The following is a 57671-nucleotide window of genomic DNA, read 5'->3' on the forward strand; positions in this document are numbered from 1 at the left end:
TAGTTGTAGTAGACATAATATGTATCCTAAAAAATTAATATAAGTGTGCCTGAAAAGAGGCGATTGAGCCGGAAAAAATAGTTAACTTGAGGATATCGCGTAGGATTATTACTAAAACAACTCGGTACTAACAAATAAAACAAAACTTCTTTCAAACTAGTATTCAAAATGGGTTATCTCTAACCCACTAAATTGTTTAGCAATTAGATGCTAACAATGTTCTCGGCTTGTGGGCCTTTTTGACCTTGAGTAACAGTAAACTGTACACGTTGGCCTTCAGCTAAAGTTTTGAAACCGTCGCCAGAGATTGCGCTAAAATGTGCGAAAACATCAGCGCCAGATTCTTGCTCGATAAAACCAAAACCTTTTGCTTCGTTAAACCATTTTACTGAACCAGTAGTTGTAGTAGACATAATATGTATCCTAAAAAATTAATATAAGTGTGCCTGAAAAGAGGCGATTGAGCCGGAAAAAATAGTTAACTTGAGGATATCGCGTAGGATTATTACTAAAACAACGGGGTACTAACAAATAAAACAAAACTTCTTTCAAACTAGTATTCAAAATGGGTTATTGCTAACCCATTTTAACGAAAGCAATTAGATGCTAACGATGTTTTCAGCTTGTGGACCTTTTTGACCTTGAGTAACAGTAAACTGTACACGTTGGCCTTCAGCTAGAGTTTTGAAACCGTCGCCAGAGATTGCGCTGAAATGTGCGAAAACATCAGGACCAGATTCTTGCTCGATAAAACCAAAACCTTTTGCTTCGTTGAAAAATTTAACTGTACCAGTTGTAGTATTAGACATAATAGTATCCTAAGAATTAATAAAAGTGCGCCTTAAATTAGGCAATTTAACAGGAAGAAAACATACATTTAACTGAGGATAACGCGAAGGATTATTACTAAAACAACGTGGTACTTACAAATAAATAGGGTTTTCTGTCAACCCGATGGCAAGCAGGATAACAGTAAATTAAGTTATATACCAAGCCCTATTGTAAATTTATTTTAGAGTAAGTGCTTTATTTGTTTGTTTGTTTTTTAACTAACTAGTTATGATTGAGATGATTTTTTTAACTTATAAATTAAAGTTAAGTTTATTTTAATCAAAGCTTTATGCTTATTTTTGTACACAGTTTTAGAGTAGGTAAAATACAGGTTTTAACTGGTTAAAACATGACCTAATTACCTACTAAATTTTTTGATATATATCTTAAATAACGTGATTCATTAGCTCCAAATTACAAATCCAAGTATTAATAATGCAATCCAAAGTGTTTCAGCCACAATTAAAATAATAGGTTTTATGCCTACTTCGGTTAGTTTTCCTAAATTAGTTTTCATACCAATGGCTGAAATAGCCGCAATTAAAAAGAACTGCGAAAGTTCGTTAGCGGTTTCAAGCACTATTATAGGAAGAGAAAAGCAGCTATTTATTATCATGAGTATGACAAAGCCAATTAAAAACCCAGGTACTTTAGGTAATTCTCCGTGTTTTTCTTTATTTGAGCGATTAATAACAACCATCATAATAAGTACAACGGGTAGCAGCATAGCAACACGTACAAGTTTAGTTAGGGTTGCTATATCGCCAGTCTCAGGCGATACCGAATAACCAGCACCGACTACCTGCGCTACGTCGTGTATTGTGCCGCCTAAAAATACGCCTGCATTATGGGCGTCAAACTCAAGGTAATTAACCACAATAGGGTAGAGGATCATAGCAAGGGTCGACATGGCTGTTACGCCAATAACCGTAAGCAAAGTATCGCGCTCTTTATGTTCGCTGTTTGGCATAATAGAGGAGATAGCTAGAGCAGCAGACGCTCCACAAATAGCAACTGAGCCGCCTGTAAGTGCACCAAAGCGTTTTTGTAGGCCAAATGCGCGCGCAAGTACTACGCCTAAAATAATAGTAGTAAATATAGCGCCCGCTAACATAAGTGCGGTTTGCCAACCCAGTGTTACTAAATCTCCCAGTGCTATGCGTGTGCCTAGCAGCACTATACCTACGCGCAAAACCGTGGTGCCGGTAAAGTCGATACCTTTGGCGCAAGGGCTATCGCTTTGATACAAAAATGAGACTGCCATACCCAGTAACAAAGCAAACAGCATGGCTGGCGCGTTGTAATGCTCACTTAAAAATAAAGCGGCAAGGCCAGTCATTGCAGCAATGCTGGCACCTTGCCATAAAGGTGATATTTTACAGCTTAATTTACTACTTAAGCGCTGCATTACGCTTTAGCTGCGGTAAGTGCTACTAACACTTGGCGTTTACGTTCGCCTGTAAAAGGGCGGCGACCATGCATAGCCATTTCGTTATCAACTAAGGCTACATCGCCATCTTGCCATGCAAGATCAAAGGTAAATACTTTTGAAAGCTCAACAATTTTATCAAGGCCTGTTTTAGGAATGGCACTGCCATCGCCAAAGGTAATAGCAACCGATGGGTTTTCGCGTACGCCTTTCCAGCCCATGTAAGCGGCAATCAGTTGGTTATAAAAAACCTGAACATTGTTTTCAAGGGTTACTACTGCAGGTAAAACCGGAGTAACGGCTTTTAGTGAGCCGTCTTCAAGCCATTCCCACTCGTAACCCAGTTCGGTTAATTTGTTATGTGCTTCGTCTTTGGTTTCAACGCTTAGTGTACTTTTCCAGCTTCGGCCTTGGCCTGATGTTGCGTCGTCAGCGGCTGGCATATAGGTGGTGTACTTTAGACCTTTGTGTTCAAAGTCATGGGCAAGTTTGCTGTCGTACTCTTTTAACGCGCTAAATAACTTATCTGATCGGCAAAGAGGTGTTGCACCACCTTCTTCTGCGGCCGATTTACAAAAAAAGAATAACTTACTTGGCGAAATAGGCGTTTGCGCCATTTCGTGGTGTAAGTATATTTCTACATCTTTTGGTGCTTCGTTAGCTGTAAATACACGCTCGGTAAAGTTAATGCGCACCGCGTTTGAAAGCGACTCTTTATAAGTAAAATTGTCGTAGTCAAACCCTGCTGAAAACGTATCAAAGGTTTCGGCGCTATTTACAGGAAAGCCACGAAACAACACAGCTCCTGAGCTGCGAAGTTTTTTAGCCAGTTCGCTTTTATTGGCGCAAATGAAAGCTACCGCTTCTTCAACGGTGCTGGCGTTATTGTTATTAACCACAATGCACGGAAAAACCGAATCATCGAATGTTAATTGAGTTGGCACTGAGGCGTAGTTAATTTCGGTAGCTGACATTGTATGTTCCTAATCGTAAATTGGGTGAAAACGGTTAAAGGCAGCTTCACAAAAGTACCCAGGGTCGTTAAATCGGCGATTACTGTTAAGCGCAGAAATTTGCGTCATTTCTTGCTCTGTTAATTCAAAATCAAACAGTGCGAGATTTTCTTTCATGCGTTCAAGTTTTGAGGTTTTAGGAATAATGGCAGTGCCACGTTGCACGCCCCAGCGAAGTACGACTTGTGCTGGCGTTTTGCCATGATTTTGTGCAGCCGCTTTAACAACGTTTTGCTCAAGAACCGATTCAGTTTTATCTGCCATTTCAAGCTCAAGGTATGAAAGCGCACCCAGTGGCGAAAACGCAGTAACCGGAATATCGTACTGCTTAGCTAATCTTACTAATCGCTCTTGCGTTAAATAAGGGTGCGATTCAATTTGCAGCATGGCAGGCTTAATGTTTGCGTAGGTCATTAAATCGTGAAGCAGTGCGCTTGAGTAATTACATACACCAATGCGTTTTGCTTTGTTGTTGTGTACTTGCTCTTCCATTGCTTGCCACGTTAAATAAAGTGGTACTTTTGCCAACTCCATTTGTGGGTTTTGTGCGTCTGGGTTAACAAACCATTCTGGTGGATAGCGGGTTTCTATTGGCACAAATGTTTGCGCAATCGGAAAATGAATTAGGTATAAGTCTAAGTAATCTAACTTTAAGTCACTTAGTGTTTTATCAATTGCGAGGCCAACATGCTCTGGTGCATGAAAGGTATTCCACAGTTTTGATGTTATCCATAATTCTTCGCGGGTACATAAGCCATCGTTTATTGCTTGGGCTATGCCATCGCCTACTTGTTCTTCGTTACCGTAGTCTGATGCGCAATCAAGATGGCGGTAACCTGCCTTAATGGCTTCGTATACCGTTTGTGCACAATCTTCTTGCGCTACTTTCCATAAACCGAACCCTACTGGAGGGATATTATTTAATGAACTCATTGGGAATTCCTGTTAAAAATGCATAATGACTTAGGTCTTGTATAAGACATAAGTTATTATACGAATCAAACAGTGTCAATACTGTGTTAACAGCAAAGTAGTAAATGGTTCAGTTAAAAAACCTGCAGGCAGCAAAAAGGCAGCGTTTGCTGCCTTTAAAAAATATTTAATTATTATGCGCTAAAGTGGGTTGTTAGCACTAAAGAGGCTCTTAATCAGTCGAGCTCAATTTGATAGTGGTAATGATCGCTACGGCATTTGCTTTGGCGGTATTCAATACGCTTACCTTCGATTGATTCGGTAATGCGTGATACCAGCAGCAGTGGGTCGCCAGCTTTAATAGCAAGCATTTTGGCATCATCAACTGTAGCAAGTACGGCTTTAATACTGTCTTGGGTTTTGTGTACAGTTTGGTTAAATTTGGTCTGGTAGTAATGGTACAATGTATGCGGAATATCACTACTTTGATGTATATCAGGAAAGTAGCTTTGCGGTAGGTATATAGTTTCGCTCATGCAAAATTCGTTATCAAGAATACGCCTACGAACAAGCTTAGTGACTTTGTCTTTTTTATTAAGTTGCAACGCTTCTATTACTTCAACTGGCGCTGCACAAAGCTCAACCGATAGCAGTTCAGCCTTTGGTAAATCGGCACCTTTACCGTCGGCTTGTAACGGAAAAAATCTAAATAAGGCATCTTGCGCAGTATGTTGCGATACAAACGTACCAACGCCTTGGCGACGAGTCACTATTTTATTGTCGGTTAATAAGTTTAGTGCTTTACGAACCGTACCTTGGCTTACGTTAAATTCTTCAGCAAGGCGAAATTCGCTTGGTAGTGCTTCGCCAGGTACCCAGCGTCTTTCAACAATGAGCTGTTTAATATAATCAGCCACTTGTAAGTAAAGCGGTTGAAAAGCCAAGCTTGGGCCACTTAATTTGTGATCAAACATAGAGTTACTCATTATTATTTACCATTAAATTTAATCCACCTGTAGTTATATCATAGGTGAAACCTTTTACGCATATTTGCGCTAGCTCAATTAAACGTGAACTACTGCTGTAATGTTTTTATAGGCGCAAAATATACATTATGCCTAAAAACAAATCGTTACACTACAATAGCTCACCCTTAGGAAATTAAAAGTGCTCAGTATTTCTTTCGAACTCATTTTGCTTATGGCGCTGTGCCTAAGCCTTGCCACTATTATGCAAACTCTCAGCGGGTTTGGCTTTGGGTTACTAGTGGTTGCAAGCTTTACATTGCTTGATGTATTGCCGCTTACAGCAACTACATTTTTAGTGAGCTTATTAGGTTTGGTTAACTCCACAACTGTGGTGGTTAAAAACCGCAGCTCGGTAAAAGTACCCGAGCTAAAACTTATGTTGTATACCGGTATTCCGTTAATGCTGGTAGGTTTTGTGCTGCTTGAGTTTATGTCGTCGCATTTAACGCACTACTTAAACTTTATTTTAGGCGTAAGTATTTTATTGTGCTGCGCTTTAATGCTGATTGGCCGCGATCGTGCTAATAAGCAAAGCCGTCCTCGTTCGTTTTTAATAGCCGGTGGGGTGAGTGGGTTACTTGGAGGGTTGTTTTCAACCTCAGGGCCACCGCTTGTGTTTCAGTGTTATAAGCAAAGTTGGTCTATTGAAGCTATTCGCAGTACGTTATTAGCGGTATTTACTATTGGCGGGCTAGTACGTGTAGGTATCGCTTTATTTGGTACTTTGCCAGAGCTCGATATTATGTTTTTAATTGCAGCGGCTATTCCTTTAGTGTTGCTAGTTACGCACTTTGCTCGTAAATTAACGCCCTACGTAGACGCTAAATGGATACGCATTATAGCTATTACGCTGCTAGGGCTGAGCGGCGTATCGCTGGTGGCTACATCGGCGCCGGGTATATTTTAAAAATCACGATGTAAATAATTCATCTTAGGGTTATTTACATTGACATGGGGATTACAATTATTTAACTTGTGTCTTATACAAGACTAATAATTGGTTAAGGAACTCCCATGAATGCATTTGAATTACGTGAGCCAGACTGGAACGCAATAGAGCCAGCACGCTTAACCGCACCGCCAAAGTTACAAGGTAATGTGCTGGTTTTGCCCACTCAGTTTGGTGATATTAGCGTAACGATAAGCCAGTTTGGTTTACGTTTAAATGCAGGCACCACACATGACGAGCAGTTTAAAATATTAACCACAACCCTATCAGAATATCCCCTTACACTTAGCAAAAACAATAATGATTACAGTGTAAGCGGTGGCGAATACCGCCTAGAATTTTACAGCGACCCTTTTCATTTCAAACTTTATAAAAACGATGAGCTAGTACAGCAATCAGCAACTGATGGCCACTTTGTACGCCAACACCGTTTACCGCCACTGGCTAAAACAGATAACGGCTGGATTTTAAGCCTTGAGCTTAACTACGATGAGGCAGTGTATGGTCTTGGCGAAAAGTGGGGCAAGCTTGATAAACGCGGCCAACTTATTCGTTCATACAACCACGATGCGCTGGGCGTTAACGCCGAAAAGTCTTATAAAAATACCCCGTATGCATGGAGCCCAGAAGGCTGGAATTTATTTGTACATACACCCGCGCCTGTTACCCATGGCGTAGGTTATGCATTGTGGTCGCAACGCGCTTATGTATGTTTAGTTGAAGATGACGCGCTAGATGTCTTTTTATATCAAGAACAAACACCAGCTCAAAGTATTAACCGCTATTGTGAACTAACAGGTTTTGCACCGGTGCCACCGCAGTGGAGCTTTGGTGTTATTTTATCAAAAGCGTATTACAAAGATGCCGACGAACTACTTAGTGTTGCCCGCGAAGTACGTACTAAAAAAATGCCGTGCGACGTAATTACCCTTGATGGCCGAGCATGGCAAGACACCGACACTCGCTTTGCCTTTGAATGGGACCCAACACGCTACGCCGACCCAAAACCAGTGCTTGATGAACTTAAAGCCATGGACTTTAAAATTTGTGTGTGGGAATACCCGATGATCTCGGTAAATAACCCATTGTTTGCTAAAGCGGCCGAAAACGGCTGGCTTATAAAAGACAAACGCACAGGCAAAGCGTATCAATACGAGTGGGATTTAAGTCCATTTGGCGAAGTACTTACGCCGCTGCCAGAGTCGGGTATTTTAGATTTTACGCACCCTGATGCTTACGAATACTGGCTCGAATCGCACAAGCCATTGTTTGAGCTTGGCGTAGATATGATAAAAGCAGATTTTGGCGAGCAGCTAGAAGACGAAAATATGGTATCGCACAGTGGCGACAGCGGTATAAGATTACACAACGTTTATAGCATGTTGTACAACCGCTGCGTTTATGAAGCCGCCGAAAAATACTGTAAAACAGGGCCATTTTTATTTAGCCGCTCAGCATGGACGGGCAGCCAACGCTTCCCTGCACAGTGGGGCGGTGACCCACAAGCCGATTGGCAAGGTTTAGCGGCGAGTATTCGTGGCAGCTTAGCGTGGGGTATGTCGGGCGGACCGTTTTTTGCAACCGATATTGGCGGTTTTTACAAAGACACTCGCGACGCAGAGCTTTACGTGCGCTGGGCGCAAGCCTCAGTATTTAGCGCACACATGCGCTTGCATGGTATTGGCCCTCGCGAACCGTGGTCTTATACTGAGCAAGCAAGTGACGCGGTATTTGCAGCACTTAAACTACGCTACCAACTTATTCCTTATTTAGAACAAAGTGCAGAGCAAGCGCAGCAAACCGGTTTGCCGATTCAGCGTGCAATGGCACTGACATTTCCTGATGATGTGCTAGCACATAGCTTTGATCAGCAATTTATGTGCGGTGAAAAATTACTGGTTGTGCCATGTGTAGTACCAAAAGGTAAAGTGAAATTTTATTTACCACAAGGCAGCTGGATTCGCTTTCCTGATAAACAAGCTTACGAAGGTGGTAAGTACTACGAGCACACACTCGCACTTGAAGAAATGGCAGTATTTATGCGCGAAGGCGACAGCCTAATGCTTGGCCCAGAGGTTCAACACACAGAACAAGACATGAGCCAATTAACGCCATGGCCTAAATAAAACTCGGCTTAATAAAAAACACACAACACACACACAACACACATACAACACACACAATAATAAAGATATTAGCTTACTTTTTACCGAGTAAAGTAAGCTAAAAGGGGCGCAAGATGGAAGGTATGAACATTACCATGACACTGCTATCGTGCTTGGCGTTTATGGCGCTGGTGGGATATATCTCGTACCAAAAAACCAAAGGGGAAGTTAATACCCAAGACGGCTATTTTTTAGCGGGTCGTGGGTTAACGGGTACGTTTATAGCAGGGTCGATGATCCTCACTAACTTATCGGCAGAGCAACTTATTGGTCTTAATGGCTCAGCCTATGGTTACAACCTAAGCTCAATGGCGTGGGAAGTAACCGCAGGGATCTCAACAATCATTATGGCGTTGATCTTTTTGCCGCGTTATTTAGCGGGTGCGTTTTCTACCTTACCTGAATTTTTACGGGATCGTTTTGACGATACCGTACGGCGCATGACGGTGATCTTATTTATGGTAGGGTATTGTTTTATAACGATCCCCTCAGTTTTATACTCAGGATCAATAGCCGTACTTAGGCTGTTTGATGTACCCACCTTATTAAATATGAGTTACGAAGCAAGCCTGATTGTCACCATTATTACAGTGGGCTCAGTTGGCGCAATATACGCTGTTTTTGGCGGTTTAAAGGCGGTTGCGGTGTCGGATACTATTAACGGTGTTGGGCTACTTATTATTGGTATTTTAGTGCCAACACTGGGTTTAATTGCATTGGGTGACGGGAGTTTTTCAGAAGGATTAAGCACCCTTGTAAACACCGATACAGAAAAGCTCAACGCTATTGGCAGCAGCGACGATCCTGTGCCATTTGGCACTATTTTTACAGGTATGATCTTAGCTAATTTGTTTTATTGGGGCACCAATCAGTACGTGATCCAGCGTACATTGGGCGCTAAAAACTTAGTAGAAGGCCAAAAGGGCGTGTTGTTTTCAGGGTACTTTAAAGTGTTAGTGCCGTTTATGATGATGATCCCAGGCGTTATTGCTTACCATCTTTATAAACACGAAAGCCTGCCCACTATCGATTTAGCTTATCCACATTTAGTAAAAGAAGTACTTCCACAGTATTTGTCTGGGTTCTTTTTAGCGGTGCTACTAGGTGCCGTATTTAGCTCGTTTAACTCACTGTTAAATAGTGCAGCAACCTTATTTTGTTTAGACGTTTACAAACCAATGAAAAAAGACAAAGTAACAGACAGCCAACTTATAAAAGTGGCTAAAATTACCAGTATTATTATTGCCGTATTATCGTTTATAACCGCGCCATTATTGATGTTTGCACCTGAAGGCTTATGGCACATAATTCGTGTATTTACAGGTTTTTACAACATTCCGGTCATCACAATTGTATTGGTAGGTTTGTTTACTCGAAAAGTGCCTGCACTGGGCGCTAAAGTCGCGATTATATTCCATATTATTGCCTACACCTTGCTTAAATTTGTATGGGATGTAGACATTAACTTTATTCATATTTACGCCATTTTGTTCATAATTGAATTGGCAATAATGCTGGGTATTGGTTACTACAAACCACTTAAAACACCATGGCAATTTACACGCAAAGCCGAGGTAGACCTTAATCCTTGGAAGTACGCATTGCCTTGCGCCATCGTATTAGTAGGCCTAATTGTTAGCTTATATATATTGTTTTCTCCGCTCGGATTAGTGGGTGGAACCAGTGTGTACTTTGTACCAAGTTTAGTTGCTGTTTGGTCTACTGTTTTAGTGCTTAGCTGGTGGAGTGTACGTCGTTGGCAGGTTCGTTACGAAAATAGCTTAGCGCGTATTGGGGCTAAAAACGCCGCATAACGTGCGGCTATATTCTATACACCAAACTTAAATCACATTTAATTCACATAATGTTTGCATTAGTAAGATAGTTTGTTTAAATTTAAAGCTCTTATATAAGATATAAGAGCTTTAAGGAAAGTATCACACACACTGACACCGCTTTTTAGCAACTCACACAATTGCTAGCGCGGTACCACACAGCACACGCACAATATGGAGAATGACATGAGAGCTAAAAAGTCCGTCTTAAGCTTGGCAGTCACGTTAGCAATGACAACCGGTTTAGCGCTTAGCGCGCAGGTACATGCACAGCAAGAGCAAACCGAACAAGAACAACAAAAAACAGAAACAGCTAAAAACGATACATTTGAAAAAATAGTCGTTACTTCACAAAAAAGAACGCAAAGTTTAAACGAAGTACCTGTTGCGGTATCGGTACTTAATAGCGATCAAATTAATTCAGCTTTTGCTAATAACATGGAAGGCTTACAGTCACTTGTTCCTTCGGTTAGCTTTAGAAAAGGCACCACAACACGTAACTCAGCGCTAACAGTGCGCGGTATTGGTACTATTTCATTTAGTATTGCTGCCGAGCCAAGTGTGGCAACTGTTGTTGATGGCGTGGTACTTGGCCGCTCGGGTCAAGCCTTTGCCGATTTATACGACGTAGACCGCATTGAAGTATTACGCGGGCCACAAGGTACGTTATTTGGCAAAAACGCCTCAGCAGGTGTGGTAAATATTACCACTAAAGATCCGTCGTACGACACAACCGGCAGCGTAGAAACCTCGTTTTATCAAGATAACGAATACCGTTTTAAAGGTGTTATAAGCGGCGGTTTAACCGACGATTTAGCCGCTAGCTTAACGGTATTTAAAGGCAAGTTTGACGGTTACATTGATAACGTTTACAACAACGAAAAAGTAAACGGTTATGACCGCGAAGGTGCACGTGCTGTATTTAAATACGAGCCAGAGGACGACTTAAGCGTAAAATTTATAGCTGAATTTTATAACGCAGACGACGATTGTTGCGCCGACTTAGAAGCCCTGCCAAGTGGTCGTAATCCTGATTCAAAAGCAGCGCCAAACAGTAATGGTATTGTTGATGGCGTAGCCGATATTGACCTAGACCAACGCAAAGTAGACCATGATTACGAGTCGCGCACAATTGACGAACATAGCGCGTTTTCGGTGCAAGTTGATAAAACAATTGGCGACTATACGTACACGTCAATTACAGCGCAGCGCTCATGGGATAATACCGAATACCGCGAAGGCGACTTTACCTCTATTGCTGGCGACAGCAGCGAGCCAGTATTTGGCGCGCCGTTTCAACTACATGATATTGGTGCACAGCAATGGGATCAGTTTTCGCAAGAGTTTAGAGTTACATCAAACCTAGCAGGGCCATTTAACTATGTTGCTGGTTTATTTTACTGGAACATGGATTCACAACGTAACTTTACTCGTGATGCAAGTTGTCAAAACAATGGTGGCCAGCTTGATAGCGCAATGGCTTTTTACGCGCAAAATAACTTATCGGGCGCAGAGCTTGATGCCGCACTTGCTGATTTAGAAGGTTACACACAAGGGCTAGGCGTTAGCTGTAACGCAAACGATATTGTATCGGCCACTGCTTTTATGAGCACAGAATTTAACAACTGGGCAGCCTTTGCCGACGGTACTTACGATTTATCTGAAGATTTACGCGTATTATTTGGTATTCGTTACACCGACGATGAAGTGTCTTACACGCATCGCCGTGTAAGCAATGATGTATATGGCCGCACCGGTGTAGGCGTACGCCCAGCAACACTAAATACCGATGACGAAGGCAAAGCAGAAGAAACCAACGTATCGGGTCGTTTAGGTATGCAATACGATTTAGGCGATGGCCAAATGGTATACGGTACCTACTCGCAAGGTTACAAAGGGCCTGGTTTTAATATTTATTACAACTTTAATCCAGACACCGACAGCCGCGAAATATCGCCAGAAGAGTCTGATGCTTACGAAATTGGCTACAAATACGCAAGCCGCGAGTTTGTGTTTAACATGGCACTTTTCAGAACAGAAATTGAAGGTTTTCAAGCTAACAACTTTGACTGTTCAGACGGCACCTGTATTACCCGCTTAACAAACGCGGGCGATGTAAGCACACAAGGTGTTGAAGTTGACTTTATGTGGGCTGCAACAGAGTCACTAACGCTTACCGGTGGTGTCGCTTATATTAAAGCCGAAATTGACGAGTTTAATTGTCCGGCAGAAGTAGCTGCAGGTTCGTGTACTGACCGCTCTGGCTTAGATGTTCCATTTTCGCCAGATTTAAAATACTCACTAACAGCTGACTACTTTATTGAAACTGAGCATGGCTTTAACGTACACATAAATAGCTCATACATTTACACCGACGAGCAATACTCAGACTTGCCAGATAACGTAGGCGAGTTTAACCCAGCGTCGTTACTGCCAGATTACGGCATTTTAAACGCAAGTGTTGGCTTATCGTTTAAAGATGATGCGTTTAGAGTATCGCTTATTGCTAAAAACTTAACCGACGAAAGCTACGCAACTACCTACAGTGGCGATAACTTCCGTTACCAAATACCGCGTGATGCAGAGCGCTACTTTGGCGTATCGTTTAAGGCGCGTTTTTAATATTTAAATAATTACATTTAATAATTTCCCTGAAAATAAGCGCAACGTTTTACACGTTGCGCTTTTTTAATCAAAACAATCCTTTTGTATGCTTTTTAGGTTTTTTTTGTAAATTAATTGTACAGGTGGGCGTTGTTGTTCTATCTTTTTTGTACCTATTTAGGTTCAATTATTAAGGATAAAAATGAAAACTATATTAATTACTACAGGTATTATTTTGGCATCTATTTTTTCTGCACAAGCGAGTGCAGACCAAATGGAATGTTACGTAGATACTCAAGCATATGACCAATTTACTCCTAATCATTGTTTTGCTGTGATTTATGGTAAAAGAACAGCTACAGCAGTATTCAGAGTGGTAGGTAATGGCTCTGACATTGATAGTGTTGTTTGGTCAAATGCTGCGTCGTCTTGTGGCGTATCGGGTACATCATGCTCATTCTCGATAAAATCATTTAAAAGTAATAAAGCAGAAGCAACGGTATTATATACAGATGGTACTTGGAGCAAAGTTTCTGCAACGGCTTCGTTTGAAGATGGTCGTTAATAAAAATAATAACGTTTATTGAATGAATAAGCGCAACGTTTAACACGTTGCGCTTTTTTATTTTTGTGACTTATTTTTGTAATAGTTTAGTCATTTTACTTTCATCAAAATTACCTTTATCAGTCACATCTGTTTTCTATAGTGCAGCGGTTGATCTTTTTTGTGTTTACACATTTCAAAAAATAACCACTAAACAATGGGAATTACGGATGAAAATTAAAAAAGTCGCTGCGGCAATCGCGCTAACGTTAACGTTTAGCGCAGTGAGCCATGCTGATGTACTACCGCAAAGCCAAAAAGACAGCAGCTGGTATAGCGCTGCGCAAACTAAACTAACAACAAAAACAGCACAAGCGCAGGCTACACAAGCCACTAAAGCTAAAAACGTCATTTTATTTGTGGGCGATGGTATGGGTATTTCTACACTTACCGCCGCGCGCATTTTACAAGGGCAGCGTAATAACCAATCTGGCGAAGAAGGTTATTTAAGCTTTGAAGAGTTCCCATACTCTGCACAAGTTAAAACGTATAACGTAGATGCTCAAACTCCTGATTCAGCAGGCACGATGACGGCTATTATTTCGGGTGTAAAAACCGATGTGGGCGTTATTGGTGTAGACGAAGATATTGAACGCGGCGTGTGTTCAACAGTGGCAGGTAACGAGCTAATTACCGCGACTGAATTGGCTGAAATTAAAGGGCTATCTACCGGTATTATTTCTACAGCACGTATTACTCATGCAACCCCTGCTGCCACATATGCTAAATCGGCTGACCGTAACTGGGAAGACGTATCAGATATGCCAGAAGATGCAGTAACGGGTGGCTGTGAAGACATTGCATCGCAACTGGTTAACTTTGAAAAAAACCTAGAAGCACGATTTGTAGGGACCGACGTAGACGGCCTTGATTTTGTAATGGGGGGCGGTCGTCGTCACTTTTTACCAAAAGACGAAACAGCTAACTCAACAGATGCAGTAAGTGCTATAGAAGGCGACCGTACTGACGAGCGCAACTTAGTAACTGAGTGGCAAACACAATACCCAGATGCTACGTACGTGATGGATCAAACAGGCTTTGATGCAATAAGCGATGACGCCACTAAAGTATTTGGTTTATTTAACGAATCCCACATGCAATACGAAGCTGACCGCGCAAACGATGTAGCGGGCGAGCCTTCACTTACCGATATGACCACTAAAGCAATTGAAGTGCTTGGTAAAAACGATAATGGATTTTTCTTAACGGTTGAGTCGGGACGAATTGACCATGCGCACCACGCAGGTAATGCATACAACGCGCTTAACGACACCATTGAGTTTGCTAAAGCCGTGCAAGCAGCGGTAGATAACACAAACCCAGAAGAAACCCTTATTTTAGTAACCGCCGATCACAGCCATGTATTTACTATTGCAGGCTACCCTAAGCGTGGTAATCCAATTTTAGGTCAAGTAGTTGCAGTAGGTGCAACAACACCAAGCTTAGCCGCCGACGATATGCCGTACACCACAGTAGGTTACGCAAATGGTTTAGGTTTTAGAAATTTAGTTGATGAAACAGATGCCGATGCTGCTTATGCAACTGGCCCAGTAGCCGGACGTGTAGAGCTTAATGGCGTTGATACAACAACACCTGGTTTTCACCAAGAAACAACCGTGCCACTCGGTTCAGAAACACATGCCGGTGAAGACATTTCACTACACGCAAAAGGCCCCGGTGCACAACTTGCCCAAGGTGTAATTGAACAAAACGTTGTATTTCATTTAATTAATCAAGCTCTTGAACTAACTCAGCAATAATGGCGGCTAACATGAACAAATTAACAGTACTTTCTTTGGCAGTAATGGTCGCGCTAGCAGGTTGCTCAAGTGACGATAACAAAAATGAAAACAATATTATCGCAGTAGATAACGCTATTGCAGTGGGCTCTGAGCAGTGTATTAATGGCGGTGTAGAGACGCAAGTAGGCGCAGATACCAATAATAACGACGTGCTAGATAGCGACGAAGTTAACTCAACTAATTTAGTGTGTAATGCACCTGCAACGTCGTTAACAAGCGAGCAGTTAGCCTCACTCACTAGCAATACTTGGTTTAGTGAAGCACAAACAAAATTAGGTGCAGCACAAACAGCAAGTAGCAACATTGTTACTGAATCAGGCAAAGCTAAAAACGTAATTTTATTTGTTGGCGATGGTATGGGTATTTCTACCATAACCGCAGCACGTATTTTAGCGGGTCAGTTAGAGGGCGAAATGGGTGAAGAACACCAGTTAAGCTTTGAAACTATGCCTTTTTCGGGCTTTGTAAAAACATACAACGTAGATGCGCAAACGCCAGATTCGGCAGGCACTATGACCGCAATGGCATCGGGCGTTAAAACCGACGCGGGCGTTATTGGTATTGATGAAGCGGTTGAGCGTGGTAATTGTGCATCAGGCAAAGGGCACGAACTTGTTACCTCGTTAGAGCTTGCTGAAATTGCAGGCAAAGCAACAGGGATTATTTCTACAGCGCGTATTACTCACGCAACACCCGCTGCAACCTATGCTAAATCGGCAGAGCGTAACTGGGAAGATATCTCCGATATGCCAGAAAGTGCGGCAACATGTGAAGACATTGCATCGCAACTGGTTAACTTTGAAGCCAACCTAGAAGCACGCTTTAGTGGTGTTGATGTAGACGGTATTGACGTAGTAATGGGTGGCGGTCGTCGTCACTTTTTACCAAAAGATGCAGCGGCAAATTCAAGCGATGCAGTAAGCGCAGTAGAAGGCGATCGTACTGATGGCCGTAACCTAGTGACTGAGTGGCAAGCAACTTACCCAAGCGGCACATACGTAATGGATCAAACTGGTTTTGATGCAATAAGCGACGATGCTACTAAAGTATTTGGCTTGTTTAACGAATCCCACATGCAATACGAAGCCGACCGCGCAAACGACGTAGCGGGCGAGCCTTCGCTTTCGCAAATGACCGAAAAAGCAATTAACGTGCTTGATAATAACGAGCAAGGTTTTTTCTTAACGGTTGAGTCGGGTCGAATTGACCACGCGCATCATGCGGGTAACGCTTATAACGCGTTAAACGACACTATTGAGCTTGCCAAAGCCGTTAAAGTGGCGATGGAAAACACCAACCCAGAAGAAACATTAATAGTTGTAACTGCCGATCACAGCCATGTATTTACCATTGCCGGTTACCCTAAACGCGGTAACCCAATTTTAGGTAAAGTGGTTGCAGTAGGTGCAACTGAGCCAAGCTTAGCTGCAGACGATATGCCTTATACAACGGTTGGTTACACCAATGGTGGTGGCTTTAGAAACCTAGGTAGCGAGACTGATGCCGATGCAGGTTACGCGTTTGCACCGGTTACAGGGCGTGTTGATTTATCTGACATTGATACAACCACACCTGGTTTTCATCAAGAAGCACTGGTACCAATGGGCTCAGAAACTCACGCCGGTGAAGACGTAGGCGTTTATGCAATGGGACCAGGTGCACACTTGGTAACAGGCACAAACGAGCAAAGCTTTTTATTCCATGTAATGGACTTTGCGGCTGATTTAGTTAAAACAGCCGACGAAAAAGTAACGCAGTAAATATCGTCTAGTTATAAATATAGTTAAATATATCTAAATAAAAAACCCCGCCTACTTTGCGGGGTTTTTGTCATTAAACTGACATTTATAATCGTTATGTTATTGCCATAAACTTGAAATATAAATAAGAGATAGCTAAATGAAAAAAGCGTTATTAATAATTGCCACGCTTGTGAGTACAAGTAGCTTTGCCTCGCAATGTGATATTGATGCTAAGCATTTAAAAGCGGATTATAAAATTACCAACAGCCATAAAGCGCAGCAAAATAGCGAGTCACTTACCCTTTGGCGAAACAATCAGCAAGTAGCGCATCAAAGTGAAGTAATAACCGAACTTTGGCAACATTTAGCTAATAAGCAAATTCGCCCTATTCGTTATTTTAATGCCCAGCAACGCGGTATTGAATATCAGCCATCTGAGGTACGCGGCGTACAAAACTGGAGTGCTAAAAGTCAGCTGGTGGATAATCATTTAATCGAAAAAATGACCCTAGTAAGCACACAAGGCAAAGGCTGTGATGAAGTAAAAAACTATACACTGAGCGAAAATGGCAACGACTTTAACCTTGCCTTTATTACGCATTCAAAATTAGTTAAAACATTTAGTATTAGTAATAAAAAAAGCCAAACAATTACATTGCTAAGCCTAAACAATATAAGCACTGATGAGCCATTAATTACCGCTCAATTTGCACAGTGGGATCGCTTTCAAACCACCGATTACGCCGACATTGGCGATAACGAAGGCGACCCATTTTTAGCTAAAATGATAAACCTTGGTTTTATTGAGCACGGCGCAACTGGCTTTTATAACCAGCAGGGCGAGGCTATTCAAGGCGGGCATCACCACTAGTTTTTAAATGTTGTAGTTCATAGTTGGTCTTAATGTTTTGAAGATTAAGCTTATACTTCAGCAGATAGGCGACTATGGGCTGCAAATAAGTATTTAAGATTAAATAACAGCTATTAAAGTAACTCCCCCCCATTTCCAAAATAACTACCCGCCGCATAATATTTATAGTTGGTAATAATTTACGCTATTTGATATTAATATAGGTTCACACAATAGGGACATTTTAAGTGTAAATGTTGTCAGGTAGAACGGTTAAGCTCCAAATTAACCCTAATATCCAGATCAAGGAATGAATATGAGAGAAGTTATTATTACAGACCTAACAAGGTTTAAGAGTGAGGAAAACGTTTGTACGGCAGCAATTGATGTAAAAACAGGTGAATGCCTACGCCCCACGCCTTATCTAAAAAGTGCAAAATGTAAAGAATTAGGAATTCATCCAGGAGCAATTTTAAAAGGTGATTTAAACTTTCTGACACACAAGAGTAGCCCCCATATCGAAGACGCTGACTATACTGAATTGTACTTTCACGGTGCTTGTAGTGGTGAAAGGTTTAAAGAGTTATTAGAAAATTCATTAAGCAACTCAGTTTCAGAGGGCTTTGGTGTTAATTTTTCTGTAGGGCAAAAGCATATACCTCATGTCCAACAAGCAGATTGTTCAATTATCACGATCAAAATAAACCCTAATCAACTTAGTATTCATGAAGATAAATTCAATCCAGGGAAGATAAAGTCCAGTTTCACGGATAATAAAGGAGATAGGTTTAACTATCTTTCAATAACTGATCGCGGTTTTCATGACTATGCTAAAAATCATTACAATGACGGTAGGCTTCATGAAGTAACAAATCTCATAAGCCAACAAAATGAGGTTTACCTTAGAGTTGGACTTAGCCGAGTACATCAAGCTCCAGATGGAAGAAATGGGTATTGGCTTCAAGTTAATGGAATATATACTTATCCAAACTTTCATGATGGAGTAAGAACATATGAGTAATGGAATTGATATTTATACCATTGGTTTTACGAAAAAAAATGCAGAAACATTTTTTGGATTTATAAAGGAAGCTAAAATTGTAACATTGCTTGATGTTCGACTGAATAATGTTTCGCAATTGGCAGGCTTTGCTAAGAAAAATGATCTTATGTATTTCTTGAAGGAACTTTGTGGAACTGAATACATTCATACACCTGAACTTGCGCCAACAAAAGATATGTTGAGTCTTTATAAAAAAGGTGAGATGCCATGGGAAAAGTATGAAGATAAGTTTCTCAATTTGATGTCTCAACGGCAGATAGAAAAAACAATCCAACCTACATTATTAGATCACGGGTGTCTATTGTGCAGTGAGCATGAGCCCCACTTATGCCATAGGCGGTTAGTTGTGGATTACTTAAACGAAAACTCAGAGTTAGACTTAAAAGTGAAGCATTTATTCTAATGGCTACAATATTAATTCTCTATCCAAAGCTCTTTAATTGTTATTCAAAATTTGCAAGGAAAGTAGAAAAGATTATATCTAGTCTTGACGAATGCACTCTTATTTATCCTCAAGATTCTAACGGCTTTGTTGAGAAGTATTGCAAAGACTCAATTAAACCATTCAAGGAAGTAATTAATTGGAATATCAATGATATCACGCATGCAATTGTCTTTGATGATGGTGAAGAATTTCCAGAAGAAGTTCTTTTAATACAAAGTAGTAGCAAACCAATGAGACTCATAAAAATAGCTATTACACGTGTTATTAATATTAAGAAAGAAACAGAGTATCAAACTGAGAAAAGCACTCCTTATTATGAGTATATAGGTCGGGGATCTTATTGGGGAAATCCATATTCGATGTTTGAAGAAGGCAACGACCGCGATGAGGTTATACGGAAATTTAAATATGATTTTGATTTTGAAAAGTTTCCGAATAAAGAAAAATCTGAGGTTTTTAAACTTAAAGGAAAGCGACTAGGTTGCTTCTGTAAACCATACGCGTGTCATGGTGATGTACTTGCAGACTTTCTAAACTCGGTGGATGACGAAGAATAAAGACTTACCAAGTAACTGAAGCGATGTTCAATATAGTTGGTGTGGTTACGATTTCTTTGGATTAACTTATTGCCTCTTAACGAGGCAATATCATCGTCTGCTAATAGTGTAAACACTATCGCGTTAAACTACTCAAGATGGGCATCATCAGGCTTTTTAGGTTTACTCGCTACTTCTGTTAAGCCGTCTTCGCAATCACCGCTGTCGCAGGTATTTAAATCGCTTTGTGCTTGTTTATCTTGTTGCAGCACTTGTTTTAAATCTTCCATACGCTGGCGCACGGCTACGCCGTAGCTGGCGTCGTCTCCCCATAATGCAGCCAGTTGCAGTACTGCAGCGCGGTCGTGGTCTCTAAACAACTTACCGGCGCGCTCTGCATCTTGCTTAGTGTTACCTAGTAACTCGAGTGCTTCTACGGCAAGGTTAATAGCTGAGTCGACGGTTTCGCGATTAAACGCATCTACTTTTAAATTAAGTAACTGATACGCATGGCGGCGGTCGATTGCGCGAGCAACTATTTTAAGCTGCGGGTAATTTTTATGCGCGAGCTTAATTATCTCAATGGTTTTATCGGGGTTATCGATTGCAATTACCAGCATTTGCGCAGTGTGCGCGCCTGCGGCTTCAAGGAGTTCTTGGCGTGCGGCATCGCCATAAAATACGGTATTGCCAAAACGGCGTAGTAATTCTATTTGGCTAGGGCTGTGATCAAGTACGGTAATTTCGTAGCCTTGCGCGTGCAGTAAACGTCCCATAATTTGGCCAAAACGTCCGTAGCCCGCAATAATTACGTGCTTAGCGGTGCTAATTTGCTCTGGCTTATCAAACTCAGGCATAGCACTGCTGCTGCGTTTTTGTATTTGCTCATAAACCATAAGTAATAACGGCGCTATTAGCATTGATACCGCCACAACTAAGGTAACAAGGCTGGTTTGCTCGGGCGTTAAAATACTTAAGGTGGTGGTTACGCTTAGCAGTACAAAGGCAAACTCACCCCCTTGGGCAAGCGCTAAGGCAAATAATAACTGCTGTTTACTGTTAATTTTAAAGGTAACGGCAAGGGCAAATAAAATGCAGGCTTTAACTACAATGAGTAAAACCACTAAGCCTATAACGGTACTAAACTCGTTAAATAGCAGTTCAAAGTTAATTGATGCGCCAACAGTTATAAAAAACAATCCTAAAAGTAAGCCTTTAAAGGGTTCTATATCGGCTTCTAATTCGTGTCTAAATTCGCTCTCGGCAAGTACAACGCCGGCTAAAAAAGTCCCCAGCGCAGGCGATAAACCAATACTTTGCATAACCAGTGCAATAGCGACCACTAAAAACAGTGCAAAAATAGTAAATATTTCACGCATGTGGGTTTGCGCTATATATCTAAATAACGGTGCCGATACATATTTACCGCCGGCAATAATAGCGGCAATAACCGCGACTGATACACATACTTGTTGCCATACAGGCCAGCTTGCAATAATCGAGTCGCTGATTTCTTTTGTGCTAGTTTGCGGGGCAAATGCAAGCAGTGGCAATAGGGCTAAAATAGGAATAATGGCGATGTCTTGAAACAGCAATACCGAAAATGCGTTTTGTCCGGCTTCTTGCTTTAGCCAGCCTTTTTCTTCAAGGCTTTGCAGTACAATAGCGGTAGAGGAGAGCGCCAGCATTAAACCAATGGCGAGTGCGGTTTGCCAATGCATGGCAAAAAACCAATAACAAAATGCAAATATAGCCGCTGCCGATAGCACAACCTGTAAGCCGCCAAGCCCTAAAATAGAGTGGCGTAATGTCCATAAACGCGAAGGTTGTAGTTCAAGGCCCACTAAAAACAGCATCATTACTACGCCAAATTCAGCGAAGTGCATTACATCGGTTTGATCGCCCACAACACCCAGCGCATAAGGGCCAATGAGTATTCCGGCAATTAAATAACCTAACACAGAGCCAAGTCCGACTCGTTTTGCAATAGGGACAGCTACAATGGCTGCTGCTAAGTAAATTAAAGCTATTTCTAACACGCGTTTATCCTAAGTCATTCTATTTATGCTCAAGGTATTTGAGCATAAATAGAATGACTTAGGTTCTTATAAAATACAATGATTCATGTTGCTGAAAATACGTTATTTTTAGCTCATACTGTTAGTCAGCTACTTTTACAGAACCGCTAATATTATCAATGCTCACATCGCCAGAACCTGATTCAGTAATAGTTAGCCCTTTTGCATAATTAACACGAATATCGCCAGACCCGTCTTCGATAGTGACGCTTGAGCCAATATGCTCAATAAGCATGTCGCCAGAATTATCATCTACATTAACAGCTCCGTTTATATGGCTTATTACTATATCACCCGAGCCATCTTCAACGTTTAGCGAACCGTTTACATTACTTACGTGCATTTCGCCTGAACCATCTTCAATAATTGCATTGCCGCTTACATTATTTATATGAATGCTGCCAGAGCCGTCGGTTAGTTCTACATTACCTGCGATGTTTTCAAGGTTTACTTCACCAGATCCATCGTCAATAGTTAGGTTTTTAGCACCGCTTATAGTTAAGTCCCCCGAGCCGTCTTTTACATTCATATTGCTTTGCATTGCACTTATAACAATGTCGCCAGAGCCATCATCAATATCTAAATTAAGATTACTTGGTACGGTAACAACTAAATCAATATGTGGTGATTGACCACTGTAAAAGCTAATACCATTACGACTTTTATTTTGAGCAACAAGCTTTGCCTGTTTACCGTCTTGCTCTAGTGTTAGCTCGTACTCATCTTCAATATCGGCTGTGTAAATAGTGGCATCAACACGAATGCTGGTGGCTGTTTGTGAGCCTTTTATTTCAAGGTTGCCTGCGCCACTTAAAACATTTAAATACTCAAGATTGTTGCTAGGCAATGTGAGCTGTTGTGTTTGTTTTACAGACGCCACGCTTGGCGATATGTGAAACACACAACCACTTAATAATAAAATACCGCTAATTAGCGAAAGTGGTTTTGTAATGCGAGAGACTGTTGATGAACTCATATTTAATCCTTTGATCTTTATTGTTTGAATTTAGTATGAGTACAATAGAGCAAAAAGGAGACCAAAAGTTAATCCTTTGTTTTATATTGGGTTTTATTTTTTATGAAAATAAAAATAATCAAAAAGTAGTTAAAAAAACCAAATTTTGATAAATAATAAAAAAGGATGCGAAGTGCATCCTTTTTTATTAAGTGGCTTTAACCATTGTATTAATGTGCTCTAAAGTAGCTTATTTGCTGTTTGATTTTTTCAGCCAATGTCATTAATTCACTTGCCGAATTTACAGTGCTTTGCGTGCGAGACTCACCTTCTTTAGCGAGCTGGCTTATAGAATGTAAATTTTGAGTGATTTCTGCAGCAACGGTGCTTTGTTGATCTGTTGCCTCAGCTATATTGTTTGATGAGCGCGTTAGATCGCCAATACTTTGAGTGATAAAGTTAAGTTGCTCTCCGGTTTTTTCACCTTCTTCAGCTGATTTAATACCCAACTGGCGGCTTTGTTCCATTTGTTTAGTTGCGGCGGTAACTTGTATTTGTAGTTGCTCAATTGTTTGGCTAATTTCTAAAATTGATTTTTGTGTACGCTGCGCTAAGGTTCTCACTTCATCGGCAACAACTGCAAAACCTCTACCTTGTTCGCCTGCTCTTGCTGCTTCTATAGCGGCATTAAGTGCTAGTAAGTTAGTTTGCTCAGCAATACCATTAATGACTTCAGTTACTTTACTTATTTCGTTACTTGCTGTGTTTACTTTTTCAACAGAGTTATGGCTATCATTTAGCTGCTGGCTTAGCTGCATTAAGTCATTAACAACTTGGGTTAATTGTGTACGACCTAATTGAGCTTCTGCATCTACTTGTTGGGTTCGTTGAGCGCCTTCATTTGCGTTATTGGCTACATCTTTAATTGATACTGACATTTCTTCGATGGCGGTGGCTATTTGGTCTGTTTGCCCCATCATTGCATGCGCTTCTTTACCATTAGTGAGGGCGTGCTCTTTAGAAGTGCCTGCTTGGTTTTCCAGTTCAATTACTGAATCTTGTAAAGCGAGTATTAGTTTTTTTAGCTCAACCGACATGCTACTTACACTCGCGGTAATTAGGTCTATTTCATTTTCACTATTTGTATTGGTATTTACAAAATGTTGTGACAAATCACCTTTACCTAATGCATCAACGCTACGTGTTAATTGTCTTAATGGGTTAAGTGTTTTTACTAGCACCCAAAATAGTAAAATTGAGATAGCAAGAATACCCCCAACAGACGTTATGCTGTTAACTACCATTAGCTTTATGCTCTCTTCAGTGAGTTCGCTTTCTTTTACACGACCAAGTAAGGTCCAATCCCACCCAGGTACTGTTTTGCTGTAAGCAAACATAGGGGTGTTATTTTCACTATTATATTTTAATGACTGACCTTTTTTAATTGCCTCTAGATTAAGTCCATCAAGCGCTTTGGAGTTCACTTTTGAGTCAACTGCGGCTTCTTTCCCTGCTATAACTACATCATTTGTATTTCTGAAAACAAATAAGTTACCGCTTTCTTCAATTACTATTTTATTAACAGACCCTCTAAGAGATGCCAGTGCATCGTTTATATTAAAACCTATGTATAAAATACCAATTACTTGGTTTTGTTTATTTTTAATTGGTTGGTAAACAGTCATGTATTCGTTACCGAATAATTTAGCATAGCCTTCATAGCTTTGACCGTTCATAAGAGGTTGATAGCCTGGGTGGTTTTTTCCTAGGTAAGTACCAATAGCGCGTTGTCCATCACTCTTTTTTAAAGAGGTAGTAATACGAAAAAAATCATCCCCATCTCGCATAAATACCGTGGCGTTACCTCCGGTTAATTTAGCGTAATTTTCAACAATATCGATATTGTTATTAACTTGTTCGTTATCATGTAAAAGAACGGGCACCATAGTATCTACGACCAATACCTTTTGATCGCTTTTTTTAAATTCACCAGGGTACATACCTTTAAATACAGTGGCATTACGCTTTGCTATTGCCAGCAGGCTGTCGTATTGAAGTTCTAAAAGATCTGAAATAGCCGTTATTTCAGATTTTATTGCTGTTTCACTTTTTTCAGAAAGTGTATTAGCCGAAATTAAATAGGTAGATAGCCCAACTAAACTAAATACACATAGCGTTAAAGTGAATGCAAGCGCACCAATTTGTTTTGATATTGACCAGTTTTTATAGCTCATACTTCACTCCAGAGAAAGACGGTATTTATGCGTGCTAAGTTTAATTATAGGCATTTTAAGTTGTTTTATTTGATGACTCGCTAGTAACGAACTTTGCCTGATAATCAATTTATCATATAAAACAAACAATACATTAAATGATAATAAAAAATTAATAGTTTGTGACGAAAGTGTTTTTTGTAGTTTGTTTGATTATAGCTAGGGTGGTTATATTTATTGCTGTTTTTTAAATATAAAAAATCCGATAGGGCATGCCATATCGGATCTTTATTTAACTCATTTAATTTAAGTATAAATTAAAAACTGTAGGTGATGTTGCCATATAAAAATCGACCATCTAAACCGTATGGTGCATACGGCGTATACGGGAAAATCTGACCGAAATCAGAGTAACCAATGTTATTTACTGTAGCTTGCGGGTACTGATCGAATAAGTTATTAGCGCCTAATGCAAATTTCCATTCATCATTAGGACGATAAGCAACTTCTAGATCGGTTATCCATTTTGCATCTAGGTATTCATCGCGATCACTTGTTGTAGAAATATCTGCAACTTCACCGTAACGTGTTGCGCGCAGTGTTGTTTGCCATTCGTTAAAGTTCCAAACAGCAGATAAGTTCCACTTGCTATCAGGTGTACCTTCTTCAAAACGACCCACTTCGCGACGAGCAAACACTACGTAGTCATCACCTAAAGAGTTAAGCTGCTCTGGGTTGTCGTCAACATGAGTAACTTCGGTGTCGTTAAAGTTAGCGGCTGCATTTAAACGTAAATCGCCTAGGTTATCTAATTCAAGCGTGTACGTTGCAACTATATCTATACCCTGTGTACGTGAGTCAATCGCGTTGGTAAAGTAGCGTACGCTTTCGGTATTTAACTCACCCGCATCGGCTAAAATTTGTTGTACAGCTTCACCCGATAAATTTTCAGATAAAACAACACGATCATCAATATCAATACGGTATGCATCAACCGTAAGGCTAAAGTTACCTTGAGTGTATACAAAGCCTGCTGTTAAGTTTACAGAATCTTCTGCATCTAGCTCTTTTGCGCCCAATGCTTGTGCTGCTGGCGCGTCACTTGGAAACAAGCCAACTTCAAATGGTTGATTGTTTTCAAGCACAGTTGAAATTTGACGATATGAGCTTTGTGCTAAAGACGGCGCGCGAAAGCCTGTACTTAGCGCACCACGTAACGATAGATTATCGGTTAGGCTGTAACGTGTTGCTAGTTTTGACGTGAACGTATCGCCAAAGTCGCTGTAATCTTCGTAACGACTCGCTAAAACAACATTCCATTTTTCTGTTAAGTAGGTGTCAAATTCAACAAAGAGGGCAACGTTATGGCGGCTTTCGTCAGTTACGCTCTCAGGACCAAAACCAGATAGTACTTGTGCGCCGCCGGCAGCAATTGGGTTGCCGTCGCTATCTAGCGCAGTAATATAAGAGGCTTCTTCGCCTTGTTCTATTTTGTAGCTTTCGTGGCGGTATTCAGTACCTACGGTAAAAAATACGTCATCAGGTAAGCCTAAATCGAGAGTGGTATTGGCCGTTGCGTTTACTAAAAACTGATCGTAAACCAATGCACCGTTGTCAAATTCGGTTGGGCTGTCGGCACCTAGTGATGTATTAATACTATTTACAACACCGAAACCAAAGTCGTTGCGGCCGTAGTTGGTACTTACATCCCATGTCCAGTCGTTAGTTTCGCCTTGTAAGCCCAATGCAAATGAGTAGTCTTGTACGTCTGTTTCAATTTGCGGTAAAAAGCCATCTGGGTACACTTCTAAAACGTTACGGCTGTCTTTTGCTCGGCGGTAAAAACCACCTGAATTACCTTCACGCTTTGAGTAGCTACCAAATGAATAAAGGTTTAAGCCGTTATCTAAATCGTAACCCATGTTGTAAAACAACGCGTAATCTTCAAGGTCTGCTTTACCAAAGCGGTGGTTGTAACGATCGATAGTAAATTCGCGTGGGTCTAGGCTGCCATCATCAAGGCGACTGTATTGTTCGCGTGGGTCAAAGCCTGAGCGTTGAGTTGAGTCGTTATCGCGGTACTCAATGGATACGTTTACAAAGCCGTTATCAGATAACGAAAAGCCAGAGTTTGCACTAACAGTGCGTGTTGCGCCGTCGTTTACTTCTCTATCGCCGCCGGTATTAAATGCAAGGTTACCGTTTGCATCTGCGTAGGTGCTTTCTAGCTGAGATACGCCAGCCATTTGTGTATCGTATTTACCGTACGTTACGCTTACGCTACCGCCTTCTGAGGCATCTTTAAGTACAATGTTAATTACCCCAGCAATTGCATCAGAACCGTACTGTGCGGCCGCACCATCGCGTAGTACTTCAACACGTTTAATGGCTGAAGTTGGAATCATGTTTAAATCAACAGCTGTAGAGCCTCGGCCAACAACACCCGCTAAGTTTAATAGCGCACCAGCGTGGCGGCGCTTACCATTAATAAGCACTAATGTGTGATCGGGTGCTAAACCACGTAAAACAGCAGGTTTTGCATGGTCAGTACCATCACCCATAGTGGCACTTGGGTAGTTAAAGCTAGGTACTTGGTTTGCTAGTATTTGGCTTATTTCTAGCTGACCGGTACTTTGCATATCACCGCTGGTAATAATGTCTACGGGTACCGTACTTTCGGCAATACTGCGTAGGCTTCTGCGAGTACCGGTAACCGAAATTACTTCGATATTCTTTTCTGCTTGATTATCTTGCTCTGCGGCAACGGCCATAGAGTAAGGTGTGCTAAGTGCAGTGGTAACGGCCAAGCTAAGTGCGAGTTTATTTGCAGATAAACGCTTAAAAGTCATTAATTGTTCCCCAAGAGCTGCTAGTCGAAAAGGAGCGCATCATATAGAAGCGACTACCCTAGTGCAAAGATAAAAACTATCTAAGATATTCTAAGTTGTTAACACATAAGGTCACTGTTTACGCGCGATATAGGCGTTTGGATCGTTGTAGTTGCAATCTTGTGTCGAATGGTTGCGAATTCAAGGGAATTTTAGATAAAAGTTAGTAAGACGTAAAAAGGCCAAGCAAATACTTGGCCTTTCAATTTTTTAAATTTAGTAATTAAAATTATTCAGGGGCAACTTCAAGCGTTGTAAATAATGCATAACGTCCTGCATCTACGCCTTCTTCGTTTACGGTAACCTTGTTAGAAGTTTCGATTAGGTATAGGCCTGGTTCTTTCCACGTAATTGTAAACATACCTTCTTTATCGGTCGTTACTTTTACTTCGCCACGGTCGTTACGGTAGCGTGTGTCGCCTTTTAAAATACTTACTTCAACGCCTTCACCAGCAGATTTACCATCTTGTAGTAACTGAAAACGTGCTTGTTCACCTACAAATAAATCGTTTGGATGCGTTGGACCGCTAAGCTCTAAGCCTAAACCTAATAGGGCAGGCTTTGAGGTGCCATTTCGGCTTACAAATGTATCTACTGTTGAAACAACCTTCGTTGTAGTTACATCTTTTGCATTGCTAGGTAACTCGGCGTCTGTTTTCTTACCAAATACACGCTTGCGCTTACCTTCTTCGTTTTTATAGAAGGTCATGTACATTGGCTTTTGGGTCATTGCAATGTGATAAGTGCCTTGCTCTGTTAAGCTTACAGCAGCTGAGCTTTTACGTTTTAAGTAATAAGCACGGATGGTTTCAGATACTGGCTCACCATTAGGCGCAAGTGCCATTAATAATGTGTCGTCGTACTCGGCGCCTTTTTCTTTAGGTTTAAAGGCTTTGTCTGATGCAAAAATTTCGTTTGAAATGCTCGCGTCAATCATTACGTAATGCGCTTTATCGCCTGATAAAGATGTATGCGAAGGTAGTAACCAACGTCCGTGTGCACTTGCCGAAGTTGACACTAAAGCAGATAAGCTCAATGCGCCGATTAATGCAGTTTTTAATAAATTAATTTTCATTGTATTTCCTTAAATTTAAATGATTAAGTAGCAGCTACTTAGTGCTTACAGTGACGAAACTTTGTGAAAACTCGTTTTTACCATCAATTGTCAGCTTGCCTGATTTAGTTAAATCAAGCTCAACACGGGTGTAGTCTCTGCCGCCTTCTTCGCGTACAACTTCAATATTTAGTAAGTATTTACCTGGTTTTACTGGGTTACCGTCTAAATCATTACCTTGCCAGTTTATGGTGTAAGTACCCGCGCGCTTGGTTGCGCCGCTAATGCCATCAAAGTTGGCATCGCTTTTACCGGCTTTACGCCACCATTGGCGTAAGTCTTTAAACCATTCTGCTTTTTGTACCCAAAGTGCAAGCGTTGTAACGTGTTTGCGCTCTGGTGTTTCAAGCCAAACTGCAACGTATGGACGGTGATACGGTTGTACTTCTAAGTCGGGAAGCGTTAATTCAACCTCTAGTTGTGGTGTTTGTGCATGCGCTGTTGTTTGAAAAAACGCAGCTACGAGCAGTAATGCGGCGCTTATAAATAATTTAAATTTAACCATTAAGACACTCCTTTTATTTGTGGAACCCAACATAAATAAATAACCAGTGGAGTTACGACTCCTAGTAAGGTTATCCATATTCCTGCTAAGCGTTTTTTTCTATTTTGAAACAAAATAATCATGCCGGTGATGGCAAATAAAATCATTAGTACGGCAGATATATCAATTACCCAACTCCATACTTCACCGCTGTGGCGGCCTTTATGTAAGTCGCCAATAAGGCTTAAAAAGCCACCTGTTTGGTAATCAAGATTTAGCTCGCCAGTTGTAAAATCAAGCTCTGCGTAGGCAAACCCTGCAGGCAGTGGGTAGTCGAGCATGACAAGCGCGTCTTCTTTTTCCCACTCAATGCTTTTTACTTTAGTAAGTGCATATTGCTCGGCTAAGTAAGCTTCTATTTCTGGGTAAAGCGTTGGCAACGTATTTAGCTGTGCATTTGCTTTAGTAACTAGCTCTGCAGGAATCGTTGCGGTTACTTGACCGTTATTTTTATCGTTTTTAAGCCAATCGAGATGATTAAGCACAATGCCGCTAACGCAAAATAAAATAAGCAAAAAAAACAAAGCTGTAGAAATATAAATATGTAGAGCACGGCTTGTACTATACAAAGCCCGCTTATTAATAAACGACATAAAAACAGTAAATAAATTAAATTTACAACATGATAATGATTTGCATTAGCTATTACAAATTTACTTACTTATCTTTACATAAAAACTTTAAAACAGAGGTGGTATGCAGGTAAAAAATGAATATTTAATGCTTAGGGGGGCTGGAGGGTCTTAAAATAAGGTAAATCATTACCGATACTTCTATTACTGCAACGAGATAAATAACCCAAATAGGGGCGGCTGAATACAGTAAAAATATAAATCCAATTAACATGCCAATGGCGGCGTAGCATTTGGCTTTAACAGGCACTACTTTATGGGCTTGCCATTGCTGCAGAGTTACACCGTAACGAGGGTGGTTTAACAGCCATTGTTCAAGCGCGGGTGATGAGCGAGTAAAGCAGGTGAGCGCTAAAATAAAAAATATAGTGGTAGGCATGACCGGTAACACAATGCCAATAATGCCCAAGGCTACAAGTATTAAGCCAAGCGCTTTAAACCATAAGTTTTTATAACAAATAAACACTGCTTTTATATTCACTTAGGCTCTTTTTAGGCGTGTTATGGTATCTCTAATTGTAGGCTAAATAGCTATTAATTCGAAGCTTAAAATCAATAAAAAAGGGCAAACTAAGTTTGCCCTTTTAAAAAATAAATGCGGTTAACAGTTTAGAAGTAGTAACCAATATTTATGTTGAAGCGACGTTCTGTATCACCATCACCAATAATTGTTCCGCCAATAAATGGCTGGTTACGTGCTTGAATAAAGTCGAAGTAACTAAAGAAACCACCTGCAGCAACACTCATACCCGTTACGTTCATCCATGTATCTGCGCTATCGTCAGACTTGTCATAAATAATGCCGTAATCGTTGTAAAATTGAATGTCGGTAACTGGGCCCCAATCAAGCGAGTAATTATAAGCAACGTTAAAGTTAGTCATAGTTGCTTCGCTAGATACAGTGTCATAATACGCATACGCACCAACAACAAAGCGGTCGCTGCTGTCGTCTAGATCGTAGTCGTATTCACCGTGTTGAAATTGGATATTCCAGTTGTTAATTGTGCTATCAACATGAAATGCCCATGCGCCGTAGTTACCTGCACGATCGTTACCGTCATGTAAGCCACCACTTAATAGTGATACACCCACATCGGTAGTTATATTTTTGCTGTGCTCAATTTGATACGTCGCACGCCCGGCAAACGTATTGTATTCACCTATGCGAGAGCCTGGTGCATCGTATGTACCTTCCTCTGCTGAACGACTACCAATAATGTCGTAAGAGTAACGATGGTTAATATCTGAAGAGCCACCGTCTATACCACCTAGCTCATCATTTTTGAAAAAGCCTAGGTCTAGTTTCCAGTTATCTTTAAGTTTACGTTTTACTACTACACCTAAATCAAAATCGTCTTCTAGACCTACGTAATAATTAGTACTGAAAAAGTAGCTGTGTGAGTTGTATGGGCCATTACCAAAAGGCACGGGTGCAATACCTGCTTGTCCTTCCCAGCCATCTGCAAACTCGTAACCTAAGTAAGCATACTTAACAACGGTCATGTAATCGTAAAAACGTATTTCGCCGTTAAGTGAAATATCGTTAATCTCACCAGATACATTTATACGGAAAATATCAAAATCAAAATCGCCACCGCGATCTTGGGTATCTTCATCGTATGTGTTGGTGCTGTAATTAAAGCGTATTGCTCCACCAACTTTAATGCCTTCATCTTTTTTCTCAGGTTCAGCTGCGGCAACTTCAACTACTTTTTGATCAGATTTTTTACTGATGTTTGCAACTTGTTGTTCGTGCTGCTTATTAATTTGCTGTTGTTTTGTTTTTTCATCAGCTAACTTATTTTCAAGCAATTGCATTTGTTGCTTTAGCTGTTTAAGTTGGCTTTGTAGTGTGTCTAGATCATCAGACGCATAAGAAGTGCTTGTAACACCACCTAGGACTAGTGCTAGTGTTAATTTTGAGAGTTTAGTCATAATAGCCGCTCTGCTTGTGATTAAAAAATAAAAAATTCAAGACGTCAAAAAACGCCTTACGTTTAGAGTAAGTACAAAACTATGTATTTTTTTTATTGTTTATTCTTTAGGAGCTTGAGTAAGTGCACCAACTTCTAGAAGGGGCGATGCATCTAATTTATCTGCATCCATCATCGCGGCTACACGCTGCATTGATGAGAGTAAAAGGCTCTGTTCCCACTCAGCAAGCGCAGAAAACTTTTCAATAAAGTGTTCTTGCAATGGCTGAGGTGCTTTATCAAGTAACTCTTTTCCTTTCTCGGTGAGGTATAAGCTCACTCTGCGTTTATCCATTTGACTGCGTACGCGTGTTACTAAGTTTCTGCTTTCTATTCTGTCGAGAATATTGGTGACCGTTGCTGGGCTTAAATTTACGTTTTGAGCAATACGGCTCGCCGTTATCCCATCGGTTTTTTTAACTTCTTGCATTATAAGCAATTGTGGGCCAGTTAAACCCGAAGTTTTATTTAGCTGCTTAGAATGTAAGTCAATCGCGCGGATTACTTTACGTAAAGAAACCAATAACTCGTCATATTTTTGCATTTGCTTATCTCATCGATGGGGCGGTAGTTTGCCGTAATCGCGAAATGTTACACATCAAATAAATTGAATTCAAACAATATATTGCACATTAGGCCGCTTTTGTTGGTTTTTAATAGTTAGAGCAGTAACTAATGTAAAATTATATTGTTTAAATTATAGTAAATTTTCTTAGCATCTTGTGTGCATTAAGTTGCGCACAGTACGTATGTTGTGAATAATTGGCAAGTCTTATTGTATAGACTTTAGTATTATTCATTTACAGCTGTTAGTACAAAGTAATTGTTTGTGAGTTTACTGTATATGTATTAATCGGCAATGAACAAATTCAGCAATCAATATTTAATATCAATAGCGTATACTTTAAGCATGCATTATTGTTTCTGCACAAACATTAAAAATCTTTAGTATCAGTATTATAGGGGAAGGTATGAAATTATCGCCATCAGTTAGCATTGAGCAAAGCGAAACCGGTCTTGAGTTTATTAAAATAGCTAGCTCAAAGTGCGATGCAAAAATATTTTTGCAAGGTGGGCAAATTACCGAGTTTATCCCTAAAAATAACAAGCCACTTATATGGGTATCACAAGACGAAACCTATCAAGAAGGGGCAAGTATTCGAGGTGGTATTCCTATTTGTTGGCCGTGGTTTGGTACACACGCTAATGATGGCTGGCCTGCCCATGGTTTTGCGCGCACAAGCGTGTGGCAAGCTGATGAAGTACACGAATCTGATGAGCAAATTACAGTTAGTTTAAAGCTACCCATGAAGCTTGTTAATACGACGTATTGGCCGCATCAGTCAGCATTAAAAGTTGAGTTTGTGTTAAGCGATAAATTACAGGTTCGCTTAACGACCGCTAACTTAGGGAGTGCGCCATTTAGCTTTACTCAAGCGCTGCATACCTATTTTCCTACATCAGACATTACAAATACCTATGTTGATGGTTTGCAAGGCGCGCAATATATTGAGTTTAGTGAAGGGCCATTTGTACAAAATGATGTTGTAAGCTTTAATCGCGAAACCGACATGGTTTATACACAAGCAAATACAATGCAAACTATTAAAACGCCAGAAGGTGTTATTAATGTGAGCCGCGAAAACTCAAATTCGTGTGTACTGTGGAACCCATGGATAGAAAAATCAAAACGCTTATCTAACTTTGCTGACGATGAGTATAAAACAATGCTCTGCTTAGAGGCTGCTAATGTACTGACAGATAAAGTAACGCTTGAGCCAAAACAAAGCCACACCTTAATAACCACCATTAGTTGGTAAGCTAGCCATAATTAAAAGCAGGAATAGGGACAAATAGTGTTTAACAATCAACAAATAATGGATTTACCAAAGCATAGTGATATTAGCTTTAAGCCATTGGCTGATAAAGCCTTATTACATACACAGCTTAGCTCGCTTCTGTTTTATATACCGCTAATTGGAGCGCTTATTGCTGTTTGTTATTTTAATGAAGCCTTTGCTAATAATGCACAAACGTATTTGCTAATTGGTATGCCTATTTTGGTGGCCGTATCTATGGCGTACAACATGATAAGTGTGAGGTTACGAGGTTTTGCAGTGCGAAATCATGACATTGCTTTTAAAAAAGGCGTTATTTGGCAACAAGTGACGGTATTACCTTTAGCGCGTGTACAGCATATGGAAATACACCAAGGGCCAATAGAGCGAAAACTTAGCCTTGCGAGTATTAAATTATTTAGCGCTGGCGGTGTAAGTGCCGATTTACAAATTAGTGGGCTAACCCATGATGATTGTAAAAATATGCGCCAATTTGTACAAAACTACCGCCAAGACGACGCAACTACTCAGGCAACTTTAGTCGATGAGTAATGCAACTATCGAAGATAAAGCGAGCCCTATTTACTGGCAAAAAGTATCGCCCTGGGCGCTTTTATACTTTGTTGTGCACTTTAGTGTGCGCTTTGTAAAAGATGGCCTTTTAAACTTACTGCCTATGCTTGTCGTGTTTGTTACTCAAGTAGAAAATAAGTTGTTTTGGGCGCAGGTTGCAGGTGGGATTGCGCTAATTTCGTTGCTTATTTACTCATTTTTATATTATTTAAATTTTAAGTTTTGTATTAGTAGCGACAACGAAATATTGCTTAACAAAGGTGTATTTAAAAAAGAGCGACTTACGCTTAAATTTTGCCGTGTGCAAAACGTTAATATTGCCGAGCCATTTTATTTTACCCCCGTAAACTTAGTTAATTGTATTTTTGATGCAGCTGGCAGTGTGTCGCAAGAAGTTGTTTTACCTGGCGTCACTAAAGATTACGCACAGCAAATGCGTAAACAAATATTTGATTTTAAAGCGCAGCAACAGCAAGAAATACAAAATACTGAACAAAGCGAAACAGACACTATCGAAAACAGCCTAAGCATTAGCAATAAAGAAATAGCCAAATTTGGTTTGATGTCGAATATGGCTATTTTAGCAATCGCTGCTTTGGCCCCTTTTATAAACCTGATTGTTGATTTTTTAGAGAAGCAAATTATTGCGAAAGTAGAAGGCTTTTACCAACAAGAGCTTGGTATGCTGGCAAGTGCTGCTACCTTTGCGATGATCACCTTAATTGTTTTGTTAGTTTTGGTGGCTGTAATGCTATCGGTGACTATGTCGCTTATTCGTTTTTATAACTTTGAGCTTTATTTTAAAGGTCAAAAATTTAAACGTATTGCTGGCTTGTTAGAGCGCCATCAGCTTTCAATGAGCATGGATAAAGTGCAATCTATTGTTATTAAGCAAAACCTAATGGGGCGATTGCTAAAGCGATTTACCGTTGAGTACTTGCAAGCAAGTAGCGGCGGAATAGCAGCCGGTGTTGCGGCTAAAAAAAATAAACAAACCTTAGTATTACCTGTATTAAATAGCGAACAAGTTGATAGTGTATGCCAATGGATTTACCCGTGGTTTAATAGTAAAAAACTCGCTTTTAAGCGCGCAGAACGCGCTCTTTTGTATAAAAATTTAGGCTTTTATTCACTGCTACCCAGTGCATTAGTGTTTGGCTTTTGTTTTATTGCTGATATTAATACTTTGATAAGCCTTGGTGTTTTGGTGGTGTTTTCTGGCTTGGTAACTTTATCGTATCAGCGTTATGGTTATTACATGCATGAGGATAATGGTCGATTTTACATGGTTGTACGCAAAGGGTTGATTGGCGTTCATTACCGTGTTTTTGAGCTTTATAAAGCGCAAAGTGCGCGCAGTATAAGTACGTACTTAATGCGCAAATCAGGCTTAAAAAGCTTATACATACAACTTGCTTCAGGCTTTGCATTTATGCCCTACATAAAGCAGCAAGATGCTGACTTTATTATTGATTTTACAATTAAGCAGATTGAGTCAGATACTCGCAGCTGGATGTAAACTCCCCTAATAAAACATGTGTAAATACACATTTGCACATGCTTTATTACACTTTCTTACTGCCCATGAAAGACATTTAATAATACCCTAGATGGTATTAAGGAATTCTTTTAGGGACGCTCATGAAAAAAACACTTATCGCATCAGCTTTATTACTAGCAGCACCAAGCTTTGCAGCCGATTGGCAAACTATTCATACCGAACATTTTAATATTCACTACAGTGTTGAGCATGCTGATTTTGCTAAATCAACTGCAACAGAGCTTGAAATAGTACGCACCAAAGTGCTTGAGCAGCAAAACAGAGCACTTGATAAAACAGTTGATGTAGTGGTGTTTGATCCCCTAAATGCAGCAAACGGCTTTGCGCTACCTACCTCAAGTAACCCTGTAATGGCACTTTTTACAACCCCACCACAATCAGACACAGTTATATCAAACAGCGCTGGCTGGCAGCAGTTGCTTGTGTTGCATGAATATATTCACTTAGTGCACTTAGCACAGCCTACACGCAATCACTGGCAGCAGAAAGTACGTGGTATATGGGATTTATACGACTTAACCTACAGTGATACGCCGCGCTGGGTAGCCGAAGGTTATGCCACATTGATTGAGTCTAAAATGACGGGTCGTGGACGTTTGTTTGATAACTACTCAGAGTCAATACTGCGAGAATTCGCTCAACAGGGCGCACTGCCAACCTATGGGCAGTTAAATGGCGAGCAGGGCTTTATGGGCGGCTCAATGGCGTATTTAATGGGTAGTCGCTTTTTAAATTGGTTAGAGAAAAACTATTCAGAGCAAACACTCGATAGTGTTTGGACGCGAATGCAAGGCGTAAAAACGCGTGATTTTGATGAGGCATTTAGCGGTGTGTTTGGGCAAAGTGCAGCCAAGCTATATCGCCGATTTATAGCTGAATATACCTATAAAGCAATGCAAATAGAGCAAGGGGAGTCGTTACTTAATAGTGAACTTTGGCTTGAGCTTAACTTATATGCAAGTAACCCAGTACTTTCAAAAGATGGTAGTAAAATTGCGATTGTTGAGCGAGATAAAGAGAGTAATACCAAGCTTATAATTTATAGCACTGATGACAACATTAAAGCGCAAGAAGAGTTTACTAAAGCGCAAAAAGAGCTACTCGAAAACGATGCACAAGATATTCCCGATACAGCGCCCAGTGTGTTTAAGCGCGAACAAAAACAAGTGCTTAATCAAATTAACCGAGCCGGTATTGCAAATCCTCAATGGGTAAATAGCACAACTTTATATTTCAATGCGTACAGCAATGAAGAGTCGGGTATTTATAACAAAGTGTCTGACATATTTAGCTATAACACTGACACTGGAAATATTACACAACTTACCGAACTTGCTGGTATACGTCGTTTTAACGTAACCAGTAACGGCGAAACCTTGTATGGCGAGCAAATAAGGGATGGCTACTCTGAATTAGTAAAGGTTGATCTCAATACGCAAACCATCACACCATTATTTACAAAAAGTCTTGAGACAACTTACGATTACCCAATACTCAGTCCTGACGAAACTAAATTAGCCTATTTATCAACATCATTAAATGAAAATTGGCAATTGTATATACAAGGTATAAACGGCGAACAACAGCTATCAGTACCTATGCCAAACGGGTATCAATATTTAAGTCAGCCAAGCTTTAGCCATAATGGCGAGTCACTTTACTTTGTTGCAGGTTTAAATAGCGCCACCGATATTTATAACTACAACATAGAGAGTAAAACACTCACCAAGTTAACCCAAGGGCAAGAGGCCGTTGCCCACCCAATTGAAATGGCTGATGGCTCGTTACTCTATTTTTCGATAACTGCAGATGGGCCAAATGTAAAAACACTGCCAAAAGCTATAAAAAGCACTGTAGTTACTGAGTTTGCAGCTAACAAAAAAGCACCGCTGCTAATAGTAAACGAACATACACTTCCAAAAGCTAAAATATATAAGCACGAAACTACAGAGCAAACAAATTACAACGTGCTCGACCAGCACGCTACTTTCGCGATTGGCTCTCAATATTATTCGGCTTCTACCAGTTTGTTAGATTTAAGCATTAAAAGTAGCGACTTATTAAAGCAGCTCGACTTACAAGCGGGTTATAGCACTGATTTACACGATGGGGCATTGCACGGTGGTTATGTGCAGGCAAAATATAATGCGCTTGATGTAAAACTGAAACTTGCACTGTTTGACTACAATTTAGATACATCGCGCCAGTCTCAGCAAAGTCTAAGTGCAGACATGGATGCCCGTGGTGGTTTTGCCGCAATAAGTTACCCCGTTAAATTTGGGCAGTTAAGTTTAATGCCAGAGCTTGCCTACAATTACACTGATTATAAGCAAAGCCATAAAAGTTGGACGCGTTTAGGTATTGCTCAAAATTGGCAATATGATCGTCAAGACTTTGCTATAGGCCAAAGTATTTATGCGAGTTGGTACGATGGCAGTAGCAAAAGTAATAATTGGCAAGGTTATGATTTAGCCGCCAAAATTTTTGGTAAAGCGTTTGGTATTCCTCTTTATGCAAACTTTGATCAAAAGCAACGCGACGACAGCAGCCTTGCATTAGGTGGCTTTAGCTCAAATCTTATTAATCAGCAGCAAAATAGTGAATATGTACTTTCATTTGAGCTGCCTTTTTACAGTGCAACTGCAAAGCGCTATCAAGGCTACGGTGGCGGCTTTAGCTTTAAAGAAGGCATGCCGTGGCTTTATTATAAGCAACATCAACTCGACGACACCGTATATGCACAAAGTTACGGCTTAAAGTACCAAGGTGACTTTAGTTTTGGAATGGGGCCAGCAGGTGTAAACGATTTAACGTTTAATATGGGACTGTCGCGAGTAGAAGGCGACAGTTTTGAAGATGAAATGCGTGCTTGGCTGAGCTTTTATTATTCACTTTAGCGTTTAAAGTTAACCACGGTTTGGCTAAGTTATTTGTCCATTTGTAACGACAGTAACTTAGCTTGATATACATCGAGTTTTTGATTATCACGTTCTAGTTCAATTGCTTTCTCAAGTAAGGTTTGTGTTTGTTTAATATTACCTTGTTGATAGCGAACTTTTGCGAGTTCCAAGTATAACTCAGCAATGTAAGGCGCTTTAGTAATAGCTTGCTCAAGGTGTGCTTTAGCCTGATGAGCGTGGCCAGCTTGTAAGTCGTTTTTAGCGATTACTAGTAATTCATATGGGTCTTTTTCTTTATTAACTAATTGTGAGGTGAGCTCCTTAACAAGCTCTTTGTCGCCTAATTTTTTAGCTAAAAGCTGATAGTTGCTGATTAAATTAATGCTTATTTCATTATTACTAAGTGCTGTTTGATAGATGTTTTTAGCGCTTTGTAAATCACCAGCCCGACGATGCAAAATGCCCGCTATATTAAATAATTCAGGATCATTGGGAGTGTATTTGTTTGCTTGTAGAATAAGTGAGTAAGCAATATCCAGCTGTTTGTCTGCTAGCGCTGTTGCAGCTAAATTACTGTAAAACTTAGAAACTAAATCGTTATAGTCTGCGCTGCTTGAATAAAAACTGCGACGAGTAGGGAAGTAATCAATTAAGGTGCCCGCTCTGAAAAACTCAATTATATTATCATCTTTTTTCTCTACTTTTGGAGCATATACTTTTGTTCTAAAGTGATTAGCGACATAAACAACATTATTTTCTTTTGCGTATATGGGCTTACTTGTAACTTCTTGAAAGCTTGTTTCTAACCCAAGAGCTTGTGCGTAGCTTTGCGTTAAAATGGCTAAACTAATGCAATTACCTTGCGAACGCTTTAGGGTTTGAGCTGAACTAAGTGTATCGCCATGGTATTTAAAGTTAGCTATCTGGCTTTCGAGGTAGTTGTAAATTATGCGGTCATCACGGATTTGGGATAGCTTTTGGTTTTCGGCGTAAGCTAAAAATATTTCTTTTTCAGCATCCGGTAACTCAAAAATACTGTGCTCGGAAGGTGTGTCGAGTTTATTAAACAAAGAATGGTTTAATAGTTGTTCAAGCCCTACTTGTTGTTCTACTTGCTGAACCTTGGTTGTGTTACATCCAACTAAAAATAAAAAGGTAATACTAATAACTATTTTGATAAATATCATAACCCACTCCTTTGTTAATTTTTACATTACAATGTGGTGGGTTTTTAATCAATGTTATAGATTTTTTTTCTAAAAATTTTATAAATGGACTAATGCTAAATTTACGATGTATAAAATTTTGGCTTAAATACTAATGTGACCATAGTTTTATAATGAAACACTAATAAACTATGCCCTCAGCCCTAATACAGAGCTGTAGGCAAAATAACGGTAGTAGCTTTGGGTATGCGCTAAGTAGAGTTTTATTATTCACTTTAAATGACTGTTAAGTAAATGTTATATTCTGAGCTGTTTTAATAAAATAAGTATTTTGACAATGTCATTTAAGCATCAGAAAGTTCCCAAGAGCGTTGTACTTCCAAGCGTCCCCTCCGACGCACCTGGTTTAAGGTATGAAAAGCCAGAACTAGGTAGTAACTATTGGGTTGTTGATGAGTTTTTTAAACATGAAGAAGCAATGGCTATTCGTTCTTCATGTTTAAAAAAAGAGGTTTGGAAGTACGGTAAGCCGTATACCAAAGAACTTTGGCCTGGAATGCGCACTCCTAATGCTCTAAATAGTAAACAGCTTAAAAAAATAGAAAAATATGTTAAGTCAGTTATCAAAAAAAATAAATTATGGGTTGCTGATTCCAATAAGGTTGTAGTTGATACCAATACTGCAATTTTAGTGGGGGCTGAAGAAGGGGCTTCTAGGCCTCATGTAGATAATCGTTATTTATGTAGATACGCTGCTGTTTTGTATTTAAATCCTGATCCAATTACCTCTGCCGGTACCTCTTTTTATCGTTTAAAGTATGCAAATGAAGCGGCAGGAGGAAATATTGTCGATCCTCCTTATGCTAACCTTGTTGATGCACTTAATGTAAGTAGCCTTCCATATAGCGCATGGTATAAAGACATAGATATTGAGAATCGCTTTAATCGTTTAATTATATTTAAAGGTAGTATTGTTCACAGTGCATCTGAGTATTTTGGAGATGATTTAAATACTAAAAGGCTGGCGATAACATTTTTTTGGATGTGCGAAGATTAATTAATAATTCTTTTTAGGCAGAAAAATCTTGTCGATAGTAAGGCAAAAATTTCGTTATTTAGTTGTTCTAAATGAGACGTTTTTAATGCAACTAGCGTTAGGTTTACTCCCTCAAAATGACTAAGTATTATTGCGCACTCTCTTCTATAAATAATATGTAGAGTGCTGTTTTTATAATTTATAAATAGCTTATTATTAAATGAATCATAAGCTATTATTTTTAAACGCTAGGGCATGTTGAACTTTGTGGATTGAAATTTGTTCAATCTAGGGGCGATTAAATCGCGGCGCGAGGTTTGTAACCTAGTGGGCTAAGTAAAAACCGAGCAACAAAGAGTCAATCGTCCCTAGAAAGAACCCTTAGGGCAGCGCATGTTTGGTATTTATGCTGCGTTATCGCCTATTCATGGGGAATAACCACACTACATAGGCTCCGCCTTGCCTAAAAACCAAACATACTGCTGCAAATTCACCCACCAAAGATCAACACGCCCTAGTGACTTGGCGTTTATTTAAACGGTTTTTTTGTGATTGTTTTTTACGTTTTCGGCGAGTAAACCATAAGTAAAAACCAGTACCTGCTAGCCACACTGGGCTTAAACCAATTACGCACCACAGTATTTTACTTATTAGCCCTGCAAAGTAGCCAAAATGAAGCTTTCTAAAGCTATCAATTACCTGCCAGCCAACGCCTACTTCGCGAATATCCCAGTTAGCTATGTGCTCGCCTGTTAGCTTGTTATAGCTAACCGTATTGGCATACTCACTAGCAAGTGGGTTGGCGGTATCGACTTCGCCGAATAAAGTAATATTTTCGTCAGGTTCGAGTGGCATAACTAAAAACGTGCCGTTAAAAGTGGGTATTTGCTTTTTACTGTCATCAAGTATGCGTTGAAACGAAATATCGCTACTGTGTAGGTTTTTGGTTAGTACAAAGTGCTCTTCATCTGCGTGTTCAATAACTTCGTGATACCACACCGCCCAGTTAAAGTAGCCACCTGTGATAGCTAAAATAATAATGATGGGAGATCCTATAACCCCCGTCATTTTATGAATGTCGCTAAGTACAATTTGCAGTGTTGCACGCCAGCGCACACTAAATAGACGCTGCCAAAATTTACGATAAATAATAAGCCCAGTAATACCTAATACCAATAAAAACAGAGCAAAAAAGAAGCCTAGTACAGTGCCTGTTTGCCCTGGCAGGTTTTTAAAGTCGTTCAGTAAAAAAGTGTAATGTAGTTCTAAAAACCAATCGGTAAAATAATGGCTGGTACCAACAGGTTCAGACAAAATGTCACCCGTATACTGGTTTAAATGAAACTTATACCATTGCTCTGTGCCGCGTTTGACTAAGTAAACCCGATCAGCTGTATCATCGTTAAATATTTCCCAACTACCTACTACATATTCAGGGTAAGCATGCTCTGTTTTGGCAATTAACGTGTCGATTGGCATGCGCTCTGGCAGTGCATTTACAACAAAGTGGCTGCTTGGCATAAGTAAGCCATCTATTTCACTTTTAAAAACTAATACGCTCCCTGTAATACTAATAACAATCAATGGAATGATAGCTATTAGAGCGATCCAACTGTGAATTTTAAAAAGAGTTTTTCTCATAGGTAGTTTTATATACAGCAGTTAATGACTTGCGCATGATAACAACTATCATTTTTATTTAATAGTTTGACGGTGAGGCTTTCTATTAAACCGGTAAACCGTGAACTTAATTCTACGGTTTTTGTATACCTAGCTTGCCAGTACCTAAAACAAGAATTTCTTATTTAGTTGAGTTAAATTTACGCGGCTCTACAATGCCGCGCTCATAGTAAAAGCCTTTTAAAACAAATGTTTATTAAATGTTTTTATTTCTGCTTTTAATTAACATTTATGTAACGAGCGAGGTTGCTTTGGCGCATTATTTGCCTATATTGTCTTCATTTATTTTGGTTTTTAGTTTTTTACCATTACTAAACAAAATTCGAAAAAATCGTAGTGTCTCAGGTTTATCACTATTGATGATGACGTTTGGGTTAGCACAAAGCCTTTATTTTATAACCTACAATATTTATTTTGAGCGTTTTTATATTGCGTTACCATTTATTGTAACCGGTGCGTTAAGCGGACTTATTTTGTATTTTTTTGCACGTTATAACGCAGCTAAACGAGAACGGGTACAGTTGTTTACTATGCTAGGTTTTTCGTTACTGCCTTTTTCACTACTTTTGAATTCAAGCCTTGATACTGCAACGGTATTAAGCGCTTTAACGTATGTTGGCCTTGTGATGAGTTCGGTACGTGTTATGCCGCAAACTTATAAAACATTGCGTACGGGTAATGTAAGTAATTTAAGCGCGCGCTACTTTAGCTTGCAGTTTATTGCTGGTATTTGCGGCTTAGTTGTTGAGCTTACAACAGCGGCTCCAAGCACGGCGCACTTACTTATGTTTATTATGCTGTTGCTTACCAATGCTGTGCAATTTGGTTGTATGCAATATTATAGAATGCGGCCTGTAATGGCTTAAAGCCAAAATAAAAGTGCTAATTTAGTTTAGGTATGGCAGTTTTAAGCTATTAATCATTACAAAGTTTAAACAATGCAATTAGCTATTCATCAAATTGATGCGTTTACGAATGAGTTATTCAAAGGTAACTATGCGGCAGTGATCCCACTAAAATCGTGGTTAAGTGACGATTTAATGCTAAAGATTGGCGCTGAGAATAACGTATCTGAAACTGCTTTTACCTGCCTGCAAGACGATGGCAGTTTTGTTATTCGTTGGTTTTCGCCGTTAATGGAAATCGATTTTTGTGGTCACGCCACACTTGCGGCTGCCTATGTTTTATGTGAAGAGCATAACATATCGCAAATTCGCTTTATTGCTGATGCGGTGGGCGAGCTAATCGTTAATAAAAACGCTGATGGTAGCTTTGCAATGACCTTTCCAAAACAAGCACCGGTTGAAGTGCAAAATGTGCCTCAGCAACTGCTTGACGGCCTGTCTATACAACCGAGTAAAGTGCTTAAAAATCGCCAAGCCTACTTTGTTATTTATGAAAACGCCGATCAAATACTTGAATTAAAAACTAGCTCAGAGCTTTTAAAAACGCTTTATCCACTTGATGTAGTGGCCACTGCTGCAAGTGCTGAATATGATTTTATATCTCGTTATTTTTGGCCTGCAAGCGGTGGTGACGAAGATTATGTAACAGGCTCTATTCATACTGGCTTGGCACCTTACTGGGCGCAGCAATTGGGTAAAACTACGTTAAGCGCTTATCAGGCTTCAAGCAGAGGCGGGTATTTACTATGTGAAGTGGGTGATACAACCGTCACCTTAACGGGGCATGCTGTAAGGTATTTAAAAGGCACTATTTATATTTGATCTGTGAATTAAGTGATAAAAAAGGCCACGTTAAACGTGGCCTTGGTTTACTCAATTAGTAGAGATATTTTACGCTTCTAGTGCCTTTGCAATTAAGCGATCAATATATTTTTTATGCGCTTTAGTTGCTGTATCTGCACCCCAAGCAATACTGGTATCGGCTATTTGAGTTAGCTGATATAACGCAGCTGTTTTAGCTAAGTTATCGTACTTACTTGCTTTGCCAAGACCTGCAATTGCGATTAGCTGGTTAACATACTCAATTTGTAAGTTGTGACTAATAGAGTTTGCGTCTTTGCTTTTCACAAAAATATTAGCGGTTAAATCTTGCATAAACTGAGTTAGGCTATATTCATTACCGTACAAAGCAGTATCAGAAATACGCAGTAATACCGCTGGGTGTAATAGCTGTGCAAGTACAGACTTTTGCATCCCTAAAATCATTTGGTGTGCTTTAGGGTCTTCATTTTTACCAAAGTGATTAAAGCCACGACGTTGCAGTTGCAAGTAGCTATATAGAGGTTGCATGTTTTGTAGTACGTCTGGTGCAAATACAAACTTTGCGAGTATATCCATCGCTTGTGTTTGACGCTCAAGCGATACCGGTGTAAATGGTTTATCTGCGTTTGCATCACCCACTACAGCACGCTCAACGTACACACCACCAATTTGGCGAGAAACAACACCCGCTTGAGCTCTGTACTGACCAAATAAGCTATTAGCAGAGGTAACAAGCTGTTGGTAAGACTCACCTTTAACTGTTGCTTTATCTTTTAGCTCAGTAAATAATTTATTAATTAACGCCATACGATCTGCGCCATAGGCCGCAGGATTTGACGACAAATCACCAATCATTACACGTGGATCGATATGGCGACCTGGTGCGCGCATATCGTCTGCATCGTTACCAAAGGCAAGGGCATGTTCACTTGAACGAGCAAGTATTTTTTCAAGTCTAGCTTGCTCAGCAGCTTCATCTGCAAGTGCTACGCTGTAGCCATAGTTAATTGCCCAATCATCGTAAGGACCTGGTTTTGTTTGAAAAATATCACCTTGCTGCATACCAATTGGGGCAATGTTAGCCGGTGCATAATCCATAACAGAACCGGTTACTATGCCTTGGGTTTTGTTTTTGTCGTGTACTTCTTTTTCATCCCACAAAATAGATGATTTCATATTGTGGTTAAGACCTAAAGTATGGCCAACTTCGTGAAGTACCAATTGCGTTAGACCTTGGCGAAGCATTTCTTTATCTTCAATTTTGTCGCCGCTAGCAAGACCTTTGGCAAGCATTAGATTTTGTTGAATCTCATGCCCTAGTGAGCAATTTAGCTCACCGGTATTTGTTGTTTCACCGTGGCTCATTGTTCCTTGAGTGAAAAGTGTGTCATAAATCCAGCGGTTTTTCATAAATACAAACTCAAGCATAATGTCTGAGCCCAGTATTTCGCCTGTTAATGGGTTAGCAAGTGCTGGTCCGTATCCGCCAAATGGAGGCTTAGGTGACGAAGTCCAACGCAGTACGTTGTAATTAATATCGCCCGCATCCCAGTCTGCATCATCTGGTTGTACTTTTACCTCTAAGGCATTTTTAAAACCGGCTTTTTCAAAAGAAGTATTCCACGTTAAAACAGCGTCACGAATAGTATCGCGCCATTGGATAGGTGTGGTGTTTTCTATCCACCAAGTAATTGGTTTTACTGGCTCTGAAAGTGCTGCACTAGGGTCTTTCTTTTGTAGATCCCAACGTTTTATAACATCTTCATAAGGTGCCCAATCGGTAGATGTCATTTGATCAAATTGATTTGTAAAATAACCAATGCGCGCATCATCCATACGTGGTGCGTAGTTATTGCTAGGTAAAGCAACAAACGAGTGCTGAACTTTTACCGATACGCTACGTGGGTCGCTTACTGCATTTGAGCCACGTACCGTTGGGCTTGGGTTAGTAAATACGTAATCAACAACCACGTCTAGATTATTAGGGTATGGGCGCTGTTTAATAATGCGTGATTTTTTATCGTCTAATTTGCCTACTTTAAAGCGCTTTTTGGCGTTTTTATCAGCTGGATTTGGCGTAGGTGATACTTTATGAAGTGCTTCGCTTAAAAATAACTTATTTACGTTGAATGCTATTTTACCGTCTTCTTCTTTTTCTATTTTAATGCTCGCAAGTACCGCTTCACTAATATTGGCATCACTCGCTTTTGAAATTGCACTGTTTTCGTCAAATTTGTAGCGAGGTGTTTTGCTAATGATATCGATACGATCAAAGTATTTTCTAAATTCAATTAACTTAGTTTCACGGTACGAACCACGATAATGGCCTGCATCTGTAACGCCATCGACAGTGTGCGCAAAATATACAAACGGCGTATTAAGTTGGGACTCGTTAATCACCATAAGGTGCTTACCGGTTTTTTCGTCTTGATAAAGGCTAAATATACCGGCAAATTCGGTTTGTCCTTTGATCATTTCGCTAAGTGTTTTTGGCTCTTTTTCGTCTTTTTTATCGGCTGCAAATGCATGGCTGCCAAACGCTAAGCTAAGCGCAAGGGTGATGGTCGTTAATTTCATTTTGAGACTTTTAATATTTGTTAATTTAATTGGACTGTACGTAAATTAATTTAATTTCGCACATCTTCGCGACGAAATTTAAGTGTACAACGCTAATTAACTGATATTAATAAACAAAAGTTTGTAACAAAATATAACAAATGAGGTGAGCTGCATGCAAAGTTATTTTTATAGCCCTAAATAGCAGTGGTTTATATGTATTTGCAACAGTTGCTTACAAATGTCACCTTAATGTTTCATATGGCTCTGGTATTATGACGTTAATAGAATTTTGGGGATAATAGGATATGCAAACAAATTCACTTAGATGGGTTTTTCCATTTGTAGCGCTAATTGTTGGTGTTGTTGGCTTTATGGGAATAAATGCCATTGCACAAGAGCCAGAAAAAAAAGAAGTAATTGATACTCGTCCAACAGTGCAAGTTGAGCCAGTGGCTGCAAACGATCATCAAGTTATTATTAATAGCTACGGTGAAGTAAAGCCTCTTGAAAGTACACAGCTTTCGGCGCAGGTGTCGGGTGAAGTGTTAAGTTGGCATCCTAATTTTGTAGCCGGCGGCATCGTTGCTCGCGGTGAAACGTTATTTACTATCGAAAAAGACAACTACGAAGCAGCAGTACTTGTTGCAGAGGCAGAAATTGCTCGTGCACAAGCAGGCTTAATTGAAGAGCAGGCCCAAGCTCAAGTAGCCGCAGATGAAGCAAAGCGTTTTCCAAGTAAAGCGCGTACCGACTTATTTTTACGTAAGCCTCAAGTGTTAAGTGCGCAGGCATCTGTAAAGTCGGCGCAAGCTGCATTAAAACGTGCACAACGTGACTTAGATAATTGTGAAGTAACAGCCCCTTACGATGCATTGGTTATTAGCCGAAATGTAGGTGTTGGTCAATTTGTCACTATGGGTTCGCAAGTTGCTGAGCTCAATAATATTGAAACTGCTGAAGTGATTATTCCTATAGCAGGGTTCGATAGCGTTTTTTTACCAGAGCGTATTAAAGGTATTACCGCAACGATTATTCAAAAAGGTCTAAACAGCTTCACCCGAGAAGGTGTAATTGACCGCGACCTAGGGATTGTTGATAACGCTACGCGTATGAGCAGTCTAGTAGTGCGAATTGAAGACCCATACGGTCTTAAGAATATACAGCCAGCCATTAAGTTTGGCAGCTACGTACAGGTGAATTTTGCAGGTGCAATGCTTAATAATATTTACCGTTTACCGCAAGCTTTGGTTAACAATCAGACTGTGTGGGTAGTAAACGAAAATCAAGAACTAGAGCCTCGCAAAGTAACGGTTATTCGAGAAGAGGGTGAGTATTTTTATATTAGCAGTGGTTTAAATGCCGATGACAAACTCGTTATTACTTTACCTGAATACCCGCAAAAAGGAATGCAGGTTAAAATTGCAGGTGTAGCTGCAAAACCTGAAAGCTCAGAAACGAGCACTTCAAACACGCAACAGCTGTAGGGTGTAATAGTTATGAGCGAGTCAATACAACAAAAACAAACAGGGCTAATTGCCTACTTTGCTAATAATTCAGTAGCCGCTAATTTAATGATGTTTTTTATCATTATTATGGGGGCTATAAGTTACTTTACGATTCAGCGTCAAATGTTTCCTAATGTAGAGATTAACTACATTAATATTGAGGCTAATTACCCAGGTGCCTCTCCTCAGGAAATAGAAGAAAGTATTCTTATAAAAGTTGAAGAGTCACTTAAAGATATAACCGAAATTAAAAAAGGCGTGTATCGCGCATTTAGAAATGGCGGTACAGCCAGCCTAGAAATAAACACCGATGCAAAACTTACCGATGTGCTTGATAAAGTAAAGTTGCGTGTTGATGGTATTGCGACCTTTCCGGCTGGTATGGAACCGGTCACCATAAGTCAGGTTGAGTTTAGGCAAGACGTAATAGGTATGACGCTCGTTGCTGACTTACCACTTACAGAGCTTAAGCCTATAGCAAACCAAATAGAGGATGAGTTACTACAGTTATCTAACGTGTCGTTAGTGGTAAACGATGTTCCTCTTGATGAAATAGCAATTGAAATAGAGCCCGATACGCTGCGCCAATATAATCTAACCCTTAGTGATGTGATGAATGCAGTACGCCGTTACTCAGCTAACTTTTCGGCGGGGCAGCTAAAAACAGACGCAGGTGTTATTTCTGTTCGCGTCGAGAATCAGTTTTACTCAGGTGAAGAGTTTAGGCAAATTCCGGTAAAAATTGGCGAGTATGGCGCTAAAGTTTTACTGCAAGATATTGCAGTTATTAAAGATCAATTTACCGAAGGTGAGCGCTACTTTAAGTTTAATGGCGAAAACGCGGTGTATTTATCGGTAAAAGCAACGCAAGAGCAAAACATGATTCCCGTTGCGGATTCGGTTAAAGCGTTTATTGATCAAAAAAATAAGCAGCTACCGCCAGGTATTCGATTAGAGCCATTAATGGATATGACCTACTACCTAAATGCTCGCCTTGATATGATGAAAGCTAACCTGTTTCAAGGTGCTATTTTGGTGGCAATTATGTTGTCGTTATTCTTGCGTTTTAAACTAGCGCTTTGGGTAATGATTGGCTTACCTGTTTGTTTTTTAGGGGCCATGATGATGATGCCACTATTTGGCATTAGCATTAATATTATTTCGTTATTCGCTTTTATAATGGTGCTCGGCATAGTGGTGGATGATGCCATAGTGATAGGGGAAGCCGCCTATACCGAAGTTGAAAAAAGCGGTGGTGGCGTTGAAAACGTGGTGCGCGGAGCAAACCGCGTTGCAACACCTGCAACCTTTGGTGTGTTAACAACGATTGCTGTATTTGCACCATTCACAATGTCGAGCGGGCCAGAAAGTGCCTTCTTTTATGGTATAGCCGTTGTAGTAATGCTGTGTTTAGCATTTAGTTTGATTGAATCAAAGCTGATACTGCCAGCTCACATTGCTCATACGCACTTTTCGCCGATTAAAAAAGGTGGTTGGCGCGATCGCTTCAATACACGCTTTTTTGGTTTCGTAAATGGCCCATATAAACGTTTTATTGCTAAGTGTGTTGATTGGCGCTGGACTGTTTTGTTTGCTTTTATTGCAATGTTTATAATTAGTATTGCACTTATTACGTCTAATAAAGTACGTACAGTTCCAACTCCTAAAGTGCCGCACGACTTTCCACAAATTCAAGTAGAAATGAACGACAACGTTTCTGACTTACAAACCATTGCTGCTATTCGTGAAATAGAAGCTATGGTACTTAGAGTCGATGAAGAGACTGAACGTGAATTTGGTCAAAAAATTATTCGTGATGTATTGGTATTTAATCAAGGCAGAACCGAGTCGCAGTTACTAGCTCCATTAGTTGACGAAGATTCACGTCCATACAATGCATTTGAGCTTTCTCGCCGGTGGCGTGAGGCTATGCCGACTATTGCTGGTATTAAGTCGTTAACTATTCAAGACGATGTTGGTGGCGGCGGTGGTAATGGCGGCGGCGAGTTTGGCTATTTACTGTATGGCTCAGACATAGATACTTTAAATCAAGCGGGTCGTCGTTTTATTCAATTACTTCAACAGCAAAAAGGGTTGTTTGATATTAGCTCAACCATAGATCCTGCGAGCAAAGAAGTGCAAATGAGCCTTAAACCCGTTGCTTACGATTTAGGCTTAGATTTAGCCGGCATTGCAAATCAAGTGGGTGCTAGTTTTTATGGTGGCGAAGCACAGCGTGTAATCCGAAACGGCGAAGAAGTACGCGTAATGGTACGTTACCCTAAGCTGACTCGTGAGGCATTTTCATCGCTTAAACACACCGTTGTTACTACTCCACAAGGGCGAGAAGTACTTCTTGGTGATGTAGTAGAGCTAACAGAAACGCCAGGTATTAGCTATATACGCCGCGAAGGTGGTTACCGTACCGTGTATGTTTATGGCAATATTGATGAAGAGCAAATTGAGCCAGGCGAAGTGGTTAAGCAAGTGAAAGAAAATCTACTGCCACAGCTAATAGAAGAATTCCCAAGTGTTAAATCAGAGCTTGGTGGCGCAATAGAAGAGCAGCAAGCTCAAGCTAATGAGCAAATAATGTTTTTTATTGGCGGAATGATTTTAGTATACATACTGCTAGCTGTGCCGCTTAAAAGCTATTCACAACCGCTTATTGTAATGTCGGTTATTCCGTTTAGTTTAACCGGGGCTATTTGGGGTCATTACTGGTTTGATTTAGATATGAGCTTAATGTCGGGATTTGGCTTAATTGCCGCAGCAGGTGTTGTTATAAATGATTCACTTGTAATGACCGATTACGTTAACCAAGTTCGCCGCGAAGGTGTTAGCGTTAAAAATGCAGTAATAGAAGCCGGTTGTGCCCGCTTTAGAGCAATATTATTAACGTCTATAACAACCTTTGCTGGTGTATTACCTATTATGTTTGAAACAAGCCTGCAGGCTAAGTTTGTAATACCTATGGCAGTAGCACTTGGCTTTGCTGTTATGTTTGCAACGTTAATAACGCTTATATTAGTGCCGTGTTTATATATTATTCTAGGTGATATTGGTGCGTTATTTAAGCGCCCTTTTAAAAGCCGAGCTGCTAAAGTCTCGTAAATATAAAGCATCAAAAAAGCACTGACCGTTATTAACGCTCAGTGCTTTTTATTATCTATTTATTGTTGTTAAACTGGCTACAACAATAATTAATCTTTAAATTGCTTATGGCAATCTTTACAGCCTTTAGCCCATGCGCCAAAAGCTTTACCAATTACGGCTTTATCGCCCGATTGAGCAGCTAACGCTAGCTTATCTGCATTTGCTGCAAAAGCATTCGCTTTTTCAACAAAGGTTGCATTTTCGGCCCAAACAGCAGCAAGTGCAGCTGTGTCGCCTTTATCTGTCCCTTCGTAAAACGCTTCCCATGGCATTTTTGAAAGTGTAGCAGCGTTGTTAGCACGCATTTTAAATTGCTCTGCATCAAAAGGTACTTTACCTTTTAGCATTGCGCCCATGTCACCAATTTGTACTGAGATCATTGAAAACGCTGCTTGGCGGTATTCAATCGCGTCACTTGGTTCTTTAAATGCAGAATTTGCCGATACGCTAAGTGCACATGTAGCTAATGCTATACCTGCTAATACTTTTTTCAATTTCATGTTTGCCCCTTTTAAAGTAATTGTTAATCCTGTTCTATATTAGCTTCTTTGAATGTTCAAGTTAATATATGTGCTTAATAATTGTTTCTTTAACTAAGCATACAACGATTACCCTATCGTTACATCTATTGTCTTTATTGTTAATGACTGTAAACACCTCGTTGTTATTTTGATTCCTGTTGTGTAACTTCCCCCCCCATCATAAAAATAACTAACAAAGAGAGTTTATGAAAAATAATATTTTTAAAATGTCAGCATTGTCTGCTGCAATAGTAGTTTCACTTTCTGGTTGTGGAAGTAGTGATGACGATAATAAAAGCAGCGTACCATTAGTTACTGACGTAGCGCCTAAAGCGAGTGATGTTGTTGTTGCAGATTTAAAACAATGGATCCCTGTTACTGCAGAATTTAAAGCCAGCGATAACGATGGTGATGCACTTACATTTAGCTTCACTGAAAATGGTGAAGCAGTGGTTGCAGAAGATGGCGTATTCACATTTAGTCACGGCACTCTAACTGTAGAGGGAACATCATTTACTTATGTTCCAATGTCGGATGATGATGCAGTTATTGATTACACTGTAAACGCAAATGGTAAAGCGGCTTCTGCGCAAATAAACATTTCAGGAGTTGTTGGTGACCCATTAGCAAATCAACAATGGCACCTAAATAATACAGGCCAAAAAGCATACTCATTAAGTGATGAAATGAAGCAGGGCTTAGTTAATTTATACGTAAGCCTATTCGGTGATACCGAAGAGGAAGCGCAAGCAAGTGTTGATGCTAGTTTTGCTAATGCAGAAGCTACAGGGTTGGTTGCTGGTGAAGATATGAATGTAACAGCCGCTTATGCTCAAGGCGTTACAGGAGCTGGTGTAACTGCTGTTGTTGTTGACTCGGGTATGGAAATTCGCCACGAAGATTTAGTAGATAACGTATTACCAAATCGTTCTTTAAACCTTAACGCTGAAGCGCTAGATCGTACAGACCCTACAAGTACATCAAACAGTGGTGACCACGGAACAAGTGTTGCCGGCTTAATTGCAGCAAAAGGTTGGAATGGCAAAGGCGGCCGTGGTGTTGCACCTGATGCTGGCTTAATCGGTATGAACTACCTTGGTGGAGATAAAGTAGCACAAACTGATTTACTTGCTCATGGCTTCCCTGGTAGTGGTATTAGTACGTCTGAAAATATTTCAGCCTTTAACCGTAGTTATGGTATTACGTTCCCTGCATTCTTTGGCTATTCAGAACTAGATGAAGCAATTGAATCCTACCCTAACCTTAACCTTCGTGATGGTAAAGGTGCGCTAAACATGAAATCTAGTGGTAACTCATTCATTGATGGCGACAGAGAAGGCTCGTTTTGTGCTGATAATGGTGCAAATGACTTAGGTTTAACTTGTTACAATGGCGCTTTTGAGCCAAGCCAAGGGCATCCTTATTACTTGAGTGTTGCTGCAGTAAATGCGAACGGGAAGCATACTAGCTATTCTACAGCGGGTGCTAACGTAATGGTGTCGGCTCCAGCGGGTGAGTATGGTCGTTTTGCACCTGCAATGGTAACAACAGATCAAATGACGTGTATTAATGGTTATTCAGGTTTCAATGGTGGTTCTATTGCAGCATGGGCTGAAGCTTACGGTGAAGAGTTTGCTGCAAGTCAATATCCATTTAACTACCCAGGCCATGCAGACAATGCAAGCTGTAACTATACTTCAACGTTTAATGGCACATCATCTGCTGCGCCAAATGCATCGGGTGTGGTATCGTTAATTCTTTCGGCTAATCCAGATTTAACATGGCGTGACGTTCGCCATATCCTTGCATCAACTAGCACTTTAATTGATGCAGATAATGCTGCTGTTAAATTAACAGTTGGTGAAGGCGAATTTGTTGCACACGACGGTTGGATTGAAAACTCTGCCGGTTATAACTTCAATAACTTATATGGTTTTGGTCGTGCTGATGCTGGAGCTGCGGTTTCTATGGCGAAGGCTTACGATGTTGCTTTAGGTGAACAAGTTATTACTCAGTGGAGCGGTGTTGGTTCAGTAATTGCTGAAGACGCACTTGCACTAGAAATTCCAGATAACAATGCAACGGGTCTTACACAAGAAATTGAAGTGACTGAAGAGCTAAGCATTGAAGCAATGCAGTTTAAGTTAGATGTAAGTAATGCTGAGATGGGCTTTGGCTTAAGCGATGGTACACAAACTTCAGCCGGAACAGATTTAGCTATAGAAGTTACATCGCCAGCGGGTACACGTAGTGTATTACTGTCCTCTAAACAAGCGATGCTATACCCAGCATACGATACTTCAACTGGGTTCAGTAGTGGGTATGTTTTAAAAGATGCTGTAATGCTTTCAAATGCGTTTTATGGTGAGTCGACTAAAGGTACTTGGACGGTTCGTTTACTAGATACAAGTGCAAATAGTTATGCATTTAGTGATGCTCCGGATAATATTTTTGGTGGCGTAATCACGGGTATTACTAACAATAGCTCAGCGAGTATTTTAGAGGGTGTGTCTTTACGCGCATTCGGTCACGCAGGTCAAGAGTAAGGATTATGAAAATGAAAATAAATAAATTAATTGTATTAAGTACTGCTGCGTGTATTTCTTTAAGCGCTTCGGCAAACACAAGCTTTGATGAAAGGCTTCAATTACCAAAAAAACAAGTATCTACTATTAAGTATACTAAAGCTGACTTTGGCTCTTATAAAGTAGAGAGAAATTTACGCTTAGTTCCATCAAGTGTTGCTGCCGATGAGCATGTAGTTATGCAAAAAGGCGATATGGCTGTTGTAGATGTTTCAAGCGCATCTGATTTAGTAACTAAAGGAACTTTAGTACGTAATGTTTTAACTAATAGCTTAAGTTCTTTATCAGGTAATATTACGGTACTTTTAAGAGATGGTATTACTGCTAGCGACGTTGCTGCAGCGGCTGGATTAAAAGTGGTGTCTGTATTTCCTGGTACTAAGATTGCCGTTTTAGCAGTGAATGATGGACAAGATATTTTAGTTGCAGCAGAGCAGTTAAATGCTTCAGGTTATGCTAAAGAAGCTAGAATTGAAGTACTAGAGACGATTTATACTGCGCAATAAGTTATTTTATTAAATAAGCTTATTTAATAAAAACCCCGAGTAATATTAGTTATTCGGGGTTTTTTTATGAAAAGTTAATCATTAATTCCTATATCGGCAAATATCATCCCGCGACGCATGCTGCGGGTTGCTAAAAACACTTCACCTAATAACGAAATAAATGCACAAATAAGTAACGCCATGGCAGCTACAAAACAACAAGCAATAGTCACGCTTAAGTTAATTGATTGAATGTGTGACAAGAATAAAAACATAACCACAGCACATACAAGTAAGGCACTTAATACACTTAAACTAAAAGCAATATGTATAAAACGCGATCTTTTTAATAAAGCGCGGAGTTCTGTTGCTAGCGACTTATTAAAATCGTCATCTGTATTTACTTTTAATCTTCGCTCCAATAAGCGCGCTCTGTCGGTAATTCGTGCTAAGCGATTAGATAAAACACCTAAAGTTGCTGCTATACCTGTGATTAAAAATACGGGAGCAACGGCCGTTTGAATTACTTTTGCCATAGTTAAAATGTTAATTACTTCGCTATTCATTACTACCCTTAATCAGTTGAGCCTAAAAGTGATTTATATATCTACAGAGTACCTGATGTAGGCTTATTAAGAAAAGAGGAATTACGTTGATTTACTTTACATAGCTTCACAAACTAAATCACAACACAGGTTATTTTTAGGTATATTTAATTACTTAATAAAAAATAAAAATACAACAAGGACTTTGACTGATGAAACGTACTCCATTCGCACTCGCAGCACTATCGCTCGCTATTTTAAGTGGCTGTAATCAAGCCCCTGAAGAAACCAAAAAAAATAATACACAAGTTAAAACGGTTCAAGTAGCCCAAGCTGTTGCCCCGGTTGCTAAAAAAGTGCCACATGAAATGACTATTCATGGTGACACGCGTATAGATGATTACTATTGGCTGCGTGATGATGAACGTAAAGCACCAGAGGTAATTAACTATTTAGAAGCTGAAAATACATACACTGATGCCATGCTTGCACACACTAAAACGTTGCAAAGTGAGTTGTTTGAAGAGCTAAAAGGGCGCATTCAAAAAGACGATGATTCAGTCCCAGTTAAAAGCGGTGATTATTTTTACTCAACGCAAACACGTGGCGATAACGAGTACACCACTTATTTGCGCAGTAGCGATTTTGCAGGTACCGATCAGCAGGTGATTTTAGATGTAAATGAGCTTGCTAAAGGCCATGATTATTATGCAGTAAGTGGTTTAGATGTAAGCCCGAATGGCAATTTAATGGCTTATGGTGAAGATACTGTTAGTCGTCGTATTTATAGCGTAAAAATAAAAGATTTAACAACCGGTAAATTACTCGAAGACACACTTGAAGGCACTAACGGTGGCATTGTGTGGGCAAACGATAATAAAACGGTTTACTACATTAAAAAAGATTTACAAACCTTGTTAGGCTACCAAGTTTACCGTCACACGTTAGGTACACCGCAAGCTGATGATGAGCTAATTTACGAAGAAACTGATACCAGCTATTACATGGGTATGAGTAAGAGTAAAGACGAGTCAGAGATTTATATTTGGCACAGCAGCACGGCTGCATCAGGCGTATCGGTATTAAGTGCTGATGATGCTAAAGCAATGCCTAAGCGTTTAATTGAGCGCGAAGCAGGGCTTGAATATGATATTTCGAAGCTAGGGAATACTTACTACATTGTAACTAACTTAAATGCTGTAAATTTTCAGCTGATGAAAGTTGATATTGATAAAGCAGGCGACAAGGCTAATTGGCAAAGTGTGATCCCAGCGCGCGATGATATTAAACTCGAAGGCATTGATTTATTTAATGACTACTTAGTTTACCAAGAACGTGAAATGGGCCAATCAAAGTTGATTGCGCGTAATTTAAAAACAGGCAAAGAGTTACCACTGAGCTTTAACGATAGCGCTTATACAATTGGTACTTATGGCAATAACGATATAGATAGCAGCACGTTACGTGTTTACTACACAAGCATGACCACTCCAAGCTCATCGTACGATGTAGATTTAGCGACTGGCGATAAAACGCTTCTTAAGCAACAGGTTGTGTTAGGTGATTTTGATGCTGACAATTACGCTTCAGAGCGTATTTTTGTAACAGCACGCGATGGCATAAAAGTAC

General features: G+C 40.0%; 44 protein-coding genes (1 of these 44 running past the window's edge). 23 read left to right on the forward strand and 21 right to left on the reverse strand.

What is annotated here, in order from left to right; genetic code table 11:
• Positions 1-203: 203 nt before the first annotated feature.
• The 6 genes from I6F45_RS15610 to I6F45_RS15635 all read right to left on the reverse strand — a co-directional run bounded on the left by I6F45_RS15610 (position 204) and on the right by I6F45_RS15635 (position 5171).
• A complete protein-coding gene (locus tag I6F45_RS15610) occupies positions 204-413 on the reverse strand; it encodes a cold-shock protein (protein WP_010554515.1) in 210 nt (69 codons plus the stop codon).
• Between the two features lie 186 nt (positions 414-599).
• Positions 600-809 (reverse strand): cold-shock protein, encoded by a 210-nt coding sequence (locus tag I6F45_RS15615; RefSeq protein WP_006792548.1) that lies wholly within the window; start codon positions 807-809, stop codon positions 600-602.
• A gap of 425 nt (positions 810-1234) precedes the next feature.
• On the reverse strand, positions 1235-2239 hold the full coding sequence (locus I6F45_RS15620; RefSeq protein WP_197161074.1) for a YeiH family protein: 1005 nt from the start codon (positions 2237-2239) through the stop codon (positions 1235-1237).
• A complete protein-coding gene (locus I6F45_RS15625) occupies positions 2239-3234 on the reverse strand; it encodes a TauD/TfdA family dioxygenase (RefSeq protein ID WP_197161075.1) in 996 nt (331 codons plus the stop codon). Before I6F45_RS15625 ends, I6F45_RS15620 begins: the two co-directional genes overlap by 1 nt.
• Positions 3235-3243: 9 nt before the next feature.
• On the reverse strand, positions 3244-4206 hold the full coding sequence (locus I6F45_RS15630; RefSeq protein WP_197161076.1) for an aldo/keto reductase: 963 nt from the start codon (positions 4204-4206) through the stop codon (positions 3244-3246).
• Positions 4207-4421: 215 nt separating this feature from the next.
• The gene (locus I6F45_RS15635) at positions 4422-5171 is read right to left on the reverse strand and encodes a GntR family transcriptional regulator (RefSeq protein ID WP_165726269.1); all 750 of its coding nucleotides are present in this window, start codon (positions 5169-5171) and stop codon (positions 4422-4424) included.
• 181 nt (positions 5172-5352) lie between these two features.
• On the opposite strand from I6F45_RS15635, the gene I6F45_RS15640 reads away from it, so the two are divergent.
• The 11 genes from I6F45_RS15640 (at position 5353) to I6F45_RS15690 (ending at position 19829) form a co-directional block, all read left to right on the forward strand.
• Complete coding sequence (locus tag I6F45_RS15640; protein WP_331458729.1) at positions 5353-6120, forward strand: sulfite exporter TauE/SafE family protein; 768 nt, start codon at positions 5353-5355, stop codon at positions 6118-6120.
• Positions 6121-6227: 107 nt separating this feature from the next.
• Complete coding sequence (locus I6F45_RS15645) at positions 6228-8288, forward strand: glycoside hydrolase family 31 protein (protein WP_165740728.1); 2061 nt, start codon at positions 6228-6230, stop codon at positions 8286-8288.
• A gap of 113 nt (positions 8289-8401) precedes the next feature.
• Complete coding sequence (locus tag I6F45_RS15650; RefSeq protein WP_197161077.1) at positions 8402-10141, forward strand: solute:sodium symporter family transporter; 1740 nt, start codon at positions 8402-8404, stop codon at positions 10139-10141.
• Between the two features lie 207 nt (positions 10142-10348).
• The gene (locus tag I6F45_RS15655; RefSeq protein ID WP_197119537.1) at positions 10349-12784 is read left to right on the forward strand and encodes a TonB-dependent receptor; all 2436 of its coding nucleotides are present in this window, start codon (positions 10349-10351) and stop codon (positions 12782-12784) included.
• A gap of 184 nt (positions 12785-12968) precedes the next feature.
• Positions 12969-13331, forward strand: a complete 363-nt coding sequence (locus tag I6F45_RS15660) for a hypothetical protein (protein WP_165729361.1) — start codon at positions 12969-12971, stop codon at positions 13329-13331.
• A gap of 209 nt (positions 13332-13540) precedes the next feature.
• Positions 13541-15130 (forward strand): alkaline phosphatase, encoded by a 1590-nt coding sequence (locus I6F45_RS15665; protein WP_197119538.1) that lies wholly within the window; start codon positions 13541-13543, stop codon positions 15128-15130.
• An 11-nt stretch (positions 15131-15141) separates the two neighbouring features.
• Positions 15142-16932, forward strand: a complete 1791-nt coding sequence (locus tag I6F45_RS15670) for an alkaline phosphatase (RefSeq protein ID WP_197141779.1) — start codon at positions 15142-15144, stop codon at positions 16930-16932.
• A gap of 139 nt (positions 16933-17071) precedes the next feature.
• The gene (locus I6F45_RS15675) at positions 17072-17785 is read left to right on the forward strand and encodes a hypothetical protein (protein ID WP_197161078.1); all 714 of its coding nucleotides are present in this window, start codon (positions 17072-17074) and stop codon (positions 17783-17785) included.
• Positions 17786-18080: 295 nt separating this feature from the next.
• The gene (locus I6F45_RS15680) at positions 18081-18785 is read left to right on the forward strand and encodes a dual OB domain-containing protein (RefSeq protein WP_197161079.1); all 705 of its coding nucleotides are present in this window, start codon (positions 18081-18083) and stop codon (positions 18783-18785) included.
• Complete coding sequence (locus tag I6F45_RS15685; protein ID WP_231609683.1) at positions 18778-19230, forward strand: DUF488 domain-containing protein; 453 nt, start codon at positions 18778-18780, stop codon at positions 19228-19230. Before I6F45_RS15680 ends, I6F45_RS15685 begins: the two co-directional genes overlap by 8 nt.
• Positions 19230-19829 carry a DUF4326 domain-containing protein gene (locus tag I6F45_RS15690; RefSeq protein WP_197161080.1) on the forward strand — a complete coding sequence of 200 codons (600 nt, stop codon included), beginning with the start codon at positions 19230-19232 and terminating at the stop codon, positions 19827-19829. The genes I6F45_RS15685 and I6F45_RS15690 overlap by 1 nt, the downstream gene beginning before the upstream one ends.
• A 128-nt stretch (positions 19830-19957) precedes the next feature.
• On the opposite strand, the gene I6F45_RS15695 is transcribed toward I6F45_RS15690, so the two are convergent.
• The 10 genes from I6F45_RS15695 to I6F45_RS15740 form a co-directional block, all read right to left on the reverse strand.
• Positions 19958-21847, reverse strand: a complete 1890-nt coding sequence (locus tag I6F45_RS15695) for a monovalent cation:proton antiporter-2 (CPA2) family protein (protein WP_197112636.1) — start codon at positions 21845-21847, stop codon at positions 19958-19960.
• A 121-nt stretch (positions 21848-21968) separates the two neighbouring features.
• Entirely contained in the window at positions 21969-22862 is an 894-nt protein-coding gene (locus I6F45_RS15700) for a hypothetical protein (RefSeq protein ID WP_197161081.1), read from the reverse strand.
• Between the two features lie 209 nt (positions 22863-23071).
• Positions 23072-25075 (reverse strand): methyl-accepting chemotaxis protein, encoded by a 2004-nt coding sequence (locus I6F45_RS15705; protein ID WP_197161082.1) that lies wholly within the window; start codon positions 25073-25075, stop codon positions 23072-23074.
• A 296-nt stretch (positions 25076-25371) separates the two neighbouring features.
• Complete coding sequence (locus tag I6F45_RS15710; RefSeq protein ID WP_165740443.1) at positions 25372-27903, reverse strand: TonB-dependent receptor plug domain-containing protein; 2532 nt, start codon at positions 27901-27903, stop codon at positions 25372-25374.
• A 268-nt stretch (positions 27904-28171) separates the two neighbouring features.
• The gene (locus tag I6F45_RS15715) at positions 28172-29017 is read right to left on the reverse strand and encodes a DUF4198 domain-containing protein (RefSeq protein ID WP_197161083.1); all 846 of its coding nucleotides are present in this window, start codon (positions 29015-29017) and stop codon (positions 28172-28174) included.
• A 34-nt stretch (positions 29018-29051) separates the two neighbouring features.
• On the reverse strand, positions 29052-29561 hold the full coding sequence (locus I6F45_RS15720; RefSeq protein ID WP_165722677.1) for a DUF2271 domain-containing protein: 510 nt from the start codon (positions 29559-29561) through the stop codon (positions 29052-29054).
• Entirely contained in the window at positions 29561-30193 is a 633-nt protein-coding gene (locus I6F45_RS15725) for a PepSY-associated TM helix domain-containing protein (protein ID WP_197161085.1), read from the reverse strand. Before I6F45_RS15725 ends, I6F45_RS15720 begins: the two co-directional genes overlap by 1 nt.
• Positions 30194-30317: 124 nt before the next feature.
• Complete coding sequence (locus I6F45_RS15730) at positions 30318-30713, reverse strand: YbaN family protein (protein WP_007580453.1); 396 nt, start codon at positions 30711-30713, stop codon at positions 30318-30320.
• Between the two features lie 128 nt (positions 30714-30841).
• Positions 30842-32167 (reverse strand): hypothetical protein, encoded by a 1326-nt coding sequence (locus I6F45_RS15735; RefSeq protein ID WP_007580455.1) that lies wholly within the window; start codon positions 32165-32167, stop codon positions 30842-30844.
• Positions 32168-32266: 99 nt separating this feature from the next.
• Positions 32267-32749, reverse strand: a complete 483-nt coding sequence (locus I6F45_RS15740) for a MarR family winged helix-turn-helix transcriptional regulator (RefSeq protein ID WP_010554531.1) — start codon at positions 32747-32749, stop codon at positions 32267-32269.
• A 427-nt stretch (positions 32750-33176) separates the two neighbouring features.
• Here I6F45_RS15740 and I6F45_RS15745 point away from each other — a divergent pair, with 427 nt between their 5' ends.
• The 4 genes from I6F45_RS15745 to I6F45_RS15760 all read left to right on the forward strand — a co-directional run bounded on the left by I6F45_RS15745 (position 33177) and on the right by I6F45_RS15760 (position 39074).
• Positions 33177-34025: a D-hexose-6-phosphate mutarotase gene (locus tag I6F45_RS15745; protein WP_197119547.1), complete on the forward strand. Its 849-nt coding sequence runs from the start codon at positions 33177-33179 to the stop codon at positions 34023-34025.
• Positions 34026-34061: 36 nt separating this feature from the next.
• Positions 34062-34595 carry a PH domain-containing protein gene (locus tag I6F45_RS15750; protein WP_007580462.1) on the forward strand — a complete coding sequence of 178 codons (534 nt, stop codon included), beginning with the start codon at positions 34062-34064 and terminating at the stop codon, positions 34593-34595.
• Positions 34588-36135: a PH domain-containing protein gene (locus tag I6F45_RS15755; protein WP_197161087.1), complete on the forward strand. Its 1548-nt coding sequence runs from the start codon at positions 34588-34590 to the stop codon at positions 36133-36135. The genes I6F45_RS15750 and I6F45_RS15755 overlap by 8 nt, the downstream gene beginning before the upstream one ends.
• A gap of 122 nt (positions 36136-36257) precedes the next feature.
• On the forward strand, positions 36258-39074 hold the full coding sequence (locus I6F45_RS15760) for a TolB family protein (RefSeq protein WP_197161088.1): 2817 nt from the start codon (positions 36258-36260) through the stop codon (positions 39072-39074).
• Between the two features lie 29 nt (positions 39075-39103).
• Here I6F45_RS15760 and I6F45_RS15765 read toward each other — a convergent pair whose 3' ends face one another.
• Positions 39104-40264, reverse strand: a complete 1161-nt coding sequence (locus I6F45_RS15765; protein ID WP_197161090.1) for a tetratricopeptide repeat protein — start codon at positions 40262-40264, stop codon at positions 39104-39106.
• Between the two features lie 316 nt (positions 40265-40580).
• On the opposite strand from I6F45_RS15765, the gene I6F45_RS15770 reads away from it, so the two are divergent.
• Positions 40581-41300: a DUF6445 family protein gene (locus tag I6F45_RS15770; RefSeq protein WP_007580474.1), complete on the forward strand. Its 720-nt coding sequence runs from the start codon at positions 40581-40583 to the stop codon at positions 41298-41300.
• A gap of 483 nt (positions 41301-41783) precedes the next feature.
• Here I6F45_RS15770 and I6F45_RS15775 read toward each other — a convergent pair whose 3' ends face one another.
• Positions 41784-42920, reverse strand: coding sequence for a PepSY-associated TM helix domain-containing protein (locus tag I6F45_RS15775; RefSeq protein WP_197161092.1), 1137 nt, complete (start codon positions 42918-42920; stop codon positions 41784-41786).
• A gap of 290 nt (positions 42921-43210) precedes the next feature.
• Here I6F45_RS15775 and I6F45_RS15780 point away from each other — a divergent pair, with 290 nt between their 5' ends.
• A complete protein-coding gene (locus tag I6F45_RS15780; protein WP_033012533.1) occupies positions 43211-43825 on the forward strand; it encodes a PQ-loop repeat-containing protein in 615 nt (204 codons plus the stop codon).
• A 72-nt stretch (positions 43826-43897) separates the two neighbouring features.
• Positions 43898-44686 (forward strand): PhzF family phenazine biosynthesis protein, encoded by a 789-nt coding sequence (locus I6F45_RS15785; RefSeq protein WP_165740522.1) that lies wholly within the window; start codon positions 43898-43900, stop codon positions 44684-44686.
• Positions 44687-44755: 69 nt separating this feature from the next.
• Here the strand turns inward: I6F45_RS15785 and I6F45_RS15790 are convergent, their stop codons facing one another.
• On the reverse strand, positions 44756-47263 hold the full coding sequence (locus I6F45_RS15790) for a zinc-dependent metalloprotease (protein ID WP_165740521.1): 2508 nt from the start codon (positions 47261-47263) through the stop codon (positions 44756-44758).
• A 287-nt stretch (positions 47264-47550) separates the two neighbouring features.
• Here I6F45_RS15790 and I6F45_RS15795 point away from each other — a divergent pair, with 287 nt between their 5' ends.
• Both I6F45_RS15795 and I6F45_RS15800 read left to right on the forward strand, forming a co-directional pair.
• Positions 47551-48729 carry an efflux RND transporter periplasmic adaptor subunit gene (locus I6F45_RS15795; RefSeq protein WP_007580481.1) on the forward strand — a complete coding sequence of 393 codons (1179 nt, stop codon included), beginning with the start codon at positions 47551-47553 and terminating at the stop codon, positions 48727-48729.
• Positions 48730-48741: 12 nt separating this feature from the next.
• A complete protein-coding gene (locus I6F45_RS15800; RefSeq protein ID WP_197161094.1) occupies positions 48742-51864 on the forward strand; it encodes an efflux RND transporter permease subunit in 3123 nt (1040 codons plus the stop codon).
• Positions 51865-51953: 89 nt separating this feature from the next.
• Here I6F45_RS15800 and I6F45_RS15805 read toward each other — a convergent pair whose 3' ends face one another.
• On the reverse strand, positions 51954-52406 hold the full coding sequence (locus I6F45_RS15805; protein ID WP_197119554.1) for a c-type cytochrome: 453 nt from the start codon (positions 52404-52406) through the stop codon (positions 51954-51956).
• 227 nt (positions 52407-52633) lie between these two features.
• On the opposite strand from I6F45_RS15805, the gene I6F45_RS15810 reads away from it, so the two are divergent.
• Both I6F45_RS15810 and I6F45_RS15815 read left to right on the forward strand, forming a co-directional pair.
• The gene (locus I6F45_RS15810) at positions 52634-54973 is read left to right on the forward strand and encodes a S8 family serine peptidase (RefSeq protein WP_165729346.1); all 2340 of its coding nucleotides are present in this window, start codon (positions 52634-52636) and stop codon (positions 54971-54973) included.
• An 11-nt stretch (positions 54974-54984) separates the two neighbouring features.
• On the forward strand, positions 54985-55518 hold the full coding sequence (locus tag I6F45_RS15815) for a S8 family serine peptidase (protein ID WP_165729345.1): 534 nt from the start codon (positions 54985-54987) through the stop codon (positions 55516-55518).
• A gap of 74 nt (positions 55519-55592) precedes the next feature.
• Here the strand turns inward: I6F45_RS15815 and I6F45_RS15820 are convergent, their stop codons facing one another.
• Positions 55593-56063, reverse strand: a complete 471-nt coding sequence (locus tag I6F45_RS15820) for a DUF2721 domain-containing protein (protein ID WP_165729344.1) — start codon at positions 56061-56063, stop codon at positions 55593-55595.
• A 191-nt stretch (positions 56064-56254) separates the two neighbouring features.
• On the opposite strand from I6F45_RS15820, the gene I6F45_RS15825 reads away from it, so the two are divergent.
• A protein-coding gene (locus I6F45_RS15825; RefSeq protein ID WP_165729343.1) for a S9 family peptidase crosses the window boundary here: on the forward strand, positions 56255-57671 show its 5' portion. It continues 758 nt past the right edge of the window; only the first 1417 of its 2175 coding nucleotides appear in the window; its start codon is at positions 56255-56257; its stop codon lies off the right edge, out of view.

This window comes from Pseudoalteromonas sp. SWYJZ19 (assembly GCF_015864375.1).
In the GTDB taxonomy this organism is placed as follows: domain Bacteria; phylum Pseudomonadota; class Gammaproteobacteria; order Enterobacterales; family Alteromonadaceae; genus Pseudoalteromonas; species Pseudoalteromonas arctica.

Bases quoted from the DNA above. Each gene is read 5' to 3' on its own strand.
- I6F45_RS15805 (WP_197119554.1), bottom strand. From the start codon at position 52,406: ATGAAATTGAAAAAAGTATTAGCAGGTATAGCATTAGCTACATGTGCA.
- I6F45_RS15785 (WP_165740522.1), top strand. From the start codon at position 43,898: ATGCAATTAGCTATTCATCAAATTGATGCGTTTACGAATGAGTTATTC.
- I6F45_RS15685 (WP_231609683.1), top strand. From the start codon at position 18,778: ATGAGTAATGGAATTGATATTTATACCATTGGTTTTACGAAAAAAAAT.
- I6F45_RS15820 (WP_165729344.1), bottom strand. From the start codon at position 56,063: ATGAATAGCGAAGTAATTAACATTTTAACTATGGCAAAAGTAATTCAA.
- I6F45_RS15645 (WP_165740728.1), top strand. From the start codon at position 6,228: ATGAATGCATTTGAATTACGTGAGCCAGACTGGAACGCAATAGAGCCA.
- I6F45_RS15745 (WP_197119547.1), top strand. From the start codon at position 33,177: ATGAAATTATCGCCATCAGTTAGCATTGAGCAAAGCGAAACCGGTCTT.
- I6F45_RS15795 (WP_007580481.1), top strand. From the start codon at position 47,551: ATGCAAACAAATTCACTTAGATGGGTTTTTCCATTTGTAGCGCTAATT.
- I6F45_RS15800 (WP_197161094.1), top strand. From the start codon at position 48,742: ATGAGCGAGTCAATACAACAAAAACAAACAGGGCTAATTGCCTACTTT.
- I6F45_RS15715 (WP_197161083.1), bottom strand. From the start codon at position 29,017: ATGAAAATTAATTTATTAAAAACTGCATTAATCGGCGCATTGAGCTTA.
- I6F45_RS15790 (WP_165740521.1), bottom strand. From the start codon at position 47,263: ATGAAATTAACGACCATCACCCTTGCGCTTAGCTTAGCGTTTGGCAGC.
- I6F45_RS15665 (WP_197119538.1), top strand. From the start codon at position 13,541: ATGAAAATTAAAAAAGTCGCTGCGGCAATCGCGCTAACGTTAACGTTT.
- I6F45_RS15760 (WP_197161088.1), top strand. From the start codon at position 36,258: ATGAAAAAAACACTTATCGCATCAGCTTTATTACTAGCAGCACCAAGC.
- I6F45_RS15660 (WP_165729361.1), top strand. From the start codon at position 12,969: ATGAAAACTATATTAATTACTACAGGTATTATTTTGGCATCTATTTTT.
- I6F45_RS15775 (WP_197161092.1), bottom strand. From the start codon at position 42,920: ATGAGAAAAACTCTTTTTAAAATTCACAGTTGGATCGCTCTAATAGCT.
- I6F45_RS15770 (WP_007580474.1), top strand. From the start codon at position 40,581: ATGTCATTTAAGCATCAGAAAGTTCCCAAGAGCGTTGTACTTCCAAGC.
- I6F45_RS15670 (WP_197141779.1), top strand. From the start codon at position 15,142: ATGAACAAATTAACAGTACTTTCTTTGGCAGTAATGGTCGCGCTAGCA.
- I6F45_RS15610 (WP_010554515.1), bottom strand. From the start codon at position 413: ATGTCTACTACAACTACTGGTTCAGTAAAATGGTTTAACGAAGCAAAA.
- I6F45_RS15675 (WP_197161078.1), top strand. From the start codon at position 17,072: ATGAAAAAAGCGTTATTAATAATTGCCACGCTTGTGAGTACAAGTAGC.
- I6F45_RS15625 (WP_197161075.1), bottom strand. From the start codon at position 3,234: ATGTCAGCTACCGAAATTAACTACGCCTCAGTGCCAACTCAATTAACA.
- I6F45_RS15725 (WP_197161085.1), bottom strand. From the start codon at position 30,193: ATGTCGTTTATTAATAAGCGGGCTTTGTATAGTACAAGCCGTGCTCTA.
- I6F45_RS15735 (WP_007580455.1), bottom strand. From the start codon at position 32,167: ATGACTAAACTCTCAAAATTAACACTAGCACTAGTCCTAGGTGGTGTT.
- I6F45_RS15710 (WP_165740443.1), bottom strand. From the start codon at position 27,903: ATGACTTTTAAGCGTTTATCTGCAAATAAACTCGCACTTAGCTTGGCC.
- I6F45_RS15620 (WP_197161074.1), bottom strand. From the start codon at position 2,239: ATGCAGCGCTTAAGTAGTAAATTAAGCTGTAAAATATCACCTTTATGG.
- I6F45_RS15705 (WP_197161082.1), bottom strand. From the start codon at position 25,075: ATGAGCTATAAAAACTGGTCAATATCAAAACAAATTGGTGCGCTTGCA.
- I6F45_RS15765 (WP_197161090.1), bottom strand. From the start codon at position 40,264: ATGATATTTATCAAAATAGTTATTAGTATTACCTTTTTATTTTTAGTT.
- I6F45_RS15635 (WP_165726269.1), bottom strand. From the start codon at position 5,171: ATGAGTAACTCTATGTTTGATCACAAATTAAGTGGCCCAAGCTTGGCT.
- I6F45_RS15615 (WP_006792548.1), bottom strand. From the start codon at position 809: ATGTCTAATACTACAACTGGTACAGTTAAATTTTTCAACGAAGCAAAA.
- I6F45_RS15680 (WP_197161079.1), top strand. From the start codon at position 18,081: ATGAGAGAAGTTATTATTACAGACCTAACAAGGTTTAAGAGTGAGGAA.
- I6F45_RS15720 (WP_165722677.1), bottom strand. From the start codon at position 29,561: ATGGTTAAATTTAAATTATTTATAAGCGCCGCATTACTGCTCGTAGCT.
- I6F45_RS15630 (WP_197161076.1), bottom strand. From the start codon at position 4,206: ATGAGTTCATTAAATAATATCCCTCCAGTAGGGTTCGGTTTATGGAAA.
- I6F45_RS15810 (WP_165729346.1), top strand. From the start codon at position 52,634: ATGAAAAATAATATTTTTAAAATGTCAGCATTGTCTGCTGCAATAGTA.
- I6F45_RS15755 (WP_197161087.1), top strand. From the start codon at position 34,588: ATGAGTAATGCAACTATCGAAGATAAAGCGAGCCCTATTTACTGGCAA.
- I6F45_RS15650 (WP_197161077.1), top strand. From the start codon at position 8,402: ATGGAAGGTATGAACATTACCATGACACTGCTATCGTGCTTGGCGTTT.
- I6F45_RS15655 (WP_197119537.1), top strand. From the start codon at position 10,349: ATGAGAGCTAAAAAGTCCGTCTTAAGCTTGGCAGTCACGTTAGCAATG.
- I6F45_RS15690 (WP_197161080.1), top strand. From the start codon at position 19,230: ATGGCTACAATATTAATTCTCTATCCAAAGCTCTTTAATTGTTATTCA.
- I6F45_RS15815 (WP_165729345.1), top strand. From the start codon at position 54,985: ATGAAAATAAATAAATTAATTGTATTAAGTACTGCTGCGTGTATTTCT.
- I6F45_RS15700 (WP_197161081.1), bottom strand. From the start codon at position 22,862: ATGAGTTCATCAACAGTCTCTCGCATTACAAAACCACTTTCGCTAATT.
- I6F45_RS15740 (WP_010554531.1), bottom strand. From the start codon at position 32,749: ATGCAAAAATATGACGAGTTATTGGTTTCTTTACGTAAAGTAATCCGC.